Genomic DNA, 54,825 nt, shown 5'->3' on the forward strand with positions numbered 1-54,825 from the left:
CCAGCGCTGCCAGCATATCGGGGGCGGTGGCGATATCGTTGAGGTTACCGAGCTGATCCTGCAGGCCCTTCATCGCGTCGATGAACCGTCGATGGCGTTTGGCTTCCGCCTTGCTGTTGTAAAGCGGCTCGAAGAACTCCGCAGCGTAGCGCAGTTTCTTTGCGGCGATGCGCACTTTGTGGCGGGTCTCGTCATCGGCATCGATGAGATTCTTGCCGCCCTTCGCCACTTTTTTCCAAAATTTCTCAAATACACCGGAGGCGAAATCCCTTGACGACTGCTCGCGCAACGTTTCGTCCGATTGGTCGGTCGGCCAGTCCCTGATGGAGATCCACTCGGTAGCATCGATCATCAAGGAGCGGGCGCGCACCGAGGAGAGCGATGCTTCGACCGCCGTATAGGCGTCGTCTCGCGCGTTTTGAAGACGGCTTGAAAGAGCCTCGCTCGAAGCGCGGTCGATCATCACGTCGATATTGCGCGCATCGCCAAATTCCGAGGCGAGCCATTTCAATTCTTCTCGCAGGTGGTCGAAACGGCTGTCATGGAACAGCGACTTGCAGATCGAGCAAAGGGAGCGCAGCCGCCGCAGCGACACGCGGGCCTGATGCAGGGCCTCGGCATCGCGGGACCACCCCAGCACCTTTTCATTGAGACGAAACTGTCTGAGACAGGCAGCGGCGATACGCGCGAAAGCCGTTGCCGCGCTCATCTCGGAGGTGAGCAGTGTCGAAGCCGCCTTCACAGCACCGGGTGCCCTGCCAAGCAGGTGATAGCCCCGTTCAGCTTTGCTCAGCACCCCGACATGCGCCGGCGTGATCAGGTCGACTTTCCGGGCGAGTGCAAACAGCGCTCTCGGTGAGCCCGCCTTCTTTTCAAACTCGATCTCGCAGACCGGCGCCTCGCGATCGGCTGCAACGACCTTGCCAAGATCCAAAGCGACTTCGACCGTGGCGTCGCCATCCATCACGTTCCAAGAGTGCCGTTTGAGATGAACCTCGAACAGGGGCGCGAGCTTTGGGCCAGCCCCTGCAAGCAGATCTCGGATCTGCGGATCGTCAAGTATCGGTATATCGCCCGCGACCGGGCGCTCCCATTCCTCGCGTGTGAACGATCCGGCGGCGGCGCCATCGCTGGCTTTGACGGTTTGTATCCGTTCATTTCCCGATTGCCGAATGCGAAGCGACAGGCCGCGCTTGGACAGGTCCCATCCCGGGGTGTCGAAATAGATCGATCTTTGCTGGAGAACGGTAGGCGAGGATCCGAACGGATTTTTCTTGAGGAGCGATCCCGCACCCGTTCGCGAAAGCTCGAGCTTCAGTTCCGTTTCCTGCATGATGTCCTCGGCGCCGCGCAACTTCACGACAATCGAAGGGAACCCCAACTCGCATGGTGCGTCATAAAGCTGTCACAAACAACCGCTCGCCTCGACCAACTGTGGCCGGACCTCAAGTCGACAGACGACAATACGCGAGCCGGAACCACACCTGTCAGTTCTCGTTCATCCGATGATGCAAGAGAAGGACATAGGAGATGGCTACCAAAGAAAAAAAGAGGAAGGCGAGCCGCGTGGCGAAGGGGCAAAAGCTGGAGGTAGAGCACCTGACGGAAATTGCCGACGTCACGCCGAAACAGGCGCGCGCATTGTTGCGAAAGCATGGTGCCGACTGGACCAAGCTCAGGGACGAAGCCGAAGACTTGAAGGAAGACTGAATTGTCGGCACGGCTTCCCCGTTTCCAAGCGGCACTGGGACGCGCTGGCTGGTTGACGCTGTTGCAGCGAAGCGCTTTCGCCCTTATGAGACAGCCGACGCAGCCGGGACGCGCGCTGGCTCGTCTCCCATTGTAACGTGAATTTAGTTTCAGCTAACAATGGCGCTCTGCAAAAGTTGTTGGTGGGGAGCCAGGGACGGAGTTTCCCAATGGATGCAACGGAATTACAGTCGATCAGCGACACTCTGATGCGGATTGTGACGCCAGATATGACGCCGAAACAACTGTTGAAGGCGGCAAGGAAGGAACACCCGGACGCGTCAAAGAAAGACATCGTCCGCGCGGCGTTCTTCTCGATTATCGCTAACGCTGACCAGGACCACGGAAAGGTCAAAAACCTACAGGCATTCGCCATCGCAGGGCGAGTGAGCGGCAAGGCTTAGTGAGGCGAGCCTTGCGTCCCAATGATTGCCGATCACTCTGCAACTTATTGCTGACACGGGCTGAGAAACCTCGAAACCAGCGATAGCACGCCGAAGCGGTCGGGCGGACAAAAGCTGTCCGACCAAATGGAAGAAGACCGGCGGAATGGGCCCAGAGACTAGGCACGACCTTCGGTCTCGGATGTCTGAGGCAATCAGGCAGCCTTGCGTTCCTTCAAAGCCTTCTCAAAGGCATTCTTGATCGGCTTGGACATGTCCTCGCTAACCCTCATCATCACGGCCTGGAGGTCTCTGGCCTGCTCGGCGGATTTTTCGATCTGCTTGTGAAGGAAAACGGTCTGCAATTCGATGCACTCGGACAGCGACTTCGCGGCAACCAGCGCCTCAAGGTGTGTGAAGCCGGCTTCGGCATTGTCCCTCAGAGCCGTAATCATCTTCAGGGACACCTCGTTGCCGGTGGTCTTGGCCACCTCAAAGGTCGACTCAAGAGCCTTTTTGTGTTGTTTCGGCGTCCGAACTCAGTTTGGGAAACGCTTGCTTCGACTGCTCAACGCCCTGGTCGACAACAGCTCGAACTTGCTCGGTAGCTTTGGACGGGTCGAAGGTGGGGGATTCGACGTCTTCGATCGTTTCGGTCTTGCCGGGGAGCTTGGACATTTTTCCATCCTTTTTTCCAGGGACGGCTTCAAAACAAAGCCGTCCCCATCATGTACGAGACCGTCGCAACGGATTTATGTAACCGCTTCATGCAATTCACAGCCTCAGGCGGAGCTGAACGTCCGCAGCTACGATTACTCGTCCGAAAGAAGCCGGTCCCCTTCCGGCCCCAAAGCGGGTCCAACCGCGCGACAACTTGAAAGCCCCTCGCCGCCGCTGGATTAGGGGCGGAGGACAATGCGGGGCGAGCGAGAGTGGGTCGAGACGGTCCTTGTTGTGGCCAGAACCGGACATCGATGAACGGCACGTTCTATCCACGAGAAGGGCAGAAATCGTTCGCCGTCCGCAAGTCCTCACGGACGAACGCGGATGATCGTCTTTCCCTTGCGCCGCTCGGTCGGGTTGAAGGCGGCGACGGCATCGTCGAGGGTCGAGACGTTGCCGATGTTCGTCCGCAGCCGTCCGTCCCGCACCCGCAGGACGATCTCGCTCAGCTGGGCACGATCGGACTCGACAACGAAGTCGACCGCCAGGCCGTCGGCGGGCCGCGCCTCTACCGGCCCGACGACGGACACCAGCGTTCCTCCGGCCCGAACCATGCCTGCGGACCGCTTGCCGATGTCGCCGCCGATGACGTCGAACACCAGATCGACTTTGCCGGCGTCTTCCAGGGCGTCGTTGTCGAGGTCGATGAACTCCCTCGCGCCGAAGTCGAGCACCGCCTGACGGTCGGTGGCGCGGCCGGTGCCGATGACGTAGGCGCCGGCCTCTCGCGCGAGTTGCGTCACCATCGACCCGACGGCGCCGGCCGCGCCGTGGGCGAGGACGCTCTGCCCGGCCCGAAGGCGGCCGTGCTCGAACAGTCCCTGCCAGGCGGTCAGGCCCGAGATCGGGAGGCTCGCGCCCACCGTGAAGTCGACGTCGCCCGGCAGCGGCGCGAGGTTGCGCGCCTCGATGGCTATATACTGCGCCAAGGTGCCGTCGCGATACCAGTCGGCGAGGCCGAACACCCGCTGTCCCACCGACAGCCCCGTCGTGCCGTAGCCGAGAGCGGTGACCACACCGGCCAACTCGTGCCCGGGGATCGACGGTGTTCGGTCACGGTCGCGGCGATCGGTCCAGGTCGAAGGCCACGCCAGCTCGGTCGGGACGAATCCCGACGCATGAACCTGAACCACGACGTCGTTTATCGCTGCCTGCGGCTCGGGCCGCTCCACCAGCGTCATCCCGGCCGTTCCCGCGGCCTGGTCCGTCACCACGATTGCCTTCATGATAATTTCCTCTCGGTCATTTGTCTCTCCGGTGGCTCCCCGGGATGAAGCTTCCAACCTATTGTCCGGACCTCGGCGGCACGTTCGCCAGCAGGGGGCCAAGTCCCTCCGCGATCGTCAAATGCGTGATGACGGCGTCGCGCAGCTTCGGATAAGGCAGGTTCGCCAGCATCGCCGTCTGCACCGCCGCCAGCACCTCGCCTGCCTCGGAGCCGATCATCGTGAAGCCGAGGATATTGTCGTCATCGCCGGCCACGACCACCTTCATAAAACCCTGCTTTTCGTCCGTTGCTTCGGTGCGCAGCACGGCGCTCATCGGCAGATTGGCGACGCGCACGATGACGCCCTGGCGCTGCGCTTCGCCCTCGCTCAAGCCGACGCGGGCGAGCGGCGGATCGGTGAACATCGTGTAGGGCACCAGCCGGTCGCGCGTCGTGCGATGGCCGCCAGCCAGATTGTCCCGGACGATGCGGAAATCGTCGACCGAGACATGCGTGAATTGCGGACTGCCGGCGCCTTCGCCGAGCGCCCAGACATCGGGCGCGCTTGTTTCCAGCCGCTCGTTGACGCGGATGAAGCCACGGCCGTCGAGCGCCACGCCGGCCTCTTCGAGGCCGATGCCGGCGGTGTTCGGGACGCGCCCGACGGCAGCGAGCAGATGGCTGCCCTCGATCGTCCGCTTGCCCGAAGCCGTGCGTATGGTCACGCTGACCTGTTCGCCGGAGCGGCCATGCACCCCAAGCGGCTCGGTGCCGACAAAGAACTCGATGCCTTCGTCCTCAAGAAGTTTCCGCATCTCGTCGGCGACGTCGCGGTCCTCCCTGCCGATAAGCTGAGGCCCGGCTTCGATCACCGTCACCCGGCTGCCGAAGCGGCGATAAGCCTGCGCCAGTTCGAGGCCGACATAGCCGCCGCCGAGCACGATGAGATGCGGCGGCAGGATGTCGAGCTCGAGGGCGCTGATATGGGTGAGCGGCTGGGCTTGCTCGAGACCGGGAATACCGGGGATCGCCGCATGCGTGCCGACATTGATGACGACCTTGTCGCCGGTGAGCACCCGCGTGCCGCCTTCGTTCAGCGCAACTTCGATCGTCTTTTGTCCAACGAAGCGGCCGCTGCCCATGATCAGCTCCGCGCCGCTGGTCTTATAGGCATCGAGGTGGAAGGCGATCTCGCGATCGACCATCTCCTGCTTGCGCCGGCGGACCTTCGCCATGTCGGTCGAGACGGGACCGGTCGACGTGCCGAACTGGCCGGCGTTGTGGGACAGGTAGGCGACCCGCGCGCTCCACACTTCATTCTTGCTGGGCATGCAGGCCACCGCAGGACAGGAGCCGCCGACCCAGCGGCGCTCGACGACCGCGACGCGCTGGCCGGATCGGCCCAGATGCCAGGCAAGCGCCTTGCCGCCCTGGCCGCTGCCGAGGATCAGAAAATCAAAATGTTCTGGTTGGGGCATGAGGGTTCTCCGCTATAGTTATGGAAATTGACACTGGACATAGCAACCGGTTGCGGCGGGACGTCGGCCGCCACGGATTCAAGCTGCGCCGCCCTTTGATCCTCGGCCGGCACAATCCCCAGGCTGGCTCAAGCGCGGACCGGATCTCACTTTCGCCCAGTAGTACCAGACTTCGAGACCCTGGAAGCCGAGCACGAACGGAACAACGATGAATACGCCGCTGACGAGGCGGTCGACGACAACCTGCAGCCAACAGGGCAGGACGAAGATTGCAATCCCGTGGCGTTCCGGATGGCGGAGCCCAACGAGGAACGGCATGGCAACCAGGCTCAGCGCGACGAGGTAGTCGAGCAAGGCCTGAGCGGTGTTGGTGACGAAACGAATATTCATGACACGCTGCCATTGAGGAGGGCCTGCACAGGCCGTGGACCGTGTGATTGCGGGGAGCGCGGCGCCCAAAGGATCGAGCGCCACGCCCTTCGGGATCAGGCGGCAGGTCGCAGCGCGACATCGACCTTGGGAAAGTCGATATCGGTCAGCGCCACGTTGTTGGTGTAGTTGGTCAGCACGTTGATCGCGACGTTCGCGATCACCTCGATGATGCGGGCGTCGTCAAGCCCAGCCGAACGCACGGCGGCAACTTCGGCGTCCGTGACCTGCCCGCGCTTCTCAAGCACGCGGCGCGCGAACGATGCGATGACGGCGTCGATGGCGGTTTCCGCCTTGCCCTCGCGGGCCCTGCGGATGCCTTCCGGCGACAGGCCGGCGCCCTTGCCCATCAGCGTGTGCGCCGAGAGGCAGTACTCGCACTCGTTCGCCTGCCCAATGGCGAGCGCAACGATCTCCCGCTGCTTGGCGGTCAGCACGCCTTTGCCGAGCGCATCGGAGAAGGCAAGATAGCCGTTGAGCACCGCGGGCGATCGCGCAAAAGTCGAGAACAGGTTCGGCACCATGCCGATCTTGGTCTTGACGGCCGACAACGTGGCCTTGACGCCGGGATCGACATGGGCAGTTTCGATGGGAGCGATACGGGGCATGTGAGGGATCCTTTTCTGTAACATTGCGGGCTTGCACTGCCCTATATGTCGGATTAAAGGTGACGGTTGGTGCCAAATACGTTGCCGATCGTCCCAATGGATCCCTTCGCTGCCCTGTTCGCCCACGTCACGCCGAGGGCCCGGACCTTCTTCACCGGTAACCTTTGCGAGACGAGGCACTTCACCGATGAAGGCCACTTGCACCTTCTCAAGGGAGGCGTGCTCACGCTCGCCCGGGCCGGCCAGGTCGACCTTCAGCTTGATGAGCCATCCCTCCTGTTTTTTCCCCGTGGCCGCGTCCACAGTTTCACGGTTGATCCGGACCGCGGCGCCGATCTCGTTTGCGCGACCGTCGAGCTCGGCGGCGCCGAGGGCAACCCGATCGGACAGGGCCTGCCCGAACTCGTGGTCCTGCCGCTCGCGTCGCATCCCGCGCTGGCGCCGGTCTGCGATCTGCTGATCGGCGAAGCATTCTCCGAACTGAGTGGCCGCCAGGTGGCGCTCGACCAGCTGTTGGACTACCTCCTGATCCTGATCGTGCGACACGTCACCGACAGCGGCCGGGTAGCGACCGGCGTGCTCGCCGGACTCGGCGATCCGCGCCTTGCCAGGGTGCTGACGGCAATGCACGATGCGCCCGGGAAGCCATGGACCCTGGAAGATCTCGCCGGGATCGCCGGCATGTCACGCACGCGGTTCGCCGAGCATTTCCGGACACGGATCGGCCAGACGCCTATCGACTATCTGACGGTCTGGCGCATGACGGTCGCACGTCAGCTTCTTGCCAGGGGTAAGCCGGTCAAGAGCGTGGCCTTGCAGGTCGGCTACCAGAGCGGCGCCGCTTTCTCTCGCGTGTTCAGCCGGGTGACGGGACGGTCGCCGCGCAGTTCGAATGGTCTCAGGACCGCGGATGTCCGCTCCAGCTGACAAGCCGGCATCGTTCGTCGGGATGGGCACGTCCGCTGTCGTGAGAGCTTCGGATGCCGACCTTCTGCAAGAGGTGCCGGCGATGAGCGTTCTCCGCTGCATTCCGGAACAACAATGAAGATGTCGAGGCAGGCGGATGTGCCCATTCCATTGCCGCAACACTTTGCAAGATCGATGCCGAGTTCATTCCGGACGAACGGCTAACGCTGGCCGCCGGAGGCAGTGATGCGCTCACCCGTCAGCCAGGCTGACTGGTCGGAAGCCAGGAAGACGGCCACGCGCGCGATGTCGTCGGGCTGCCCCACCCGGCCCATCGGCAAGGTCGCTCCGATGTTCTTGGCGGTTTCGTCATCGATGCCCACGACTGCGAGGCCTTCGGTTTCCGTCATGCCCGGTGCGATCGCGTTGACGCGGATCCTGCGGGTGGCCAACTCGTTGGCGAGCGCCCTGGTGATCGTGTCCACGGCGCTCTTGGAGGCCGAATAGACGACGGAGTTCGGCACCGGATTGGTGCTCGAAATGGTGCTGAGATTGATGACGCTGCCGCCATGGCCGTCAAAGGCCCTTGCCGCTTCCTGTGTCGTCAGGATCGTGCTCAGCACATTGGTGTTGAATTGACGATGGAACTCGGCTTCCGTCACGTCCTCCAGCGGCCCGAAGCGGTACACGCCGGCATTGTTGACGAGGATGCTGGGCGTCCCGAACGTCGCCTTGGTCTCGGCAAAGAGTCGCTTCACGTCGGCGCTGTTGCTGACATCCGCCTGGACCGCCACGGCCTTGCCACCTTCGCGCAGGATGTCTGCGACCACCCGGTCCGCATCCTCCTTGCTCGAAGCGTAATTGACCATCACGGCGGCGCCCGCCTTGGCAAACCGACGCGCTATCGCCGCACCGATGCCCTTTGACGCGCCGGTCACGATCGCTACCTTGTCCTTCAGCTCGTTCATGATCTTTCTCCTTCGCTCATCGCCGCCACGCGGCGTGTTGCTGAGGAGGTAAATCATGCGTCGTGTGACCAGTAGCGCCGCCGGGTTCATATGATATATACGTCTCTCGTATGAATGACCGATTTCAGCAACTGGCGATCTTTGTCCGCACCGTCGAGACGGGCAGTTTTTCCAAGGTGGCCAGGGAGTTCGGGCTGTCGCAACCTTCCGTCTCGCGGACAGTGGCCGCGCTTGAGGACCGGCTGGGCGTCAAGCTGCTTACCCGGACCACTCGCCAACTCTCGCTTACCGACGCGGGCGAGGCTCTGTTGTCTCGCGCCCGAGAAGCGCTTGCCGGGGTCGAAGAGGCGGAAAACGCCGCCCGCAGCGCCGACAGGCTGTCCGGCACACTGCGCGTGGCGCTGTCGCAAGGTTTCGGAGCGCGGCAGATAGTGCCGCGGCTGCTTGCCTTCCTCGACAACCATCCCTTGCTGAAGATCGATCTCATGATGTCCGACCGTTACGAGAACCTCATCGCGGAAGGCGCCGACATGGCGCTTCGCCTTGGCGAACAGCCGGATTCCAGCTTCGTGGCGCGCAAGCTCGCCACCGCCCGGCGGCTATTCGTCGCCTCGCCCACCTACCTCGCCCGGTGCGGTATTCCGAAGACCCTCGCCGAACTCAGCCGGCACCATCTCATCAGCGGGCCCAGCGACATGAACGAGCAGAACTGGAACGCGCATCGGGACGGCATCGCCGAGATCCAACCCGTCAATCCCCGCGTGCGGACCCGTTCGACCGTAGGCGTCCTCGCCTGCGCGAACGCGGGCCTCGGCATAGCAATCGCCTCGACATGGATGTGCGCGGAGGAGCTTGTCTCCGGTGCACTGGTGGAGCTCCTGGCAGACTACCGTCTCGACCCTGTAGCGGCTTACGTCGTGTTCCCGGCTGGACGGCGCCCTTCGCAAAAGGCGCGCGCCTTCAGCGACTATCTCGAACAGGCGCTGGCGAGCGGATGATCGCGGCGCGGCGCTTTATGCAGCCGCCATGATCCCGGCATAGGTGACGAGATCGACATTGCCGCCGGAGAGCACGACGGCAACGCATTTGCCGGCGAGGTCGATCTCGCCGGAGGAGAGCGCGGCAAACGCGACGCAGCCGCCGGGCTCGACCACCAGCTTGAGATGGGCCATGGCGTCGCGCATCGCCTGTCTGACCGCGTCTTCGGAGACGGCAATGCCGCCGGCGAGATTCCTGCGGTTGATCTCGAAGGTGATGGCGCCGGGCTCGGCGGTCAGCAGCGCATCGCAGATCGAGCTATGGCCGGGATCGTTCGCGACCCGCTCGCCCTTGGCCAGCGAGCGGCGCGTGTCGTCGAAATGCTCGGGCTCGACCGCCCAGACGGCGGTTCGCGGCGAAGCGTCCTTGACGGCGACCGAGATACCGCTCGACAGGCCGCCGCCGCCACAAGGCACGACGACGGCGTCGAGCGCTGCGCCGAGCGCTTTCGCCTGCTTCATCAGCTCCAGGCCGATCGTGCCCTGGCCGGCAATGATGGCCGGATCGTCGAAGGGCGGCACCAGCACCATGCCCTTCTCGATGTAGGGGCGGACAACGGCCATGCGGTCATCCTTGAAGCGATCGAACGGCACCACCTCGGCGCCCATCTTGCGGACATTGCCGATCTTCATGGCCGGCGCATCGGCCGGCATGGCGATGACAGCCTTGACGCCGAACATGGCGGCGGAGGCCGCCACCCCTTGCGCATGGTTGCCGGAAGAGAAGGCAACGACGCCACGGCCGCGCTCCTCCTCGCTCAGGCTCGACAGCTTGTTGTAGGCGCCGCGGATCTTGAAGGAGCCGGTGCGCTGCAGCGTCTCGGGCTTGAACAGGATGCGGCCGCCATAGCGCTTGTTGAGCTCGGGCGACTCGATCAGCGGCGTTTCGACGGTCAAGCCGGAAAGCCGCGCCGCGGCGGCGCGGATGTCGGAGATGCCGGGGAGGGTGGTCATGGAGGGCCTCGCAGGATGAGTCCCGCCATGGTGCACGGAAATCATCCCGGCGCGCCAACGAAAAAATGTGACGGAGACAAGGTTGGTTTGGCAATTTTGGAAGTTGGCGTTCCTTCGCGCCTCCCTCTGTCCTACTGGACATCTCCCCCACAAGGGCGGAGATCAGACGTCACGCCGGCTTTCGCCAATCTCCTAGGTCGCAAGAATGGGCGGGGCGCCGAAACAACTAATCTTTCCCCTCGCGGAGGAGATGGCCGGCAGGTCAGAGGGAGGCTGTCCCGCCGACATTTCGCCCTGTCGGCGACCGCTCATCCCAGCAGCGTCTTTGTCCTTTTGCTGCCGCCGAGCTTGCGCCAGGAGTTGAAGCGGTGGGTGGCGGCGGCGAAGGATATCTTCATCTGCTGGGAAACCGTGTAGCGCGACTTGCCTTCGTCGAACATGCGGTAGCAGCACTCGGCGCCTTCCTCGGTCAGCTTGCCGTCCGGCGTCTTGTTGTGCGGGTTGGCCGGGTCGAATTTTTCGAGCTGCTCCTCGACGAGGCCCTTCAGGCGCTGCAGGTCGGCCTCGATGCTGGCGATGAGATCGAGAACCGGTTTGGCATCGAATGCGTGCGGGGGCTTTTTGTTCGTCATGCCCGGGATTCCTTCAATTTTGGTGGTTGCACGCTATATAGGCGAACATTCGGCAATAATGAAGAGTTGGGCCGGGTTCCGCTGGATCACCCATTCGCGTCGCGGCCCGTGCCGTTCGCAATTGACGTCCGGCAAGCAAGATCCTAGTTTAGAATAATTCTAAACTAGAGTGATCCCATCATGCTTTCTCGTGTTTTCGGCTTCGGCCGCCGTTCGTTCGATTCGCTGTCGGAGCAGGAAATCCTGGCGCTGGCGATTTCTTCCGAGGAGGATGACGGACGCATCTACCGGGCCTATGCCGATGGCCTGGCGCAGGACTTTCCGCAATCGGCGAAAGTGTTCGAGGCGATGGCCGAGGAAGAGGACGGCCATCGCGATTCGCTCATCGAGCTTTATCGCAAGCGCTTCGGCGAGCGCATCCCGCTGATCCGGCGCGAGCATGTGAAAGGCTATTTCGAGCGCAAGCCCGACTGGCTGGTGAAGCCGCTCGGCATCGAGCATGTGCGGCGCCAGGCGGAGGCCATGGAGCAGCAGGCCTATCGCTTCTATGTAGAGGCGGCCAAGCGCACCACCGACGCCTCGACGCGAAAGCTGCTCGACGATCTCGCCGTGGCCGAGCAGGGCCATGAGAGCTCGGCGCATGAATTGGAGCAGGAGCATGTGCCGGGCACGGTCAAGGTCGAGGAGGCGAGCGCCGAGCAGCGCCAGTTCATCCTCACCTATGTGCAGCCGGGGCTGGCCGGGCTGATGGACGGCTCGGTGTCGACGCTGGCGCCGATTTTCGCCGCGGCATTCGCCACGCACGACACCTGGCAGACGCTTCTGGTCGGCCTCGCCGCCTCGATCGGCGCCGGCATTTCGATGGGTTTCACCGAGGTCGCCTCCGACGACGGCAAGCTGTCGGGGCGCGGCTCGCCGATCAAGCGTGGGCTGACAGTCGGCCTGATGACTTCGCTGGGCGGCCTCGGCCACGCGCTGCCCTATCTAATCCCGCACTTCTGGACGGCCACCGCCGTGGCGGCTGTGGTGGTGTTCTTCGAGCTCTGGGCGATCGCTTTCGTCCAGAACCGCTACATGCAGACCCCGTTCTGGCGCGCCGCCTTCCAGGTGGTGCTGGGCGGCGCGCTGGTGTTCGGGGCGGGCGTGCTGATCGGGAACGCTTAAAGCGCGTCGCGCTGAAGTGGATCCAGGCGACGCGCTTTAAGGCTTTGTTTTCATGCATGTCGTTATCGCAAAACCGCTGCACACTTTTGCGCGACATGCATTAGGTTTTCCCTTCTCCCGCAAGGTAAGGGAAGGCGCGATTCACCTATTCACCGCGCGGCTATCCCTTGGCGCTTCCGCCCTTTCGGTCAACCCGTAGTCGCGCACGACATGGGCGATACGCAAACGGTAGCCGGCAAAGATTCCGCCCCGCCCCGCCTTCTGCGCCTGCCGGTGCTCCTCGGTGTTGCGCCAGGCTTTCACCGCTTCCTCGTCGCGCCAGAAGGACAGCGACAGCACCCGCCTGGGATCGACGAGGCTCTGGAAGCGCTCGACCGAGATGAAACCGTCTATGCCGTCGAGCAGGGGCTTAAGCTCCGCGGCGATGCCGAGATAGGCATCGCGCTTGCCTTCCGCCGGCTCCACTTCGAAGATGACTGCGATCATGCCTCCATCCCTTCCCTGACCGTCACGTCGGTGCGAAAGACCTGCCGCGGGCCATGCGGGCCGGACACCAGCTTCAGGAAGACGCGGTCCTCCTTGAGGATGAATTTCTCGCGCCGCGCGAATTCGTAGTTTGCCTTGCCGGCCGGGTCGGCGGCAAGCCGCGCGCGATAGACTTCATAGTCCGCGAGGCTCTCGACGTTGTAGGCGGCATAGGCCGTAGTGGCCGAGCCTTCGTGCGGGGCGTAGTAGCCGATCAGGTCGGCGCCGCAACGCGGAATGGCCTGACCCCAGGCGCGCGCATATTGCTCGAACGCCGCCTTGCCGAACGGATCGATCTCGTAGCGGATGAAGCAGGTGATGGTCATGTCGGTCTCCTCGTATGGTTGGTTCTTCGACGACGACGGTTCGATCCCGGTCGAAACATCGCTTGCGTCATTGTGCTAGGCATCTTCCTGTCAGGAGAGTTTGCCGGGCTGCTTGAGCTGACTGGACAATAGTGCTTCCCTGACGGGAATGCTTCGATAAGGATCGAACCATGCGTGAAGGACCGGACATCGCCCGCATCGCCAGCCTGGTCGGCGATCCGGCCCGCGCCAACATGCTGAACGCGTTGATGGGCGGCACGGCGCTGACGGCGTCGGAACTGGCGCTCGAGGCCGGCGTATCGCTGCCCACCGCTTCCTCGCATCTGTCCAAGCTGATGGATGGCGGGCTGCTCACCTTGGCCAGCCAGGGGCGCCACCGCTATTACGGCCTTGCCAGCGCGCAGGTGGCCGGCATGATCGAGGCGATCATCGGCGTCGCCGAGGCGGTCGGCCCGAAGCGTGTGCGGCCCGGCCCGCGCGACGCGGCCATGCGCGTGGCGCGCGTTTGTTACGATCACCTCGCCGGCGAGCAGGCGGTCACGATGCTCGACCGGCTCTTCGACAGGAAACTTTTGCTGCGCGAGGACAACGAGATCAGGCTCTCGTCATCCGGCGTCTCGCATTTTTCCACGCTCGGCATCGAGACCCATGCCAAGGCGCGGCGGCCGGTGTGCCGCGCCTGCCTCGACTGGAGCGTGCGGCGCTCGCATCTCGCCGGCACGCTGGGCGCCGCCATCCTCGACAAGATCATCGCCGAGAAATGGGCCCGGCGCGAAAAGGACAGCCGCGCCGTGGTGTTCTCGCCGACGGCCCCGGTGCCGATAACTGAAAGCCTGGTGCCGATAACGTGCAATGTCGGCGCGAGGCCCCCCTCTCTGCCCTATCGGGCATCTCCCCCTCAAGGGGGGAGATCGGATGTCACGCTCTCTTTCGCCAATCATCAACGTTGCAGAAGAGGCCCCGCGCCAAAGCTGCCGATCCCCCCCTTGAGGGGGAGATGTCCGGCAGGACAGAGAGGAGGGCGAAGGATCTCGGCATAGGCTACTTTGCGTCTTGCCCGCGATCACCCCCGCTTCAGCGGCTTCCCCAGCTTGAAGAACTCCGCCCACGGATCCGCCTTCTTCAATTGCTTCAGCGTCGTCTCGTCCCCCAGCGGGAAAGCATTCGGCGCCAAGCCCTTTTCGATCTCAGGCCAGGTCACCGGCATCGACACGGTTGCGCCCTTCTTGGCGCGGGAGGAATAGGGCGCGACCGTGGTCGAGCCCCTGCCGTTGCGCAGATAGTCGACGAAGATCTTGCCGGTACGCGCCTTCTTCGACAGCGTCGCCGTGTAGCGGTCGGGCGCGGCCTGCTCCAGCGCGCGGGCGAAATCATGGGCGAAATCCTTGACCGCGTCCCACTCCGCCGAGGGTTTCAGCGGCACCAGCACATGATAGCCCTTGCCGCCGGAGGTCTTGACCAGGTTGGGCAGCGACAGCTCGTCGAGCTGCTTGTGGATGTCGAGCGCCGCCTCGCGCACTTTGCCGACATCGACGCCTTCGTCCGGATCGAGATCGAAGATGATCTGGTCCGGTTTCTCCAGCTGATCGATCGTCGAGCCCCAGATATGCACCTCGACCGCGCCGTACTGGACAAGCGCGGCCAGCCCATCGAAATCCTTGATGAACAGGATCTCCTCGCCGTCAGTCGGATCCTTCATCCTGGCGATCTTGTCGCTCATGCCGGGCGAGGCGTGTTTCTGGAAAAAGCGCTGGCCGTTGATGCCGTCCGGCGCGCGCACCAGGCTCAGCGGCCGGTTGACGACGAATTCTGCCATGCGCGGCCAGACCAGCGCGTAGTGATCGAGCAGGTCCCGCTTGGACACCTTCTCGTCCGGCCATAGCAGCTTGTCGGGATGCGAGAGCTTTATCGAGGTCTTCGCCGTTCCGGCCGAGGCTTTCGGCGCGGTCTTTGTACCCGGCCTCGCTCCGATTTCGGCCTTCTTCGGCTTTTCCTGCACGACTTCCTCCGCCGGCTTGTCCTCGCGAAGCCCCTGGAACGAGGCGTGGCGGATTATACGGTCGGATGTCCAGCTGCGGAACTCCACCTCGCCGACAAGTTCCGGCTTGACGAAGGTGAGGCCCTTGCCCTTGGGCACGGCGGCCGAGAACGGCGAGCCCTTCGCCTTGAGGCCGTCGAGCTTCTTCTTCAAGTCGGTCATCACCTTGCCGGAAAAGCCGGTGCCGACACGGCCGGCATAGTGCAGCTTGCCGCCTTCGTTGAACCCGACCAGCAGCGAGCGCAGGCCGCGTCCGGTCTTATCCGAGGGCAGATAGCCGCCGATGACGAATTCCTGGCGCAGCGTGCATTTGGACTTGATCCAGGAGAGCCCCCGCCCGCTGCGGTAGGGCGCGTCGGCGCGTTTCGACACCACGCCTTCCAACCCCATGCGGCAGACATGCTGCAGCATGACCTTGCCCGGCTCGTGGAAATGATCGCTGAAGCGCAGCCCCGAATGTTCGGGCTGCTCGCCGAGCAGTTCGGCCAGCGCCTGCTTGCGTTCGACCAAGGGTTCGCGGCGCAGATCCTTGCCGTCAAGCCGCATCAGGTCGAAGACATAGTAGACGAAGCGGTCGGCGCGTCGGGCCGACAGATCCGCCTGCAGCAAGGGGAAGGACGACACGCCGCTGTCGGCCAACACCACGATCTCGCCGTCGATGATGGCGTCGCGGCATTTCAGCCCCGCCAGTGCACCAGTGACCGGACCGTCGAATTTTTCCGTCCAGTCGAGGCCGGCACGGGTGAGCAGCCTGACGTCGCTGCCGGCGATCTGCGCCTGCATGCGGTAACCGTCGAATTTCACCTCGTGCAGCCAATCCTCGCCGGCGGGCGCATCCCTTTCCAGCGTCGCCAGCTGCGGCTCGATGAAGTCGAGACGCTTGCCAGGCCCGGCCTTGGCCTTGCCGGCGGCCGGCCTGTTGGATTGCCAGACCTTCGGCTTCTCGCCCCTGGCAGCCTTGCCTTCGCCCACCTCCTCGATGGTCAGGCCCGACTTCACCGATTTCGGTTCTTCCTCGAGAACATCCTCGCCGGGCCGGGCGGCGGCATCGTCGGATTTGATCAGCAGCCAGTTGTCGCGCTTCTCGCCGGGGCGGGGCCGCAGCCTGACCAGATGCCAGCGGCCGTTGAGCTTGTGGCCCTCGAGCTCGAAGTCGATATGGCCCTTCTTCATGCCCTTGGCCGGATCGCCATCCGGCATCCACTTGCCTTCGTCCCAGACGATGACCGAGCCGCCGCCATATTGGCCCTTCGGAATGGTGCCTTCGAAGGACGCGTAGTCGATCGGATGATCCTCGACATGCACGGCCAGCCGCTTCTCATGCGGATCGAGGCTCGGGCCGCGCGTCACCGCCCAGCTCCACAGCACGCCGTCATGCTCCAGCCGGAAATCATAGTGGAGCCGCGTCGCGGCATGCTTCTGGACGACGAAGATGCCGCCGCCTTGCTTTTGCCTGCCGACCTTGCCGGCCGGCTCGGCGGTCTTCTTGAAGTCGCGCTTGGCGTGATACTGCTCGAGGCCGGCCATGCCGCCATCCTCCTATGCGGATTTGCGTTTTGGCGCGGACGCTTTGGCTTTCGGCCGCCGCGCCGAAGTCTTTGAAGACTTGCCCGCTTTGCCGCCGCCTTCCGCGTTGAGGCTCTTCTTCAACGCATCGAACAGGTTGACCACATTGGACGGGTTCGGGGGCGCCTTGGCCTTGGGCGCCTTCTTGCCCGCCTTCTTGGCGCGGATCAGCTCGAGCAGCGCATCCTCGTAGCGATCGTCGAATTTCGACGGGTCGAACTTCGTCTTCTTGCCGTCGATGATGTGCTGGGCGAGGTCGATCATCTCCTTGTCGGTCCTGGCCGCCGCGATGTCCTCGAACACCGTCGCCGGCCGGCGCACCGTGTCGTCATAGCGCAAGGTGGTCAGCACCATGCCCTTGCCGAGCGGCTCGATCACCACCGGGCGCTCTCGCTGATAAAGCACGATGCGCGCCAGGCCGGCCATCTTCCGGGCCGCCATGGCGTCGCGGATGACGGCGAAGGCTTCTTCCGAGACCTTGTCGGCCGGTGAGACATAATAGGGCGTGTCGAGGTAGATCTGCTCGATCGAGGATTTCTCGATGAAGCCGTCGAGGCTCATCGTGTGCGAGGATTCGATCTGCACTGCCTCGATCTCGTCCTCCTCGATATGGACGAAATCGCCGTCGCTCACCTCATAGCCCTTGATCTCGTCGCCCTCTTCAAGCGGCTTGCCGGTCCCGGCATCGACATAGATGCGTTTGACGGTGTTGCCGGTCTTGCGGTTGAGGATGCGGAAAGAGACTTTCTCGGCATGGGTCACGACGTTGGTCAGCTCGATGGCGCAGGTGACCAGCGACAGTTTGAGATAGCCCTTCCAGGCCGGGCGTGGCGCCATGGCGAAACTCCTGCGGCGAACTTCTGCGATGCAACTTTACCGCAACGGGCGGAGGCTTGCTCGGTTCCGAGACGGACCTGGCCGGTGCCGCTTGCGGCAAGCAATGATATTTCCCGGCGCCACCCGAGCGTGAAACAGAAGCGCGCGCAAGCGACATCGGAACGAAACATATGTGATGCAAAAGTCACACGGCGTGGAAAGGCGACGAAAAGCACCGAAAGACCGCGAATCAGCCGCAATCCAGCCACGATGCAACGTGTTTCGGACCAGAAATTAACATCACGTTCACCGACTATTCACGCCTCGACGCTATGCTCCCGAACAATTCGGACGGACATCCGAAAGCGGGACAGGGACCACGTAAAATGAACTTTTGGAACCACATCGCCGGCTACGCCGCCGCCATTCGCGAATTCGTCGCGCCGACCTATCGGCCGGAGCGCTATTACATGCGCGGCCCGGGCCCTGCCTGCGCGCGCCGCGGCAATTCGCTGGGCGTCAGCGCGAACTGATCATGACCCGCGAACGCGCCCACCACAGTCGCATCTGCCGGCCGGCCGCCGACCAGCGCACCACCACCTATCGCGCCGAACGCCTTGCGCTCGCCGCCACATGGCGTGCGACAACGCCGCGACTTTGACGCCGCCGCCGGCTGGCTTAGTGTCTCCCCAGCTCAGTGTCCCCTTGGCATAGCGTAAGGGGGCCACAAGCAGCCGGGGCCGCCATGACCGACCTGCCCGAACGTCCCACCTTACCGCGCCAATCCTATGACGCCAGCCAGCCGCTGATCGTCTTCGACGGCGTCTGCGTGTTCTGCTCGGGCTTCGTCCAGCTCATCCTCAAGCTCGACCGGAAAAAACGCTTCCGTTTCGCAACGGCGCAATCGCCGCTGGGCGAGGCGCTGTTTCGTGAGCACGGCCTGCCGACCGACGACTATGACAGCAACCTCGCCATCATCGACGGCGCGGCCTTCACGAAGCTCGACAGCTTCATCGCCGTCATGGCCGCGCTCGGCTGGCCATGGCGCATTGCGAAGGCGCTGCTCATCCTGCCGCGGCCGCTGCGCGACTGGCTCTACGACCGCGTCGCCAAGAACCGCTACGCGCTGTTCGGCCGCAAGGACAGTTGCGACATTCCTTCGGCCGAGTTGCGGGAGCGGTTGATCGGCTGACGGCGATTGGCTTGGGGGCATGGCATGAAGCTTCTCATCGTCGGCGGCTACGGCACCTTCGGCGGACGCATCGTCCAATTGCTGGAGAGCGAGCCGCGCCTCGAGCTCATCATCGCCGGCCGGTCGCTCGCCAAGGCAGCGGCCTATTGCGGGGATCGAGGCAACACCAAGGCTCGGCTGGTGCCGGCGACGTTCGACCGCGACGGCGACCTTGGCGCGCAATTTGCCGGCATGCTGCCCGACATCGTCGTCGACGCCAGCGGTCCGTTTCAGGCCTATGGCGAGGGGCGCTACCGGCTGGTCGAGACCTGTATCGCCGCGGGCATCCATTATTTCGACCTTGCCGACGGTTCGGACTTCGTCGCCGAGGTATCCGCTTTCGACGCGGCAGCCAGGGCGGCCGGCGTCGTCGTGCTGTCCGGGGTGTCGAGCTTCCCGGTGCTGACGGCCGCCGTGGTGCGGCATCTTTCGACCGGCATGGCGCGCGTCGACACCATCCGTGGCGGCATCGCGCCGTCGCCTTTCGCCGGCGTCGGCGAGAACGTCATCCGCGCCATCGCGAGCTATGCCGGCCGGGCGGTGCGGCTGCAGCGCGGCGGCAGGCCGGCCGAGGGTTACCCGCTCACGGAGCAGATGCGGTACACGATTGCGCCGCCCGGGCGCGTGCCGGTGAGGAACACCTTGTTCTCGCTGGTCGACGTGCCGGACCTGCGCGCGCTGCAGGCGCTGTGGCCGGAAGCGAGCACGATCTGGATGGGCGCCGGGCCGGTGCCCGAGGTGCTGCACCGCGCGCTGATCGGCCTGGCCTGGCTGGTCCGCGCCGGCCTGGCGCGATCGCTGTCGCCGCTGGCGCCGCTGATGCGCTGGGCGACCAACCGGCTGTCATGGGGCGAGCATCGTGGCGGCATGTTCGTCGAGGTCGACGGCGTGGATGCAGAGGGCAGACCAAGCAAGCGGTCCTGGCACCTGTTGGCCGAGGGCGATGACGGGCCGCTGATCCCGTCCATGGCGGTCGCGGCGATCGTCCGCAAGGCGCTCGACGGCCGCATGCCAGCACCAGGCGCCCGGACGGCGGTGCGCGACGTCGAGCTCGCGGACTATGAAGCGCTGTTTGCCGGCAAGACGATCCACACCGGCTTCAGGGACGACACCGACAAGGGAAAGGCTCTCTATGCCGACCTGCTCGGCGATGCGTGGAAAAGCCTTCCAGCTGAAATCCGCGCCATGCATGAGGGAGCGGCTATGGCGGAAGGAAGTGCGAGCGTGGAGCGCGGCGACGGTATTCTTAGCCGGCTTGCCGCGCGCATGGCCGGCTTCCCGCCTGCTGCAGCCGATGTCCCCGTCAAGGTGCGTTTCGTTACCGACGGGCAAGGCGAGACCTGGACGCGGACTTTCGGAACTCACGGTTTTTCGAGCCGGCAATTTGCCGGACGTGGCCGCTCGGAGCGGCTGCTTTGCGAGCGCTTCGGCCCCCTCACCTTCGCCATGGCGCTGGTGGCCGGCAAGGACCGCCTGTCGCTCGTGCTGCGCCGCTGGAGCTTTCTCGGCCTGCCATTGCCGATGTGGCTTTGCCCGCGGTCGAACGCATACGAAACCGTCGAGGACGGCCGCTTCCGCTTCCATGTCGGGATATCGCACCCGGTCGTCGGGCTGATCGTGCGCTACCGTGGCTGGCTCGAGCCGGCGCACGGTTCGAGCACGGTGGGTTCGCCGGCTATCTCGCCCAGTTCCCGGCAGCCGGCGGCCGTGCACAGCGTCCAGCCTTCCCCGGTGGCGCCGGACGCCGCGAGCACCAGGCGCGGCTGGGGTCCGATCCGTGGCGCATAGACCCACCAGCCGCTCCGCAGCACCGAGCCCTCCGGCGGCTCCATGCCGGCGCCGGAGCCCTTGACCCGTGCCTCGACAACCCGCAGCCCGGCCGGCGTCACCGTCCAGTCCTCCTGCCAGCGCGTCCGTTCCACCGAATGCGTCCAGGACAGCGTGAAGGCGGCGACGGCGAGCGTCACCGTCTTGCCGGCGGCGAGGATACACAGGCTCATGGAGTGTCGGCGACGGACAGCCGGCGGGCGCGCCAGCAGTGCCAGCCGATCCAGGCCAGCGCCAGCACCCAGCCGGTCTCGTCGGTGAGCGGCAATGCCGCCACCAGGAGCAGGCCGGCGCAGAACGCGACGAGACGCTCCCACCAAGCCATGCGGCGGGCGAGGAAGCCGACGGCGGCGGCGCCCCAGAGCACGATGCCCATGCAGGCCTTGACGACGATGTAGGCGACCTCGACGGGATAGCCGAACGAAGCCGCGATCGGGCCCGCGTCCTGCAGCATCAGCGCCGGCGTGTAGACCGCCATGAACGGCACGACGAAGCCGGCAATGGCGAGCTTGGTGGCCTGGATGCCGATTTTGAGGCCGCTTTCCTTGGCCATGGGTGCTGCGGCAAAGGCGGCGAGCGCCACCGGCGGGGTGAGATCCGCCATGATGCCGAAATAGAAGACGAACATGTGGCTGACCACCAGCGGCACGCCGAGCGACAGCAGCGCCGGGCCGGCGAGCGAGGAGGTGATGATGTAGTTGGGGATGGTCGGAATGCCCATGCCGAGAACCAGGCAGGTGAGCATGGTCAACACCAGCGACAGGAACAAATTGTTCTCGCCGATGGAGATGATCCAGCCGATGAAGGTGGAAGCGATGCCGGTGAGCGTCAGCGTGCCGATGACGATGCCGACGATGGCACAGGCGATGCCAACGGGCAGGGCGTTCTTCGCTCCTTCGGCAAGCGAGTCGACGCAAATGCGCAGCGTCTCGCGCCCGCCTCTGAAGGCGAAGCAGGCGATGACGAGCACCGCGATGACGAGGCTCAGCACATTGACGCCGAAGCGCATGAACGACGCCGCAGCCAGCCCGAGCGCCAGCCAGAAGACGAAGCGGAAGGCGAGCGGCCCGATCAAGGCTGCCAGTGGCGTGCCGAGGATGAGCACGATGGTCAGCGCCAGGCCCATCGTGCCGGCGAAGATCGGCGTGTAGCCGGCAAACAGCAGATAGACCAGCACGGCGAGCGGCAGCACCAGCGGCCAGTGCTTCCTGACCGCTTCCCACGGATTGGGCAATTCCGCCTTGGCCATGCCGTGCAGGCCGGCCTTGCCGGCCTCCAGATGCACCTGCCAGAAGCAGGCGCCGAAATAGAGCAGCGCCGGGATGATCGCCGCCTTGACCACCTCGGCATAAGGGATGTTCAGCGTCTCGGCCATGATGAAGGCGACGGCGCCCATCACCGGCGGCATGATCTGGCCGCCCATCGAGGAGGTCGCCTCGACCGCGCCGGCAAAGGCGGAGCGGAAGCCGAAGCGCTTCATCAGCGGGATGGTGAACTGGCCGCTGGCGACGACATTGGCGACGCCCGAACCGGAGATGGTGCCCATCAGCGCGGAGGACAGCACGCAGACCTGGGCCGGGCCGCCGCGCCACGAGCCGACGAGGCCGAGCGCGAAGTCGTTGAACAGCGCGATCATGCCGGCCCGTTCGAGGAAGGCGGCAAAGACGACGAAGATGAAAATGTAGGCGGCCGAGACATAGACCGGCGTTCCGTATATGCCTTCGGTGCCATAGGCGAAGGTGTCGACCAGCTGCGCGAAATCATAGCCGCGATGGATGAAGGGCGGCGGCAGGTGGTTGCCGACGAAGCAATAGGCGAGGAAGATGAAGGCGATGACCGCCAGCGGCAGGCCCATCAGCCGTCTGGCGGCTTCGAAGACGAGCACCACCAGCAGCGTGCCGACGATCAGGTCCGGCGTGGTGAGGAAGCCGGAGCGGCGGATGAGGTCGGCGTAGAAGACCCAGTTGTAGAGGCCGGTGCCGAAGCCGAGCAGGCCGAGAACCCAGAAGCCAACCTTCGCCGCGGCGCTGCTGGCGCGCAGGTTGGCTATCAGGCCGAAACCGAGCAGCAGCAGGAAGCCGACATGCATGGCCCGCACCACCTGGCTCGGCAAGCTGCCATAGGCGGCGATGTAGATCTGGAAGACGGAAAAAGCGACCGCAATCAGGAAGGCCGCCTTGCCGGCGAGGCCTTCGCCAAAACCGGGCGGCAGGCCTTCGACCTGCTCTTCGGCGACCGGGAGATGGAAAGTGGGCCGGCTGCCGTCGGCTGCCGTTCGAGACGCTGGATCGCTCATCCCATGCGCTCCAGGATGAGCATTGGAAGAGAGGGGGCGCTTGGTGAAGACATGTCGGATTGCCGCGCGGCCCCTCCTATTTCAGCAACCCTTTTTCCCTGTAATATTTCTCCGCGCCGGGATGCAGCGCCACGGGCATGCCGTCCAGCGCCTTGGCCGGATCGATCGCCTTGGCGGCGGCATGCGCGGCAGCCAGCTGGTCGAGATGTTCGAACAGCAGCTTGGTCATCTGGTAGGCGGTCTCGTCGGAGACGTCGGCGCGGGTAATGAGGAAATTGCCGACCGCGGCGGTCGCGACATCTTCCGTCTGGCCCTCATAGGTGCCTTTCGGGATAACCACGGAAAGATAGGGCGCCCCGATCTTGGCGACGTCCTCGGCCGGCACGGCGACGACGTTGATGGGAAGCGAGGTCGCGAGATCGCGGATGGAGGCGACGCCGAGGCCGGCCGACTGCAAGGTGGCGTCGAGCTGGCGGTTCTTGATCAGCTCGACCGACTCGGCGAAGGGCAGATGTTCGACTCGCCCGAGATCCTCGTATTTGAGACCGGCGGCGGCGAAGATGGCGCGCGCGTTGAGCTCGGTGCCGGAGGCAGGCGCGCCGACCGACAGGCTCTTGCCCTTGAGGTCGGCGAGCGTCTTGATGCCGGATTCCTGGCTGGCGACGATCTGGATGTAATTGGGATAGATCGCGGCAATGCCGCGCAGCTTGTCGAGCTTGCCCGGGAAGCCGGCCTCCGTGTTGCCCTCGGCGGCCATCTTGACGGAATCGCCGAGCGCAAAGGCGATCTCGCCCTTGCCCTGCTGCAGCAGGTTCAGGTTCTCGACCGATGCCTTGGTCGCCTGAACCTGGGTGCGCGCGCCCTCGATGCCCTTGCCGTAGATCTCCGACAGCGCGACCCCGAGCGGATAGTAGACGCCCGACGTGCCGCCGGTGAGCACATTGATGAATTCCTGCGCCCCGGCCGTCGCGACACCGAGACCAAGCGACAGCGCCAGCGCGCCGGCGGCAACAAATTTCGTCCTGAAATCGAGCATATGGTTTCCTCCTCCTGAAACGGCCGCGTCGCCTCCCCGGCGCGAAGCTCGTGAGTTTAAACGGGAGGAGCCAAATGCCAACCCGCAATTGCAGACCTTTCTGCTTGACCATGACCTTTTCCAAAACCGGATCCACTTTTTGGAATCATGGTCTGGACGAATGGTTGAGTGGCGGCGAAAAGCGCCGGCTTGCGCTCGCTTGCTTTGGGGACGAAAAGATTTTCGAGGCGCCTGTCGAAATCGGCCGCGGCCGCACGACATAGGTCGGCACGCGACGATGCGGCCTTCAACAAAACGGGAGAAGACCATGCGATACATGCTTTTGATCTACAATGACGAAACCGCGATGGCGAATGCGCCAAAAGAGCAGACCCAGCAGACCCTCGCCGCCTACGGCGCCTATACCGAGGCGCTGAAGAAATCCGGCGCTTATATCGCCGGCGAGCGGCTGCGCCCGACCCAGGCGGCCACCGCGGTGCGGTTGGCCGGCGGCAAGACCAACGTGCTCGACGGCCCCTATGCCGACACCAAGGAGCAGTTGGCGGGTTTCTACATGATCGAGGCGGCCGACATCGACACGGCCATCGAATGGGGCGCGCGTTGTCCCGCGTCCAGCAGCGGCACGGTCGAGGTGCGGCCGATCTGGGAAATGGCCGAGTACATAGCCGCCGCATAGCGAACCCTGTGATGGATGATCGCTCCGAGATCGCGCGGGCGGCGGCCGAGGCGGCGGCCCGGCGCAGCTACGGCAAGCTGGTGGCCTGGCTCGCGGCCCGCACGCGCGACGTCGCCGGCGCCGAGGACGCGCTGGCCGACGCCTTCGCGGCCGCGCTCGAACGCTGGCCGCGAACCGGCGTCCCGGCGGAGCCGGAAGCCTGGCTGCTCGCGGTGGCGCGCCGGCGCGACGTGGACGCGGTGCGGCGGCGGCTGACCGGCGAGGCGGCCCGCGATCATCTGCAGCTGATGGCCGAGGAAATGGAGGCGCGCATGCGCGGCGAGGAGCTGCCCGACGACCGGCTGCGGCTGATGTTTGCCTGCGCCCATCCGGCGATCGAATCGAGCGTGCGCGCGCCGCTGATCCTGCAGGCGATCCTCGGTTTCGACGCCGCGACGATCGCCTCGGCCTTCCTGGTTTCGCCGGCGACGATGGGACAGCGGCTGGTGCGGGCCAAGGCGCGCATCCGCGAAACCGGGATTCCGTTCCGTGTGCCGGAGCAGGCGGAGCTGGGCGAGCGGCTGGGCGCCGTGCTGGAGGCGATCTACGCCACTTTCGCCGAAGGCTGGTCGGACCCGACCGGCACCGACAGCCGGCGGCGCAACCTCGCCACCGAAGGCATCTGGCTTGGACGGCTGGTCGCCTCGCTGATGCCGGACGAGCCGGAGGCGCTCGGGCTGCTGGCGCTGATGCTGTTCGCCGAGGCGCGCCGCTCGGCGAGGCGCGGCCCGCAAGGCGATTTCGTGCCTTTGGCCGAGCAGGATATGGCGCTCTGGGACGACGGCCTGATCGATGAGGCGGAAGCCTTGCTGGTGCGCGCCGCGCAAAGGAGCATCATCGGCCGCTACCAGCTCGAGGCCGCCGTGCAGTCCGCCCATACGGCGCGCCGGCGCGGCGGCGGCACGGACTGGACGGCGATCCGCCAGCTTTACGAAGCGCTGCAGGCCGTGGCCGGCTCGCCGGTGGTGGCGATCAACCGCGCGGTGGCCATCGCCGAAACCGAGGGTGCAACGGCTGGATTGGCGGCGCTTTACGTGCTTGGCGAGGACAAGCGGCTACAGGACTACCAGCCCTATTGGGCCGCTCGCGCCGGGCTGTTGGCCAGGCTCGGCAACATCAAGCAGGCGGCCCAGTCCTACGACCGGGCGATCGGCCTCGAGCGCGACCCGGCGCTGCGGCGTTTCCTGCAGGGCGAGAAGGCGAAGCTTGTTGGGAACTAGAGCAATTACTGGAATGCTCTAGATCGTGATGGCGTTTCGTTGAATCGCCGTCACGATCTAACTTTTTGTTGGACCATGATCTTTCTCCGAAAACCGGTTCCCACTTTTCGGGATCATGCTCTAATTCTTCCAGTTCCGTGAAATCGGCACAAACGCCGGGCATTTGCCGAAGCCTTCCAACCTCGTCATTCCAGGGCGGAGCAGCCGCGAAGCGGCGTCGCGGAGACCCTGGAACCATTCCGTGATCTTGATCGAAGGGTACAGCGGAGCAGAATTCTGCACCGCGGCAACGCTCGTAAGTCACGGCATGGATCCTCGGGTCTGCGCGCGTCGCTTCGCTCCTTGCTCCGCCCGTGGATGACGACCGTGAGGGCGGCTGAAGCCAACCTCCGAGCGCGCCTAAGCGCCCAGCCCGTCGAACAGGATGGTCGAGAGATAGCGCTCGGCGAAAGAGGGAATGACGACGACGAGGTTCTTGCCCTTGTTCTCCGGCCGCGAGCCGACGACGATGGCCGCCTGGAGCGCTGCGCCCGACGAGATGCCGACCGGCACGCCTTCGAGGCGGGCGACGAGACGGGCATTGGCGACCGAATCCTCGTTCGAAACCCTGACGACCTCGTCATAGATCGACGTGTCGAGGATTTTCGGGGCGAAGCCGGCGCCGATGCCCTGGATCTTGTGCGGACCGGGCTGGCCGCCCGACAGCACCGGCGAGGCCTCCGGCTCGACCGCCACGACCTGCAGCGAAGGCTTGCGCTTCTTCAGCACCTGGCCGACACCGGTGATGGTGCCGCCGGTGCCGATGGCGGAAACGAAAATGTCGACTTCGCCATTGGTGTCGTTCCAGATTTCCTCGGCCGTGGTGCGGCGGTGGATTTCAGGATTGGCCGGATTCTCGAATTGCTGCGGGATGATGGCGTTGGGCAGTGTGGCGGCGAGCTCGTCGGCCTTGGCGATGGCGCCCTTCATGCCTTTCGGGCCTTCGGTCAGCACCAGCTCCGCGCCGAGCAGCGCCAGCATCTTGCGGCGCTCGACCGACATGGTCTCCGGCATGGTCAGGATCAGCTTGTAGCCTTTGGCGGCGGCGGCGAAGGCGAGCGCGATGCCGGTGTTGCCGGAGGTCGGCTCGATCAGCGTGGTCTTGCCGGGCGCGATCTTGCCGGCCTCCTCCAGCGCCTCGATCATGGCGACGCCGATGCGGTCCTTGACCGAAGCGATCGGGTTGAAGAATTCGAGCTTGGCCATGAGATTGGCGACGATGCCCTTCTCCCTGGCGAACTTGTCCAGCCTGACCAGCGGCGTGTCGCCAATCGTCTCCGTGATCGAATTGAAGACGCGGCCGCGGCCGGGCACGCGCGCGGAGGTGACGGGCTTGTTCATTGGTTCGCTCCCAAGGCAATGGCATAGGCAAAAACAGAATAGGGCTTTCAGACGCGCAAGATAGGCCGGCGACCGAAAATATCCGAGTGGGGCGGTTGCTCAAAAGCGCCCACGACCGGAAAAGCATTTTCCGCCGCGGCGGGTTTCAGGAATGGTTTGGCTGAATCCGGGACGGGTTGAGATTGGAGCCTACTGCCTCGCCGCGATAGCCGCGGCCGCGCCCATCATGAAACCGGCGGCGGTGCGGTTCAGAACCTTCAGCGCGCGCGGCGATTTCAGGAACCAGCGCGCCTTGGCGGCCAACGCCAGGTAAGGCACCAGCACCACAAACAGCACCGCCACGGTGAGCGTCGCAAGGATGGCGTAGTCGGCGAGCGTGATCGTTTTCAGGTCGATGATGGTCGGCGTGATGGCGAGATAGAAGATCATCGTCTTGGGATTGCCGAGCGTCACGGTCAGCCCGGCGATGAAGCTCGACACGAGACCGCCCTTGGCCTTCCGCGCCTCGACGGTCTCGGGCGTGATGCCGCTGGTCCAGAAGCGCCAGGCGAGGAAGGCGAGATAAGCGACGCCGGCCCATTTGATGGCGAGGAAGACCATGCCGAAGGTCTGGGCGACGAAAGCAAGCCCGAGCACCACGGCGGTGAGATAGGTGAGGTCGCCGAGCATCAGGCCGAACGACATGGCAAGCGAGGACCGGAAGCCGGAGCCGAGCGCGCGGGCGACAAGCGCCGTGACGCCCGGGCCGGGAATGGCGGCGGCGACGCCGAGGGCGGCGCTGTAAGCGAGGAATCCGGTGAGTGTCATGGTTCTGGCCTGGCGTATAGTCCTGCGGGGACCGCTGTCGAGAGCCGGGCTTTTATCATGAAGCCAGTTCGACGGTAATTCCCTCACAATGGGATTCGTTGCGCCAGTTCGACTGGGAGCTGGTTCCTTTGTGGGACGCCGCATACCTTGGAGATCAGTCGAAACGATCAGTCCTGTCGTCATTCCAGGGCGGAGCAAGGAGCGGAGCGACGCGCGCAGACCCTGGAATGACGAGGTTGGGGGAGCTACCCGCCATGCGTAATGCGCCAGATGGTGCCGTTGCCGTCCTCGGTGAGGATCAGCGCGCCGTCCCTGGCTACGGCGACACCGACCGGCCGCCCCCAGACCGCGTCGTCGGAAATGACGAAGCCGGTTGCGAAATCCTCGTATTCGCCGGTCGGCTTGCCGTCCTTGAATCTCAGCCGCACCACCTTGTAGCCGGTGCGGACGTTGCGGTTCCACGAGCCGTGCAGCGCGACGAAGGCATCGCCCTTGTAGTCAGCCGGGAAATTGCCGCCGTCGTAGAAGGCGATGTTGAGCGGCGCCGAATGCGCCTGGATCAGCACATCCGGAACCGTGACCTTGCCGGCGAGGTCGGGGCGCGCGCCCTTGTGGCGCGGGTCCTCGTTGTCACCGATGTAATACCATGGCCAGCCATAGAAGGCCCCGTCCTTCACGGCGGTCGCGTATTCGAAGGGGATGTTGTCGCCAAGCTCGTCGCTCTCGTTAACGACGCACCAGAGCGCGCCCGTCGCCGGCTGCACGGTCATGCCGGAGCAGTTGCGCAGGCCGGTGGCGACGGTCCTGCGGTTGTTGCCGTCGGGATCGAAGGCCAGCACGTCGGCGCGGCCCTGTTCAGGACCCCAGGCCTCGCCCAGCGGCTGCGATTTCGCCCACGCCTCGACACCGCCCTTCGGCTTTGCGCCCATGTCCTCGGCGATGTTGGAGCCCGAGCCGACCGACAGATAGAGCGTCTTGCCGTCGGGCGAGAAGGCGATGTCGCGCGTCCAGTGATGACTGGCGGGGATCTTTGCGACGATGGTCTCCGGCTTGCCGGACGCCTCGAGGTCGCCGTCGCGATAGGCAAAGCGGACGACGCTGTTGCTGTTGGCGACATAGACCCATTGCGGCTTGTTGCCCGGCGGATAGAAGGCGATGCCGTAGGGCCGGGTTAGGCCCTTGGCGAAGACCGACTTCTGCGCGGGCTTCGCGCCGCCTTCCGCAAGGCGATAGACGCGGACCTGGTTCGCCCGGCTGTCGGCAACGAAGAGGTCGCCGTTCGGCGCCACGCGCACGACGCGCGGACTGTCGACGCCGGATGCGATCAGCTCGGCGGAAAAGCCGGGCGGAAGTTTTGGCTTGGCACCTTCGGGGCGATCGGTGACGCCGCCGCCGTTCGAGGCGGACTCCGTCACATCGGGTTTCGGCAAATCCTCAGGTTTCAGCAGCCGGCGCACGCCGGGGCGGTCGACCTTCCAATCGCCGAAGGCCTTTTCACCGCTGAGCAGGGGTTGATCGGCCTGCTGCGCAAAGGCGCCGGTGGCAAAGACCAGCGCGAGGCCCGCAAGGCCGGCGATCCGCATCATTGCTGTCCTCCGTCGTCTGCCAGCGCGCCTCAATCGATCAGGCGCCCAGAGCCAGGACATATTGGGCAAACGATCGAAAAGAGAAGCTTGCGCACGCGGATTTGACGGGCCTCGGGCTCAGGCCTCTTCGGCATCCAGATCGTCGTCGAGGCGCTTTTCCAACTCGACGAGGTCCGCCGGCAAGGGAAGACCCATTGCGCGCATCTCCCGCAATTTCTCGCGCAGCTGCTCCTGGATCTCGTGCTCGTCCTCGGGCTGGTTCACCATCTCCTCAAGCAGCAGGCTGATCTGGGCCTTGAGCGATTCCAGCGCCATGTTTTTCTCCTTTGCACCCTCAGGTGTGTCGAGATTCAGGTCGGGCCGACATCACCTGTATACCGATACACCTAGCGCAGCATTCGTGAAATCAGCTGCGCGGTGTAATCGACCATCGGCACGATGCGGGCGTAGTTCAGGCGGGTCGGGCCGATGACGCCAAGCGCGCCGATGACGCGGGCGTCCTTGTCGCGATAGGGCGCAACGACCAGCGACGAGCCGGACAGCGAAAATAGCTTGTTCTCCGAGCCGATGAAGATGCGCACGCCAGGTCCTTCCTCGGCGAGGTCGAGCAGCTGCAGCAGCCCGTCCTGCGTCTCCAGATCCTCGAACAGATGACGCAGGAGCTCGAGATCGGCCTGGGCGGTGACGTTTTCCAGGAGGTTGGCGCGGCCGCGCACGATGAGGCGCGCCGGCAGGCCGCTCTCGGCGCCGGCCCATACCGCCAGCCCCTTCTCGACCAGATCCTGCGACAGCGTGTCGAGCGCCGTTCTGGTCTCGTCCTTGATACGGGCGATCTCGATGCGCGCCTCGGCAAGCGTGCGGCCCCTGATATGGGCGTTGAGGAAGTTCGAGGCCTCGTGCAGCTGCGAGACGGTGATGCCGGCCGGCAGGTCGACGACGCGGTTCTCGACATCGCCGTTCTGCGACACCAGCACGGCAAGCGCCTTGGTGGGCTCGAGCTGGATGAATTCGATGTGCTTCAGCGCCACCTCGTTCTTGGAGGCGAGCACGAGGCCGGCGCCGCGCGACATGCCGGACAGCATCTGGCTGGCCTCGGTCAGCATATGCTCCAGCGTCGCGCCAGAGCCGGAGGCGCGCACCTGCGCCTCGATGACGCGGCGCTCGTCGTCGGAAAGGTCGCCGAGCTCCATGAAGGCGTCGACGAAAAAGCGCAGGCCGGTCTGGGTCGGCAGGCGGCCGGCGGAAATATGCGGCGCGTAGATCAGGCCCAGATGCTCGAGATCGCTCATCACGTTGCGGATGGTGGCGGGCGACAGCGAGGAGGGCAGGATGCGCGACAGGCTGCGCGAGCCGACCGGCTCGCCGTCGCGCAGATAGGAATCGACAATCCGCCGGAAGATATCGCGCGAGCGCATGTCGAGTGATTGAAGTACCGGCGACTGCGACGTCGGATCGACTGGTTTGTTCATTCCGGCGAGAAACCTCCTTCCGAAAGATATAGACTTAAGCCACAGCGGCGCAACCCGGTGCCGCGTTTGCGGTCACGGCACCGCGTTTGCGGTCGCTCGGCCCGTTTTCCTGCGCGGCATCCTTTTCCTTTGCGACTTGCCCCGCATGCGTCTACAAGCCGGCCACGATTCCGCAAAACGACAAGAAAGAAGGCCGAATGCGCCCCTCCAAACGCCAAGCCGACGAAATGCGCGCCATCTCCTTCGAGCGTGGCGTCTCCAAGCATGCCGAAGGCTCGTGCCTGGTGAAGTTCGGCGACACGCATGTCTTGTGCACGGCGAGCCTGGAGGAAAAAGTGCCGTCCTGGATGCGCAATTCCGGCAAGGGCTGGGTGACGGCGGAATACGGCATGCTGCCGCGCTCGACCGGCGAGCGCATGCGGCGCGAGGCCTCCGCCGGCAAGCAGGGCGGCCGCACGCTGGAGATCCAGCGGCTGATCGGCCGTTCGCTGCGCGCCGTGGTCGACCTGCAGGCGCTGGGCGAGCAGCAGATCACCGTCGATTGCGACGTCATCCAGGCCGATGGCGGCACCCGCACCGCCTCGATCACCGGCGGCTGGGTGGCGCTCTACGATTGCCTGCGCTGGATGGAAGCGCGCCAGATGGTGAGCGTCTCCAAGGTGCTGAAGGACCATGTCGCGGCGATTTCCTGCGGCATCCATGACGGCCAGCCGGTCATCGATCTCGATTACCTCGAGGATTCCTCGGCCGGCACCGACGCCAATTTCGTCATGACGGGCAAAGGCGGCATCGTCGAGATCCAGGGTACGGCGGAAGGCGAGCCCTTTTCCGAGGAGCAGTTCGCGGCGCTGATGGGGCTGGCGAAGAAGGGTATCTCGCGGTTGGTGAGCTTGCAGCAGATGGCGGTGGCCTGACGTTGAATGCGATGAGGTCGGCGATCCTTCACACCCCCCTCTGGCCTGCCGGCCATCTCCCCCGCAAGGGGGGAGATCAGGTGTTGTCTCGGCCTTCGCCAATCTCCAGCGCTGAAAGGTTTGCGGCGGCGCCGAAGCTGCTGATCTCCCCCCTTGCGGGGGAGATGGCCGGCAGGCCAGAGGGGGGTGCCTCGTGACTCCCTCGGCAATTTTGGAATCGGCGCTCTATGTGATGGATCTCAATGCCGCCGAAGCCTTCTACCGCGACATCATCGGCCTCGAAGCCTTGGGCAAGATCGAAGGCCGCCACGTCTTTTTCCGCTGCGGCAACGGCGTATTGCTTCTCTTCAACGCGGAGGCGACGAAAATCCCGCCGGCGCCCGACGCCAGGCTGAAGGTGCCGCCGCACGGCACGGCCGGCGAAGGGCACCTCTGCTTCGCCGCGACCGCCGATGAGATCGCCGCATGGCGCAGGCATCTCGCGGCCAGGAACATCGCCATCGAAAGCGATTTCGAGTGGCCGCAGGGCGGGCATTCGATCTATATCCGCGACCCGTCGGGCAATTCGATCGAGTTCGCCGAGCCAAGGATCTGGGGTTTTTGATGCATTCCCTGAATGGACAGAAGATCGTCGTCGCCAGCCACAATGAAGGCAAGCTGCGCGAATTCGCCGACCTGATGGCGCCGTTCGGCTTCGAGGCGAAATCGGCCAAGGAATACGGCCTGTCCGAACCCGACGAGACCGGCACCACCTTCGAGGAGAACGCCTATATCAAAGCATACGCAGCCGCCAAGGCCACCGGCCTGCCGGCGCTGTCGGACGATTCAGGCCTCTGCGTCGACGCGCTCGACGGCGCGCCGGGGGTCTACACCGCCAACTGGGCCGAGAAGCCCGATGGCAGCAGGGATTTCGGCATGGCCATGCAAAAGACGGAAACGGCACTGCAGGAAGCCCGCGCGACCGAGCCCGTCCAGCGCACCGGCCGCTTCGTCGCCGTCATCTGCCTGGCATTTCCGGACGGCGAAGCCGAATATTATCGCGGCGAAGCGGAAGGCACGCTCGTGTGGCCGCCGCGCGGCACGCTCGGCTTCGGCTACGATCCGGTGTTCCTGCCCAACGGTTTCGACAAGACTTTCGGCGAGATGAGCGCGGAAGAAAAGCATGGCTGGAAGCCCGGCCAGGCGACGGCGCTGTCGCACCGCGCCCGCGCCTTCCAGAAATTCGCGCAAGCGCGCCTGGATTTGGCACGTCTGGATTTGGCACGCCTGGATCTGGCGCGACCAGGATCGGCATGAGCGCGGTCACCATACCGCTCGACCGGAGCCCCGGCTTCGGCGTCTACATCCACTGGCCGTTCTGCGCGGCCAAGTGCCCTTACTGCGACTTCAACAGCCATGTCCGCCACCAGCCGGTCGACCAGGAACGCTTTGCCCGCGCCTTCGAGACCGAGCTTGCGACCATGCGCGACCGCACCGGGCCGCGCGAGGTGACCAGCATCTTCCTCGGCGGCGGCACGCCGTCGCTGATGAAGCCGCAAACCGTGGCGGCGGTGCTCGACGCCGTTGCGAAGAACTGGACGGTGCCAGCCGGCATCGAGGTGACGCTGGAGGCCAACCCGTCCTCGGTCGAGGCCGAGCGTTTCCGCGGCTACCGCGCCGCCGGCGTCAACCGCGTGTCGCTAGGCGTGCAGGCGCTCAACGACAAGGATCTGCGCTTCCTTGGCCGGCTGCACAATGTCGAGGAGGCGCTGCACGCCATCGGCCTGGCGCGTGAGATTTTTCCGCGTCTGTCCTTCGACCTGATCTATGCGCGGCCCGGCCAGGCGCCCGAGGCGTGGCGAGCGGAGCTGGAGCAGGCGATCGGCTACGCCGTCGACCACCTGTCGCTGTACCAGCTGACCATCGAGGAGGGCACGCCCTTCCACGCGCTCTACGCGGCGCGGAAATTCACGCTGCCCGACAACGACCACGCCGCCGACCTCTATGCGCTGACGCAGGAGGTGACGGCGGCGCATGGGCTGCCGGCTTACGAGATTTCCAACCACGCCCAACCCGGCGCCGAGAGCCGGCACAATCTGACCTATTGGCGCTACGGCGAATATGTCGGCGTCGGGCCGGGCGCGCATGGCCGCTTCGTCGAGAACGGCCGCCGCACGGTGACGATAGCGGAAAGAATGCCGGAAACCTGGGCCAATCTGGTCGAGGCCAGAGGGCACGGCGTCACCGGCGGCGAGATTTTGACGCGTTCCGAAGAGGCGGACGAGTTCCTGCTGATGGGCCTGCGACTGGCCGAAGGCATCGACCTGCAGCGCTACGAGGCGCTCGCCGGGCGCGGTCTTTCGAGCGCGCGGCTCTCGGTGCTGCAGGAGGAGGGACTGGTGGCGCCGGTCGGCAACGCCCGGCTGCGTGCCACGACCGCCGGCATGATCGTGCTCGATGCGGTGGTGGCGGATCTGGCGCGGTAGAGCAGCGGCCAACGGATTTGTCAGTCTGTACGATGATGCTAGATATTCGGATTGCCTAGCCGAATGCCACGCATCCAATGGGACGTGCAATGAAGTTCCTGATCCATGAGACGCTGCGAACTTTAAACACGGATGACGTTTTTGAGTTTGGATTGACCGAGATTTCGAAGTCCCGTGAGTATCCAGATCTCTATGAAGCAGTGATCGTGTTCGCAAGGAACCAAAAATCGAAAAAGCATAAAACATCGGGCTTGAGCGAGTTTGATGTTGTGCGCAACTTCATGACCTATGTTGGGATAAATTTGAGGGCGGTCGCAAAAGACGATTCGATAGAATTCGACCTAAACGGACTCACTCTCGATCAGTACATACCTCTGACCAAGACGATCCGAGATATGTGGGATGAATAACTGCGGCGAATCAAGAGTGGCAGGTCTTGAAGAACGTCCTCTTCGTCTGCACCCAGAACCGCCTGCGTAGCCCCACCGCCGAGCAGGTGTTTTCCAAACGCCGCGACATCGAGGTCGAATCGGCCGGCACCAATCACGACGCCGACAACCCGCTGACGCATGAGATGGTCGCCTGGGCCGACATCATCTTCGTGATGGAGAAGGCGCACCGCGCCAAGCTGCAGAAGAAATTCCGGTCGAGTCTGAAGGGCGCCAGGGTGATCTGCCTCGACATTCCGGACGATTACGACTTCATGGACCCGGAGCTGGTGCGGTTGCTGGAAGAGAGGGTCAGCAGGTACCTCTGAAGATGTGGCGCTTCCCGCGCGTTCGTCATTCTCGGGCTTGACCCGAGAATCCATGCCGTGACCGGTGCGAAGGGCACGGCGGTGCAGAATTCTGCACCGCTGGCAGAACGTCGATGTAACGGCATGGAGTCCAGGGTCTGCACGCGTCGCTTCGCTCCTTGCTCCGCCCTGGAATGACGAGGCGCGAGGTCGCAAAGGTTGCCGTTAGTTCAAGCGTCGTGCTTCTGGCGGTGCTTGCCACGGTGCTTCTCGCCATGCGCCTCGCCGTGGCGGACAGGCTTCTGGTCGGCCTTGTCGCGGCGCGCGCCGGACTCGGCGGCGATGGGGTGTGGAGGGATGCCCTCGCGGGCGGTCTTGCTTTCAAGTCGGCTGATAAAAATATCGAAGCGATTGGGCATCGTTCGGTCCTGCCTCCTCCCGGGGAATCAGGGGTTAAATTCGCCGATGTGGGTTTCGTTCCGCACTGTGGCAAAGGCATGGCGATTTCCTCACGCCGACCTCACGTTTTGCAACGGGGCGCCAGCCATGCCAAACAGACTTGGTTCTTTCGCAATTCCGGACGGAAAACCGCGACGCACTTTTCCTGGAATTGCTCGGAATGAGGGGCATGCGGTGATCGGCGACAAACGCAGCTATCTGATCGGACAGAGCGAGATCGCGGCGCGGGCGCTTCAGCCGGCGCTCTATCTGGTGGCGACGCCGATCGGCAACCTGGCCGACATCACGCTGCGCGCGCTGGAGACGCTGGCCGCCGCCGATATCGTCGCCTGCGAGGACACGCGCGTCTCGCGCGTGCTGCTGGAGCGCTACGGCATCCGTCGCCGCACCACCGCCTATCACGAGCACAATGCGAGCGAGGCGGGGCCGAAGCTGATCGAGGCGCTGGCGGCCGGGCAGAGCGTGGCGCTGATCTCGGACGCCGGCACGCCGCTGGTCTCCGATCCGGGCTACCGGCTGGTCGGCGAAGCGCTGGAACAAGGTATTCGTGTGGTGCCGATCCCCGGGCCTTCGGCGGCGCTCGCGGCCCTGACCGCTTCCGGCCTGCCGTCCGACGCCTTCCTGTTCGCCGGGTTCCTGCCGGTGAAGACCGGGCAGCGGCTGACCAAGCTCGAAACGTTCAAGGCGGTGCCGGCGACGCTGATCTTCTTCGAATCGCCGCGACGGCTGGCGGAGACGCTTGGCGCCATGGTGGAGGCGCTCGGCGGCGACCGCAAAGCCGCCATCGGCCGCGAGCTGACCAAGACGTTCGAGGAGATGCGCACCGGCACGCTTGCCGAGCTGGCCGACCATTATGCCGCGGCCGACACGCCGAAGGGCGAGATCGTCATCTGCGTCGGCCCGCCGGAGGCGGCGGTGGATCAGCCGGCCGACATCGACCGGCTCCTGCTCTCGCTTGCCGCCGAAATGCCGGCCTCGAAGGCCGCGGCCGAAGCGGCGAAAATGACCGGCGGGCAGAAGCAGGCGCTTTACCGGCGGCTGCTGGAGCTGAGGGACAGACCATGATCCCAAAAAGTGGAACCCGGTTTTTGGAAAAGATCATGGTCAAACAAAGAGATGCCTGAGCGCACGGCCGGCCACCGCCGAAAAGCCTATCGGCGCGGGCATCGCGGCGAATGGCTGGCGGCGCTGGCGCTGATGCTGAAAGGCTACCGCATCCTTGCCCGCCGCCACCGCACCAGGCTCGGCGAGATCGACCTGATCGCCAGGCGCGGCGACCTCGTGCTGTTCGTCGAGGTCAAGGCGCGCCGCACGCTGATCGAGGCGATGGAAGCGATCGGCCGCGAATCGGAGCGCCGGATCGAGGGCGCCGCGGATTTGTGGCTGTCGCGCCAGCCGGATTATGGCAGGCTTTCGATGCGTTTCGACATGGTTGCGGTGCTGCCCTGGCGCTGGCCGGTACATGTCGAGAACGCGTTTTATGGGAGGAATTGATCCCCTTCGTTCGTCATCCTAGGGTGGAGCAGTCGCGAAGCGACGTCGCGGAAACCCTAGGATCCATGCCGTGACCTAGACGCGCTGCCACCGTGCAGAATCTGGATCAAAGAGCGTCGCGTCTAACGAAAGCTATTCGCGACCGCCGCGTTCTACGGTCCGCGTCACGGCATGGATCCTCGGGTCTGCGCGCGTCGCTTCGCTCCTTGCTCCGCCCGTGGATGACGAAGGCGTTTGGTGCGCCGCCTTAGTGTAATCATCCCCAGACCATCAGGGCCACCAGGCCGAGCCCGCCCACCACCAGCCGCCACCAGCCGAACAGCGAATAGCCGTTGCGCGAGACGTAATCGAGCAGGAAGCGCACCACGATCAGCGCGGTGACGAAGGCGGCGATGAAGCCGACGGCGATGATCGGCAGGTCGGACGAGGTCAGCACATTGCGGTTCTTGAAAAGGTCGAAGGCGAAGGCGCCGACCATGGTGGGCATGGCGAGGAAGAAGGAGAATTCGGCCGCCGCTCGCTTGTCGACGCCCATCAGCAGCGCGCCGACGATGGTCGAGCCGGAGCGCGAGGTGCCGGGGATCAGCGACAGGCACTGGAACAGGCCGATCTTCAGATAAAGGCTGGTCGGAAAGAGCTCGACGTCGTGATGGACCGGCTTGAAGTTGATGCGGTCGACGACGAGCAGCACGACGCCGCCGATGATCAGCATGATGCAGATCAGCTGCGGCGATTCGAACAATATGGTCTTGATGAAATCATGCGCCAGCGCGCCGATGACCGCCGCCGGCAGGAAGGCGATCAGGATGCCGATGACGAAATGCCGGGTCTGCGGATCGCTGGGCAGTTTGATCAGCATCTGCCAGAGCTTGCTGAAATAGACGCTGAGGATCGCCAGGATCGCGCCGAGCTGGATCAGGATCTCGAAGGCCTTGCCGGTGGAATGGAAGCCGAGGAAATGGCCGGCAAGCAGGATGTGGCCGGTCGACGACACCGGAATGAACTCGGTCAGGCCCTCCAAAAGCCCAAGCAGCAGCGCTTCGACGATGGTCTGGCTTTCCATGGCAACCTCTGATCTCGGATGACGGCTAGAGCACGACGCCTAAAAGTGTGAAGCGGTTTTCGGACGACATCATGCTCCAAGGGAAGGGCTTGCTTGTCATGGGGCGGAAGTGTCCCTATAGGTCGCAACACCCATGACAGCCCCAGGAATCGGGCGGCCAAGACTTACCGGCGCGGTCGGCCAATTGCCAGTGCGCCTTTTCATCGCGGAACCATGCTGACGCTTTTCCATCATCCCATGTTCGCCACCTGCCGCTTCGCGCGCCTCGCCTTCGGCGAGTATGGCGAGGAACTGGCGCTGATCGAGGAAAAGCCGTGGACGCGGCGCAAGGAGTTTTTGGCGCTGAACCCGGCCGGCACGCTGCCGATCCTGCTTGCCGAAGGCGACGTGCCGATCGTCGGCGCCATGGTGATCGCCGAATATCTCGACGAGACGCGAGGGGTCTTGAAGCGCGACAAGCGGCTGTTCGCCGAGGACCCGATGCAGCGCGCCGAGATCCGCCGGCTGACCGATTGGTATCTGAGCAAGGCCGAAAGCGAAGTGACGCGGCATCTGGTGCGCGAGCGGGTGCTGAAGCCGGTCATGCCGGAGACCGCCGGCGGCGGCTCGCCGGACTCGGCGGCGATCCGCGCCGCGCGCGCCAACATCCGCCAGCACATGAAATACACCAACTGGCTGGCCGGCACGCGCCATTGGCTGGCCGGCAACAAGGTGACCTATGCCGACCTCGCGGCGGCGGCGACGCTTTCGGTGCTCGATTATCTCGGCGAGATCGACTGGCGCGAGCATGCCGCCGCGCGCGAATGGTACACGCGGGTGAAATCGCGGCCGTCGTTCCGGCCGCTGCTTTCCGACCGGGTGCGCGGCCTGTCGCCGGTGTCGCATTATGCGGACCTCGATTTCTGAGAACCTGCGCGCGCTGATCGACGCCGAGGCGCGCCGCGCCGGCTTCGAGGCAGTCGCCGTGACCCGGCCGGACGCGATCCCGCTGGCGCCGGCGAGACTCGCCGAATTCGTATCCGACGGTTTCCACGGCTCGATGGAGTGGATCGCCGAGACGGTTCAGCGGCGGGCCGAGCCCTCGACGCTGTGGCCGGAGGTGCGTTCGATCATCGTGCTGGCGATGAATTACGGCCCGGACCGCGATCCGCGCGATATCCTCGCGAAGTCCGACCGCGGCGCGATCTCGGTCTATGCGCAAAACCGGGACTACCACGATGTGATGAAGGGCCGGCTGAAGGAGATCGCCGGCAAGATCGTCGCGCGCGCCGGCGGCGACGTAAAAGTGTTCGTCGATACCGCGCCTGTCATGGAAAAACCGCTGGCGGAAGCCGCCGGGCTCGGCTGGCAGGGCAAGCACACCAATCTGGTCAGCCGCGCGCATGGCTCGTGGCTGTTCCTCGGCACCATCTTCACCACCGCAGAGCTTGAACCGGACCAGGCCGAGATAGACCATTGCGGCTCCTGCCGCGCCTGCCTCGACGCCTGCCCGACCGACGCGTTCCCGGCGCCTTATCGTCTCGACGCGCGGCGCTGCATCTCCTACCTGACCATCGAGAACAAGGGGCCGATCCCGCGCGAGTTCCGCGACAAGATCGGCAACCGCATCTATGGCTGCGACGACTGCCTGGCCGCCTGTCCGTGGAACAAATTCGCCAGCATGGCTTCGGAGGCGAAGCTTGCGGCGCGCGCCGATCTGCGCGAGCCGAAGCTGTCGGAAATGTTGCTTCTCGACGACGCGGGCTTCCGGTCATTCTTCTCGGGCTCGCCGGTCAAGCGCATCGGCCGCGACCGTTTCATCCGCAACGTGCTGATCGCCGCCGGCAATTCGGGCGATGCATCGCTAACGCCCATTGTGCGCCGCCTGCTCGACGATGCCTCGCCGCTGGTGCGGGGTGCGGCAATCTGGGCCCTGTCGCGATTGCTGTCGGATCGCGAATTTGGCGACCTCGCCGCCACGGCATCGAAGACCGAAACGGAGGCGACGGTCCGCGAGGAATGGCTGGCGGCGCCGGCGAATCCGGCGAAGGCCGATTGAAGGGGGTTCATCGATGGGCGAAAGACGCTTCTTCATCTTCGGCGCCGGCTATTCGGCCAAGGCTTTCGCGCTGGCCAACGCGCACCGCGCGCCGGTCTTTGGTACGACCCGGGCGCCGGAAAAGTTCGAGGCGCTGCGGTCGGCCGGCATCGAGCCGCTGCGGTTCGACGGCGCGCTGTCGCCCGAGCTCAGCGATGCGCTTGCACAGACCACGCATCTCATCGTCTCGGTCGCCCCCGACGACGCCGGCGACCCGGTGCTCAACGCCACCGGCGAGACGATCCGGGCAAAGATGCCGGCGCTCGAATGGATCGGCTATCTCTCGACCGTCGGCGTCTATGGTGACCATGGCGGCGCCTGGGTCGACGAGACCAGCGCTTGCCGCCCGGTGTCGAGGCGCTCGGTGATGCGGGTGGCGGCCGAACAGGAATGGCTGACGCTTGGCCGGGAGATCGGCAAACCGGTGGCGATCCTGCGGCTTTCCGGCATCTACGGACCGGGCCGCAACGCGCTGGCCAATCTCGAGGACGGCACGGCGCGGCGGCTGGTCAAGCCGGACCAGGTGTTCAACCGCATCCATTGCGACGACATCGCCGGCGCGCTTTGGCTTCTGGCTGAAAACAATCTCGGCGGCATCTTCAACGTCACTGATGACGAGCCGGCGCCGCCGCAGGATGTCGTCGCCTATGCCGCCAGGCTGATGGGCGTCACGCCGCCGCCGGAAATTCCCTTCGAGACCGCCCAACTTTCGCCCATGGCGCGGTCTTTCTATGGCGAGAACAAGCGCGTCGCGAATCAGGCGATCAAGGCGGCCGGCTATCGCTTCCGGTTTCCGAACTATCGGATGGCGCTGGAGCGGATGTGGGCCGAGGGCAACTGGCGGAACGGAGCGCCGCGCAGCCCGATCAGAGCATGATCCCGAAAAGTGGGAAGCGGTTTTCGGAAAAGATCATGCTCCAACAAAGAGTTAGATCAGGATGACGATTCAACGAACGTCATCCTGATTGTGAGGATGCCGAAAGTGTGAAACGGGTTTTCGCACGACATTCATCCTTCTTTGATTCAGAGCCGCATGATCGATGCGGGACGCGCGACGTGGTACGATTCGTTCCTGATCGGGTTCGCCTGACCGGGCGGCAAATCGATAGACTGGAGAGGGACCCAGCCGGATGAATTTGCGATCGCTGCCTGACCGCAAACCGTTCCTGACCGCGGCGCTGGCGCTGGTGACGCTGGCGGCGCTGGCGGCTGCCGCCATTTCAGCCGAACCCCGCGCGAAGGACCTGTTCGGCGCCCGGAAACTGCCGGCCGTGGCACCCGCGCAATCCTTCGGCTTCTACTCCAAGGGCTGCTTCACCGGCGGCGTGGCGCTGCCGATGGACGGGCCGACCTGGGAAGTGATGCGCCCGTCGCGCAACCGCCGCTGGGGCCATCCGGCGATGATCGCGCTGATCGAGAAGCTTTCGCGCGACGCGGTAGCCGATGGCTGGCCGGGGCTTCTGGTCGGCGACGTCTCGCAACCGCGCGGCGGACCGATGATGACTGGCCATGCCTCGCACCAGATCGGTCTCGACGCCGACATATGGCTGACGCCGATGCCAACGCGGCCGCTGACCATGGCGCAGCGCGAATCGATGAGCGCGACGCTGATGGTCGACGACAAGACTCATCTGGTGAAGGACGCGCTGTGGACGCCGGCGCATACGCGGCTTTTGAAGCGCGCGGCGAGCTATCCGGAGGTCGAGCGCATCCTGGTCAATGCCGGTATCAAGAAGAAGCTCTGCGACACCGTCACCGGCGATCGCTCCTGGCTGCGCAAGATTCGGCCATTCTGGGGCCATGACTATCATTTCCACATGCGCATCGGCTGCCAGCCGGGCTCGCCTTTCTGCAAGGCGCAGGAGACGACGCTGGAGGACGATGGCTGCGGCAAGCCGCTGGCATGGTGGTTCACCGAGGAGCCGTGGCGGCCGAACAAAAACCCGGACGCACCCAAGGCGCGCGACGTGATGACGATGGCCAATCTGCCGAAGCAATGCCAGGACGTGGTCAATGCGCCGGACGCGCCTTCGCTGGAGGCGGTGACCTATCATGGCGTCGGCGCAGCGGTCGCCGTGGCCGAGCCGCAGCCGACCGAGCCGGCGGAGATGATCTCCAGCGGCAACACCTCGGTTCCGTCGGCGGCAAGCGCCTTCGCGCCGACGCCCAAGATCGGCATCCCGTTGCCGCGCCCACGGCCGGGGAACTAGTTTCCCAGCACAGGGATTTTGACCGGTCGGCTCTGTTTGCGTTGGCAGGTGGCATGCGTTGGAGATTGGCCGAAACGCCCATCGCGATCGTCATTCTAGGGCAGAGCAGGAGCGAAGCTCCGTCGCGAAGACCCTGGAATCCATGCCGTTACCTTCGCCAAGGAGTGCGACGGAGCAAAATTCTTCACCGTGGCAACGCTTCCAAGTCACGGAATTGATTCTATGGTCTGCGCGCGTCGCTTCGCTCCTTGCTCCGCCATAGAATGACGAGGTTGGGGCGGCTTCAACCAATCCCCGGCGTTTGCGCTGATTCACGGAAATGAATGGAAAGTCCTGCACCAAGACAAACGGCAACCTTTCAAAATCCCTGTGTCGGGGAACTAGCGCGGTCTCACCGTTCACGGAAGCGGCGAAACGCCCTATTTCTTTGCTTTGACGCAATTCCGGACGGAAGGTTACGGCGAAGGCGCCGAGCTTAACCGCTCACACTTTTCCTGGAATTGCTCCAAGGCGCAAGCGGGCTTCCCCTTTGCGGGCTCATGCGCTAGTCAATCGATTGAAATGGGCGATGGAAACGGCACAGCGGCGCCGCAACGAGGACGATCAAGAGCATGGCAGGCGAGAACGAGACAGGGCTGCGGTTTCCGGTCCTGATCGGCGATATTGGCGGCACCAATGCGCGCTTCTCGATCGTGCTCGACGCCAATTCGGAAGCGACCGAGCCGCAGATCGTCCAGACGGCTAATTTCAAGACCATCGACGAGGCGATCCAGGCGGCGGTGCTCGACCGCTCGTCCATCCAGCCGAACTCGGCGGTGCTGGCGATCGCCGGGCCGGTCGACGGCGACGAGATCCCGCTCACCAACTGCCCCTGGGTGGTGAAGCCCCGGCAGATGTTCGCCCATCTGGGCCTGAGCGAGGTCGTCGTGCTCAACGATTTCGAGGCGCAGGCGCTGGCCGTGGTGGCGCTCGGCGAAGAGCATATGGAAAAGATCGGCGGCGGCACGCCGGAACCCAATGCGAGCCGGGTCGTGCTTGGCCCCGGCACCGGCCTTGGCGTCGCCGGGCTGATCCATGCGCTCAACCACTGGATCCCGGTACCGGGCGAGGGCGGGCATATGGATATCGGCCCGCGCACGCCGCGCGACTTCGAGGTGTTCCCGCATATCGACAAGCTCGAAGGCCGCATCTCCGGCGAGCAGATCCTGTGCGGACGCGGGCTGGTCAACGTCTATCGCGCCGTCGCCAGGACGGACGGCAAGCCGACGCCTTTCACGACGCCGGCCGAGGTCACGGCGGCCGCGCTTGCCAAATCCGATCCGGTGGCAGAGGAGGCGCTGGCGCTGTTCGTCACCTGCCTCGGCCGCACCGCGGGGGATCTCGCGCTGGTGTTCATGGGCCGCGGCGGCGTGTTCCTGACCGGCGGCATCGCGCAGAAGATCGTGCCGGCGCTGAAAGCCGGCAATTTCCGCGCCGCGTTCGAGGACAAGGCGCCGCACAGCGCGCTGATGCGCGAAATGCCGGTCTATGTGATCACCCATCCGCTGGCGGCGCTGCTCGGGCTCGCCGCCTATGCCAGGACGCCTTCGCTGTTCGGCGTGCAGACGGCGGGCCGGCACTGGCGGGCTTGATCGCGCCAGCGTTAGGGCTGGCGATCGGCCGGCGCGACGAAGTTTCGCCATAGGCAAGCCGTAGCCGGGGCGCTAAGAGGATGCCGAAATGCGGCCCATCCGACACGCGGAAAACCACGAAGCGCCCTGATTTGACTGTTCAAACTTCCCTCAAACTGAAAGTCCAGCCCACCGAGGTCAGCGCGGTGCTGCGCCGCATCCTGGCCGAAAACGGCAAGGAATATCGCTGGACTTATGTCGTCGCCGTCGCCTGCCTGCTGATCGTTTCCGGCACCACCGCCTTCACGGCGTGGATCATGGCCCCGATGATCAACCAGATCTTCTACGAACGGCGCAGCGACATGATCGTCTGGATCTGCGCCGGTTTCATGGGCGCCTCCCTGCTGCGCGGCTTCGCCGGCTATGGCCAGGCAGTGGCGCTGGCGACGATCGGCAACAATCTGGTCGCCCGCTACCAGAAGCGCAGCTTCGACCATCTGATGAAGCTCGGCGTCAACTTCTTCAACGAGACCCGTTCCGGCCGGCTGGCGGCACAGGTCAACGAGAATGTCGGCGGCATCCGAGACCTGCTGTCGCTGACGCTAACTTCCATCAGCCGCGACGCGGTCTCGCTCGTCGCCCTCCTCGGCGTGATGATCTACCAGGATCCGGTGCTGTCGCTCAGCTCGCTGCTGATCGGGCCGCCGTTGATCTGGGCCGTCGTCTACATCACCCGCCGCCTGCGCAAGATCAACCGGGAATCCGTGCTGATCAACTCGCGGCTGAACGGATCGGTGCAGGAGGCCACCCAAGGCATCGCCATCGTCAAGGCCTTCACCCTGGAGGACGAGCTGGCGCGCCGCATCGGCATGATGGCCGACACGGCCGAGCAGCGTAACAACAAGATCGCCCGCGTCGCGGAGCGGCTGTCGCCGATTTCCGAAATCCTGGGCGGCCTCGCCATTACCGCCGTGCTTGCCTATTCCGGCTATCGGGCGCTGGTGCTCGGACAGCCGCCGGGCGCCGTGTTTTCCTTCATCACCGCGCTGATCCTGGCCTATGACCCGGCAAGACGCCTGGCCCGGACACAGGTCGGCATGGAACGTGCCCTGGTCAACGCGCGCATGATCTACGAACTGCTCGACCTCGAGCCGAAGCAGGGTGACGCGCCCGACGCGGTCGAGGCGAAGGTCACTACCGGCGAGGTGCGCTTCAACCATGTGACATTCGGCTACAACGCCGACATGCCGGTGCTCAGGGATTTGAGCTTTACCGCCGCGGCCGGCAAGGTGACGGCCGTCGTCGGCGCATCGGGCGCCGGCAAGTCGACGATGGTGGCGCTGCTGCAGCGCTTCTACGACGTCGACGAGGGCTCGATCGAGGTCGACGGCCAGGATATTGCCAAGGTGACCAAGCATTCGCTGCGCCAATCGATCGCCTATGTGGCGCAGGCGCCTTATCTCTTCGAAGGCACGATCCGCGACAACATCCGCTACGGCCGGCTCTCGGCCACCGACGCCGAGATCGAGCAGGCGGCGAAACAAGCGGCGGCCGACGAGTTCATCCGCCAGCAGCCGGAAGGCTACGACACGCCGGTCGGCGAAGGCGGCTCGACCCTTTCCGGCGGCCAGCGCCAGCGCGTGTCGATCGCGCGCGCCATCGTTCGCCAGGCGCCGATCCTCTTGCTCGACGAGGCGACCTCGGCGCTCGACAACGAGGCGGAGGCGCGCGTGCAGGAAGCGCTGACCCATGTCATGGAAGGGCGCACGACGATCGTGATCGCGCACCGGCTGTCGACCGTGGTCAATGCCGACCACATCATCGTGCTGGAAGAGGGGCGGCTGGTCGAGGAAGGCACGCATGCGACGCTGATGGCCGACCCGCACAGCATCTATGCCCGTTTCCACCGGATCCAGGGCAAGAAGGGGCTGGGGCTTGTCGACGACGTCAAGGCAAGCCAGACTTCGGGCCAAACTCCGGCGCCGCGCAGCCGCGCCAAGAAGACCGTCAGGAGAAGCGCATGAGCGAAGCCGGCGATATGAGCCTGGTTGTGGTGGGCGCCGCCGGCCGCATGGGCCAGACGCTGATCCGCGCCATCCACACCATGCCCGGCGCGCGCGTCGCCGCCGCGATCGAGCGGCCGGACTCGGCGCATCTCGGCAAGGATGCCGGCGAGCTCGCCGGCATCGGCATCATCAACGTGCCGATCGCCGACGATCCGCTGCCGGCCTTCGCCAAGGCCGATGGCGTGCTCGATTTCACGGCTCCAAGCGCGAGCGTCGAATTCGCCGGCTATGCCGCGCAGGCGCGCATCGTCCATGTCATCGGCACCACCGGCTGCTCGGCCGACGACAATGCCAGGATCGCCGCCGCCGCGCGCCATGCCACGATCGTCAAATCCGGCAATATGAGCCTCGGCGTCAATCTTCTGGCGGCGCTGGTCGAGCAGGCGGCGAAGGCGCTCGACCCTGACGATTTCGACATCGAGATCCTGGAAATGCACCACCGGCACAAGGTCGACGCGCCGTCCGGCACGGCGCTGCTGCTCGGCGAAGCGGCGGCGAAGGGGCGCGGCATCGATCTTGCCGACAACAGCGTGCGGGTGCGCGACGGCCATACCGGGGTGCGCAAGACGGGCTCGATCGGCTTTGCCACGCTGCGCGGCGGCTCCGTCGTCGGCGACCACAGCGTGATCCTTGCCGGCACCGGCGAGCGCATCACGCTTTCCCACCATGCCGAGGACCGGGCGATCTTCGCCCGCGGCGCCGTCAAGGCAGCGCTGTGGGCCCGCGCGAAGAAGCCCGGACTTTATTCCATGCGGGACGTGCTCGGCCTGAGCTGATCCCTATCCAAACATTCTATAGGAGCTGACATGTCGGGAACTCTCGTGCTCGTGCGCCACGGCCAGAGCGAATGGAACCTGAAGAACCTGTTCACCGGCTGGCGCGACGTCGGGCTGACCGAGCAGGGCACAGCCGAGGCGCTTGCCGCCGGCGAGAAGCTCAAGGCGCGCGGCCTGAAATTCGACATCGCCTACACCTCTGCCTTGAAGCGGGCGCAGGTGACCTGCCAGCACATCCTCGACATCGTCGGCCAGAGCGACCTGAAGACGATCCGCGACCAGGCGCTCAACGAGCGCGACTATGGCGACCTCTCCGGCCTCAACAAGGACGATGCGCGCAAGAAGTGGGGGGAGGAGCAGGTGCATATCTGGCGTCGCTCCTACGACATCGCGCCGCCCGGCGGCGAAAGCCTGAAGGACACCGGCGCGCGCGTCTGGCCCTATTATCTGCACGACGTGCAGCCGCATGTGCTGCGCGGCGAGACAGTGCTGGTCGCCGCGCATGGCAACTCGCTGCGCGCGCTGATCATGGCGCTGGACGGCAAGTCAGGCGAGGAGATCGTCAAGCTCGAGCTCGGCACCGGCGTGCCGATCATCTACAAGCTCAACGCCGATTCCACCGTGGCGTCGAAGGACGTGCTGGAGGGGTGAGGCGTTGCAAGAAGGGCGCTGGCGCCGACGCCAGCCCTTTCTCCCCGTCACTATACGGGGAGAAATGCCCGGCAGGGCAATGAGGGGCAGCGCCTACGCTGGGAAGAAAGAGGGCCGGCGCTGACGAAAAAAAACCGCGTTGACACACACCGTTTGCCCGCTTACTAGAGCGCCCACCAGCCCAGATGGCGGAATTGGTAGACGCGCACGGTTCAGGTCCGTGTTCCGCAAGGAGTGGAGGTTCGAGTCCTCTTCTGGGCACCATCCTTCGCTCTTCGAGCTTCGGATGGCAGGCCATCCCGGAGTTCCAAGAGCGAAGGGGGCGCCATTCATCCCGACTGCCAACGGGATGCAAGTCTCAACGTTCGCGATCAGCCGTAAGCTTCCAAACTTCGTCATTCCAGGGCGGAGCAAGGAGCGAAGCGAGGCGCGCAGACCCTGGAATCCATGCCGTGACGTCGAGGCGTTGCAGTGGTTACAGAATTCCGCTCCGTTGCACTATATGACCCGCGTCACGGCATGGATTCTCGGGTCAAGCCCGAGAATGACGACATGTGGCCGTTGGCCCAATCTCCCCTTCCGGTCCGTCTCCGAACAAGCCGCTCCAAACCCGGCGACCGGTTTGGTTTTTAAGCTGACTTGCTGACGCTATACATGTGAAGAGCCATGAAGCCGATCGCCAGAAGGACAAAAACCACAGCAAGGCCATAGGGCGCGCGATGTCGTTCCTCAATGGGAGATAGAACCTTCATGTCGCTCAATGGCCCCAATGTGTAATACGCCGAACCCGCAAGTCCGAAACCAAAGGCGAGGATGAGAAACAGGTTATGCCATAAAAAATTCGCCATGGGCCGCCTGCCGGGGTGAAACGCGAAATCTATAGCACCGGGCGATCAGTCGAGGCTAGTTCCGCGGGTCAAGCCCGGGCGTAACGAACTCCTAGAGCCAACCGCCCCTTCCGGCCAGTCCCCCAACAAACCGCTTCAAACCCGCCGCCTCGGGCGCTACGGTCCGCCCATGGCCCCTTCCGTCAGCCCGACCATCGCCGCGCGCCGCGACCAGATGTTTCCCGTGCTCACCGATGCGGATATCGAGCGCATGCGCCGCTTCGGCGAGGCCACGGCCTATGCCGCCGGCGAGCACATCGTGACGGCCGGCACGGTCTCGCCCGGGTTGATCCTCATCCTGTCGGGCAAGGTCGACATCACCCAGGCCGGCGGGATCGGGCCGCGCGAGCCGATCATCACCTACGGCCCCGGCAGCTTCGTCGGCGAGCTGGCGCAGCTGTCGAACCGGCCGTCGCTGGTCAACGCAGAGGCGAACGGACCGGTCGAGGCGCTCGTCATCCCCTCGCAGCGGCTGCGCGACCTGATGGTGCAGGAGGCCAATCTCGGCGAGCGCGTCATGCGGGCGCTGATCCTGCGCCGCGTCGGCCTGCTCGAAAGCGGCGCCAGCGGACCGGTCGTGATCGGCCCGCCCGGTAATGGCGACGTGCTGCGGCTACAAGGTTTCCTGCGCCGCAGCGGACTTCCCCATCGCGCTCTCGATTCCGACACCGACCCTTGCGCGAAAACGCTGATCGAGCGGTTCCATGTCGACCCGCACCATCTGCCGATCGTGCTCTGCCCCAACGGCAAGCTCATGCACAATCCGGGCGAGACCGAGCTCGCCCGCTGCGTCGGCCTGCTGCGGCCGATCGATGCCGGCAAGGTCTATGACGTGGCGATCGTCGGCGCCGGGCCGGCGGGGCTGGCGGCGGCGGTCTATGCCGCCTCGGAAGGGCTGTCGACCATCGTGCTCGATTGCCGCGCCTTCGGCGGACAGGCGGGCGCTTCGGCGCGGATCGAAAACTATCTCGGCTTCCCGACCGGGATCACCGGCATGGCGCTGATGGCGCGCGCCTATAACCAGGCGCAGAAATTCGGCGTCGAGATGGTGATCCCCGACGAGGCGAAGCTGCTCGACGACGCCGGCGACGGCGCCCGCTACAGGCTTGCCATCGGCGATGGCGAGAGCGTGCGCACGCGCGCCGTGGTGATCGCCAGCGGCGCGCGCTACCGCCGCCTCGATATCGCCAATCTGGCGCAGTTCGAGGGGGCCTCGGTGCATTACTGGGCCTCGCCGATCGAGGCCAGGCTTTGCCGCGACCAGGAAGTGGCGCTGGTCGGCGCCGGCAATTCGGCAGGACAGGCGGCTGTCTATCTGGCGAGCCAGGTGCGCAAGGTGACGCTCTTGGCGCGCCGCGACAGCCTCGACGCCACCATGTCGCGCTATCTCGTCGAGCGCATCGCGGCGCAGCCCAACATCGAGGTGCTGCCCGAGACCGAGACTACGGCGCTGGAGGGCCGTGACGGCAATCTCGAAGCGCTGCGCTGGCGCAACCGGGCGAGCGGCGAAGAGACGACGCGCGCCATCCACCACCTCTTCCTGTTCATCGGCGCCGATCCGAACACCGACTGGCTGGCGAATTGCAATGTGGCGCTGGATGCCAAGGGTTTCGTGCGCACCGGACCGGAGACGACACCCGGGCACGGGCTGATGGAGACCAGCCGAAGCGGCGTGTTCGCCATCGGCGACGTGCGCTGCGGCTCGACCAAGCGGGTCGCCGCCGCCGTCGGCGAAGGCGCGCAGGTGGTGGCGGCATTGCATGCCTATCTGGCGCGGAACGGCGAATTGGCGAGGAGAGCGTGATGGATGAATGCCGGCATACGAAGGACATCGAAAAGGTCACGCCGAGCGCGCTGGGCTGCGATGAATGCCTGAAGAGCGGCTCGTGGTGGGTGCATCTGAGACTCTGCCGGACCTGCGGTCATGTCGGCTGCTGCGACGACTCGCCCAACCGCCACGCGACAAAGCATTTCCATGCCACGCAGCATCCGATCATCGAAGGCTACGACCCGCCGGAAGGCTGGGGCTGGTGCTTCGTCGACGAGGTTTTTGTCGACCTCGAGGGCGATACGACGCCGCAGAATGGGCCGATCCCGAAGTTTGTTTGAGGGTACGCTTTTAACGCACCGAACCCGTCACGGTCTGATCGATGGCGTCGGGCACGGATTTGCGATCGTTGCCGGCGAAGATGCCGATGAGGAGCAGGCTGAGCACGACCGGCACAAACAGGATGGCGACGCGCGCCTGCACGTAAAAGATGGCGCGCCATTCATTTCGCTTTTCGTCGTTCATCATGCTCGCTCTGTGGTGCCTCCCGGCGAGGGGACATAGAGACGAAGCGTTAAACATCTCCTTCCGATTCGGTTAATGCGGGACGATCTGCTGGAATCGCGAAGGGTAGCGCTGGCCCCCGCTCCGTCTCGGCGCTACGCGCCGAGCCACCTCTCCCCCGCCTTTGGCGGGGGCGAGGAACCCTAGCTTGCGAAGGGTCGCGGCTTCGGCATGCGTTGGAGATTGGCCGAAACGCCCATCGCGATCGTCATCCACGGGCGAAGCGGGAGCGAAGCGGACGCGCAGACCCGAGGATCCATTCCGTGACTTCCGAGCGCCGCAGCGGTGCAGACTTCTGCTCCGCTGCGTTCTTCGATCAAGGTCACGGAATGGATTCCAGGGTCTGCGCGACGCCGCTTCGCGGCTGCTCCGCCCTGGAATGACGAGGCTGAGGGCTTCAGCTAATGCCCAGCGTTTGCACCAATTCCTCTGTCGAGAAAACCAACACTCAAACGGCTTTCAGCGCAAACAACCGGCCGCCGGCCGGCACGACGTCGTCGATGCCGGCAAGCCGTAGGCAATGCCAGGCCATGGCGTGATTGGAGGAGGTGACGGGAATGCCGATGCGGCGCTCCAGATCGGCGACCGCCTCGGCGACGCGCAGGCTGGTGCAGGAGATGAAGATCGCTTCGACGCTCGGCACTTGCGCCATGCGTTCGGCCGCCGCCTCGATCGAGGCGAGCGAGATGCGGGCCGCCTCGCGGTCGTCGCGGCGGTCGAAGGTGGCGACGGCCGCGATGTCGAGGCCGCGTCCGGTGAAATAGCGGACGAGGCCCTGGTTGATCTCGGGCGCGTAAGGGGTCAGCAGGCCGATGCCCTTGGCACCCAATGCCTTGAAGGCGGCCAAGGCGCCGGTGACCGGCGTGGTGCAGGCGACGCCCGACCGCGCCTTCCTGATCTCGGCGAAGACGGCTTCCTCGCCGAGCGTCATGGTGGCCGAGGTGCAGCCGAAGCCGACGACGTCGAGCGGGATGCTGGGCAGGATGAGGTCGACGGTGGGCGCGATGCGCGGGCCCATGGCGCGCAGCGTTTCCGGCGTGATGTCGTTGTCGTTGAACAGACGCGCCTCGTAGAAGGCGACGCCCGGAATGCGCACCAGCGCGCGGAACTCATGCTCCAGCGTCTGATCGGTGGCGAGGATCGCCAGCCCGATCGCCGCGCGCGAGGCGAGGCCGCCGTCGATCTCCGATGGCAGCACACCCAGATCGACTGGCATGGGACCGACAGGCCCTGAAGCGGCAAGCGGCGCGGCGGCGAGATCGGCGGACATGGCGTTCCCTTTCTTGTCGGAGCGGGATCGATCCCGCTCTCAGTTCAAAAGTCCATCCATCGAAATGGCCGGCTTGCGGCCGGCGATCAGGTCGGCGGTGATGCGGGCCGAGCCATGCGACATGGTCCAGCCGATATGGCCGTGCCCGGTGTTGAGATAGAGGTTGCGCAGGCGCCGCTGGCCGAATTCGGGCAAATTGTTGGGCGTCATGGGCCGCAGGCCTGCCCACATCTCGGCGCGGTCGTAATCGGCGCCTTCCGGATAAAGCTCCTCGGTCACACCTTTCATGAAGGCGAAATCGGCAGGCTTGTGGCTGGTGTCGTAGCCGGCGAACTCGGCGGTGGCGGTGACGCGCAGCCGGTCGTCGAACCGCGACACGGCGACCAGGTTGTGCTCGTCGATCGCGGCGATGGTCGGCGGCGCCGGCCGGTTGCCGACCGGAATGGTCAGCGAATAGCCCTTGATCGGATAGATCGGCAGGCTGATGCCGACGGTCTTGGCGATCAGCGGGCTGTAGGAGCCGAGTGCCAGCACATAGGCGTCGCCCTTGACCGCGCCCTTGTCGGTCGTCACCTGGACTACGCCGTCGCCGGATGTCTCGATGCCGGTGATGGTCGTGCCGGTGCGGATCTCGCCGCCGCGCTCGACCACCTTGGCGGCAAGCGCGCGGGTGAACTTCGCCGGGTCGCCGGTCTCGTCGGTCGGGCAATGGATGCCGCCGGCGATTTTTTCCCTGGCCGAAGCCAGCGACGGATCGAGCGCGACGATGGCGTCGCGATCGAGCATCCTGATCAGCTGGCCGTCGGATTCCAGCAGCCGCATATGCTCGACGCCTTTGTCGAGCGCCTGCTGGCTGCGATAGAAATAGAGGATGCCGCGATCGTTGCGGTCGTATTCGATCGCCTCGTCGGCGACGACCTCTTGCAGGACCGATTGCGAATAGACAGCGAGCCGATGCTTGAGCAGCGTGTTACGCTTGGCCTTTTCCGCCGTGCATTCCATCAGGAACAGCCACGACCAGCTGTAGAGCCGGGGGTCGGCCGAAAGCCTGAAGCGCAACGCCTGGTCCTTCAGCACCAGCGATTTCAAGAGGATCATCGGCGCCTTGGGCGAGGACCAGACGAAGGAGTGCCCCGGCGCGATCATGCCGGCATTGCCCCAGCTCGTCTCGGCCGCGACCTGCGGCTGGCGCTCGAGGATGACGACCTCGTGCCCGTCCTTCTGCAGCTGATAAGCGGTGGTGACGCCGACAACGCCCCCACCCAACACGACCACGCGCATAGCGCCTCCGGAGATCGCAAAGTGGGGCAGTTTAGAATGTAGATTGCGGTGTGCAATGGCACACATACCGAGATGTCGGCAGGACAGCGCCCTCTCTCGTGGGCAGGGCTATCGCAAATTGCAATTCGTCATTCTAGGGCGGAGCAAGGAGCGAAGCGACGCGCGCAGACCCTAGAATCCATGCCGTGACATTGGCCATAGAATGCAACGACCCAGAATAGCCGTTGGCGATGGCGCCAGATAAGATCGTCACATGACAGGCTACGTCTACATGACCGCGAGCCAGAAAGGCGGCACGATCTATATCGGCGTCACCAACGACCTTGCTCGCCGCATGCCCGAGCATAAGACCGGCCAGGGCTCCAGCTTCACCAGCCGATCCCGCGAAACAACTCGAACCATTCCGGGTTGCTCTTCTCGATCAAGTCGACCTTCCATTGGCGTGGCCAGCGCTTCAATGACGTCTCACGCTGGATGGCGTCGGTGATGTCGAAATGCTCTTCGTACCAGACGAGGCGCTGCACACCGTAACGGCTGGTGAAGCTGGAGCCCTGGCCGGTCTTATGCTCGGGCATGCGGCGAGCAAGGTCGTTGGTGACGCCGATATAGATCGTGCCGCCTTTCTGGCTCGCGGTCATGTAGACGTAGCCTGTCATGTGACGATCTTATCTGGCGCCATCGCCAACGGCTATTCTGGGTCGTTGCATTCTATGGCCAATGTCACGGCATGGATTCTAGGGTCTGCGCGCGTCGCTTCGCTCCTTGCTCCGCCCTAGAATGACGAATTGCAATTTGCGATAGCCCTGCCCACGAGAGAGGGCGCTGTCCTGCCGACATCTCGGTATGTGTGCCATTGCACACCGCAATCTACATTCTAAACTGCCCCACTTTGCGATCTCCGGAGGCGCTATGCGCGTGGTCGTGTTGGGTGGGGGCGTTGTCGGCGTCACCACCGCTTATCAGCTGCAGAAGGACGGGCACGAGGTCGTCATCCTCGAGCGCCAGCCGCAGGTCGCGGCCGAGACGAGCTGGGGCAATGCCGGCATGATCGCGCCGGGGCACTCCTTCGTCTGGTCCTCGCCCAAGGCGCCGATGATCCTCTTGAAATCGCTGGTGCTGAAGGACCAGGCGTTGCGCTTCAGGCTTTCGGCCGACCCCCGGCTCTACAGCTGGTCGTGGCTGTTCCTGATGGAATGCACGGCGGAAAAGGCCAAGCGTAACACGCTGCTCAAGCATCGGCTCGCTGTCTATTCGCAATCGGTCCTGCAAGAGGTCGTCGCCGACGAGGCGATCGAATACGACCGCAACGATCGCGGCATCCTCTATTTCTATCGCAGCCAGCAGGCGCTCGACAAAGGCGTCGAGCATATGCGGCTGCTGGAATCCGACGGCCAGCTGATCAGGATGCTCGATCGCGACGCCATCGTCGCGCTCGATCCGTCGCTGGCTTCGGCCAGG

The 54,825-nt window shown here is 64.7% G+C and carries 55 protein-coding genes, 1 tRNA gene and 4 pseudogenes (1 of these 60 only partly in view); 32 read left to right on the plus strand and 28 right to left on the minus strand.

The window, feature by feature from the left end; genetic code table 11:
• Nucleotides 1–1,333: inorganic triphosphatase (locus FJ417_RS19825; RefSeq protein ID WP_140784667.1), on the minus strand; the 1,333-nt coding region annotated here is incomplete at its 3' end.
• Between the two features lie 197 nt (nt 1,334–1,530).
• Here FJ417_RS19825 and FJ417_RS19830 point away from each other — a divergent pair.
• Nucleotides 1,531–1,710 (plus strand): DUF3606 domain-containing protein, encoded by a 180-nt coding sequence (locus FJ417_RS19830; protein ID WP_140784668.1) that lies wholly within the window; start codon nt 1,531–1,533, stop codon nt 1,708–1,710.
• A gap of 209 nt (nt 1,711–1,919) precedes the next feature.
• Nucleotides 1,920–2,153 (plus strand): hypothetical protein, encoded by a 234-nt coding sequence (locus tag FJ417_RS19835; RefSeq protein WP_140784669.1) that lies wholly within the window; start codon nt 1,920–1,922, stop codon nt 2,151–2,153.
• Nucleotides 2,154–2,347: 194 nt separating this feature from the next.
• Here the strand turns inward: FJ417_RS19835 and FJ417_RS19840 are convergent.
• The 5 genes and pseudogenes from FJ417_RS19840 to FJ417_RS19860 all read right to left on the minus strand — a co-directional run bounded on the left by FJ417_RS19840 (nt 2,348) and on the right by FJ417_RS19860 (nt 6,577).
• Nucleotides 2,348–2,810: pseudogene (locus FJ417_RS19840) on the minus strand (phasin).
• A 353-nt stretch (nt 2,811–3,163) separates the two neighbouring features.
• On the minus strand, nt 3,164–4,081 hold the full coding sequence (locus FJ417_RS19845) for an NADP-dependent oxidoreductase (protein WP_140784670.1): 918 nt from the start codon (nt 4,079–4,081) through the stop codon (nt 3,164–3,166).
• A gap of 58 nt (nt 4,082–4,139) precedes the next feature.
• Nucleotides 4,140–5,540 (minus strand): FAD-dependent oxidoreductase, encoded by a 1,401-nt coding sequence (locus tag FJ417_RS19850; RefSeq protein WP_140784671.1) that lies wholly within the window; start codon nt 5,538–5,540, stop codon nt 4,140–4,142.
• A gap of 78 nt (nt 5,541–5,618) precedes the next feature.
• Nucleotides 5,619–5,930 carry a hypothetical protein gene (locus tag FJ417_RS19855; RefSeq protein ID WP_140784672.1) on the minus strand — a complete coding sequence of 104 codons (312 nt, stop codon included), beginning with the start codon at nt 5,928–5,930 and terminating at the stop codon, nt 5,619–5,621.
• 95 nt (nt 5,931–6,025) lie between these two features.
• Nucleotides 6,026–6,577: a carboxymuconolactone decarboxylase family protein gene (locus tag FJ417_RS19860; RefSeq protein WP_140784673.1), complete on the minus strand. Its 552-nt coding sequence runs from the start codon at nt 6,575–6,577 to the stop codon at nt 6,026–6,028.
• A gap of 96 nt (nt 6,578–6,673) precedes the next feature.
• Here FJ417_RS19860 and FJ417_RS19865 point away from each other — a divergent pair, with 96 nt between their 5' ends.
• Complete coding sequence (locus FJ417_RS19865; protein ID WP_140784674.1) at nt 6,674–7,504, plus strand: AraC family transcriptional regulator; 831 nt, start codon at nt 6,674–6,676, stop codon at nt 7,502–7,504.
• A gap of 200 nt (nt 7,505–7,704) precedes the next feature.
• Here FJ417_RS19865 and FJ417_RS19870 read toward each other — a convergent pair whose 3' ends face one another.
• A complete protein-coding gene (locus FJ417_RS19870) occupies nt 7,705–8,451 on the minus strand; it encodes a glucose 1-dehydrogenase (protein ID WP_140658177.1) in 747 nt (248 codons plus the stop codon).
• A 110-nt stretch (nt 8,452–8,561) separates the two neighbouring features.
• Here FJ417_RS19870 and FJ417_RS19875 point away from each other — a divergent pair, with 110 nt between their 5' ends.
• Complete coding sequence (locus tag FJ417_RS19875) at nt 8,562–9,449, plus strand: LysR family transcriptional regulator (RefSeq protein WP_140784675.1); 888 nt, start codon at nt 8,562–8,564, stop codon at nt 9,447–9,449.
• Nucleotides 9,450–9,464: 15 nt separating this feature from the next.
• On the opposite strand, the gene FJ417_RS19880 is transcribed toward FJ417_RS19875, so the two are convergent.
• Both FJ417_RS19880 and FJ417_RS19885 read right to left on the minus strand, forming a co-directional pair.
• Nucleotides 9,465–10,442 carry a threonine/serine dehydratase gene (locus FJ417_RS19880; RefSeq protein WP_140784676.1) on the minus strand — a complete coding sequence of 326 codons (978 nt, stop codon included), beginning with the start codon at nt 10,440–10,442 and terminating at the stop codon, nt 9,465–9,467.
• Between the two features lie 308 nt (nt 10,443–10,750).
• Entirely contained in the window at nt 10,751–11,074 is a 324-nt protein-coding gene (locus FJ417_RS19885; protein ID WP_140658183.1) for a hypothetical protein, read from the minus strand.
• Nucleotides 11,075–11,254: 180 nt separating this feature from the next.
• Between FJ417_RS19885 and mbfA the strand changes: the two genes are divergently transcribed.
• A complete protein-coding gene (gene mbfA, locus FJ417_RS19890) occupies nt 11,255–12,238 on the plus strand; it encodes an iron exporter MbfA (RefSeq protein WP_140645921.1) in 984 nt (327 codons plus the stop codon).
• Nucleotides 12,239–12,379: 141 nt separating this feature from the next.
• On the opposite strand, the gene FJ417_RS19895 is transcribed toward mbfA, so the two are convergent.
• Nucleotides 12,380–12,724, minus strand: a complete 345-nt coding sequence (locus tag FJ417_RS19895) for an antibiotic biosynthesis monooxygenase (RefSeq protein WP_140784677.1) — start codon at nt 12,722–12,724, stop codon at nt 12,380–12,382.
• Complete coding sequence (locus FJ417_RS19900; protein WP_140645923.1) at nt 12,721–13,089, minus strand: NIPSNAP family protein; 369 nt, start codon at nt 13,087–13,089, stop codon at nt 12,721–12,723. The genes FJ417_RS19895 and FJ417_RS19900 overlap by 4 nt, the downstream gene beginning before the upstream one ends.
• A 170-nt stretch (nt 13,090–13,259) precedes the next feature.
• Between FJ417_RS19900 and FJ417_RS19905 the strand changes: the two are divergent.
• Nucleotides 13,260–13,895 (plus strand): annotated as a pseudogene (locus FJ417_RS19905) (winged helix-turn-helix domain-containing protein); the annotation flags it as partial.
• Nucleotides 13,896–14,152: 257 nt separating this feature from the next.
• Here FJ417_RS19905 and ligD read toward each other — a convergent pair.
• Both ligD and FJ417_RS19920 read right to left on the minus strand, forming a co-directional pair.
• Nucleotides 14,153–16,654, minus strand: coding sequence for a DNA ligase D (gene ligD, locus FJ417_RS19915; RefSeq protein WP_140784678.1), 2,502 nt, complete (start codon nt 16,652–16,654; stop codon nt 14,153–14,155).
• 12 nt (nt 16,655–16,666) lie between these two features.
• Nucleotides 16,667–17,530, minus strand: coding sequence for a Ku protein (locus tag FJ417_RS19920; protein ID WP_140784679.1), 864 nt, complete (start codon nt 17,528–17,530; stop codon nt 16,667–16,669).
• 365 nt (nt 17,531–17,895) lie between these two features.
• On the opposite strand from FJ417_RS19920, the gene FJ417_RS19925 reads away from it, so the two are divergent.
• The 3 genes and pseudogenes from FJ417_RS19925 to FJ417_RS19935 all read left to right on the plus strand — a co-directional run.
• A complete protein-coding gene (locus FJ417_RS19925; RefSeq protein ID WP_108702809.1) occupies nt 17,896–18,042 on the plus strand; it encodes a hypothetical protein in 147 nt (48 codons plus the stop codon).
• Nucleotides 18,043–18,254: 212 nt separating this feature from the next.
• Nucleotides 18,255–18,701: a thiol-disulfide oxidoreductase DCC family protein gene (locus tag FJ417_RS19930; protein WP_140784680.1), complete on the plus strand. Its 447-nt coding sequence runs from the start codon at nt 18,255–18,257 to the stop codon at nt 18,699–18,701.
• Nucleotides 18,702–18,725: 24 nt separating this feature from the next.
• Nucleotides 18,726–20,318 (plus strand): annotated as a pseudogene (locus tag FJ417_RS19935) (DUF4166 domain-containing protein); the annotation flags it as partial.
• 44 nt (nt 20,319–20,362) lie between these two features.
• Here FJ417_RS19935 and FJ417_RS19940 read toward each other — a convergent pair.
• The 3 genes from FJ417_RS19940 to FJ417_RS19950 all read right to left on the minus strand — a co-directional run bounded on the left by FJ417_RS19940 (nt 20,363) and on the right by FJ417_RS19950 (nt 23,899).
• The gene (locus FJ417_RS19940; protein WP_140784681.1) at nt 20,363–20,740 is read right to left on the minus strand and encodes a DUF1850 domain-containing protein; all 378 of its coding nucleotides are present in this window, start codon (nt 20,738–20,740) and stop codon (nt 20,363–20,365) included.
• A complete protein-coding gene (locus FJ417_RS19945) occupies nt 20,737–22,863 on the minus strand; it encodes a TRAP transporter permease (RefSeq protein ID WP_140784682.1) in 2,127 nt (708 codons plus the stop codon). The genes FJ417_RS19940 and FJ417_RS19945 overlap by 4 nt, the downstream gene beginning before the upstream one ends.
• 76 nt (nt 22,864–22,939) lie before the next feature.
• Nucleotides 22,940–23,899 carry a TAXI family TRAP transporter solute-binding subunit gene (locus tag FJ417_RS19950; protein ID WP_140784683.1) on the minus strand — a complete coding sequence of 320 codons (960 nt, stop codon included), beginning with the start codon at nt 23,897–23,899 and terminating at the stop codon, nt 22,940–22,942.
• A 307-nt stretch (nt 23,900–24,206) separates the two neighbouring features.
• Between FJ417_RS19950 and FJ417_RS19955 the strand changes: the two genes are divergently transcribed.
• Together FJ417_RS19955 and FJ417_RS19960 are read left to right on the plus strand one after the other, a co-directional pair.
• Nucleotides 24,207–24,575, plus strand: coding sequence for a YciI family protein (locus tag FJ417_RS19955; RefSeq protein WP_140709420.1), 369 nt, complete (start codon nt 24,207–24,209; stop codon nt 24,573–24,575).
• 11 nt (nt 24,576–24,586) lie between these two features.
• Nucleotides 24,587–25,834, plus strand: coding sequence for an RNA polymerase sigma factor (locus tag FJ417_RS19960; protein ID WP_140784684.1), 1,248 nt, complete (start codon nt 24,587–24,589; stop codon nt 25,832–25,834).
• 399 nt (nt 25,835–26,233) lie between these two features.
• Here FJ417_RS19960 and cysK read toward each other — a convergent pair whose 3' ends face one another.
• The 5 genes from cysK to hrcA all read right to left on the minus strand — a co-directional run bounded on the left by cysK (nt 26,234) and on the right by hrcA (nt 31,076).
• Complete coding sequence (cysK, locus tag FJ417_RS19965; protein WP_140645934.1) at nt 26,234–27,214, minus strand: cysteine synthase A; 981 nt, start codon at nt 27,212–27,214, stop codon at nt 26,234–26,236.
• Between the two features lie 189 nt (nt 27,215–27,403).
• Entirely contained in the window at nt 27,404–28,021 is a 618-nt protein-coding gene (locus FJ417_RS19970; protein ID WP_140784685.1) for a LysE family translocator, read from the minus strand.
• A 245-nt stretch (nt 28,022–28,266) separates the two neighbouring features.
• On the minus strand, nt 28,267–29,607 hold the full coding sequence (locus FJ417_RS19975; protein WP_140784686.1) for a sorbosone dehydrogenase family protein: 1,341 nt from the start codon (nt 29,605–29,607) through the stop codon (nt 28,267–28,269).
• A gap of 117 nt (nt 29,608–29,724) precedes the next feature.
• Nucleotides 29,725–29,922, minus strand: coding sequence for a hypothetical protein (locus FJ417_RS19980; RefSeq protein WP_095767926.1), 198 nt, complete (start codon nt 29,920–29,922; stop codon nt 29,725–29,727).
• Between the two features lie 71 nt (nt 29,923–29,993).
• Nucleotides 29,994–31,076 (minus strand): heat-inducible transcriptional repressor HrcA, encoded by a 1,083-nt coding sequence (gene hrcA / locus FJ417_RS19985; protein WP_140658212.1) that lies wholly within the window; start codon nt 31,074–31,076, stop codon nt 29,994–29,996.
• A 197-nt stretch (nt 31,077–31,273) separates the two neighbouring features.
• Here hrcA and rph point away from each other — a divergent pair, with 197 nt between their 5' ends.
• The 6 genes from rph to FJ417_RS20020 all read left to right on the plus strand — a co-directional run bounded on the left by rph (nt 31,274) and on the right by FJ417_RS20020 (nt 35,212).
• Complete coding sequence (gene rph, locus FJ417_RS19990) at nt 31,274–31,990, plus strand: ribonuclease PH (RefSeq protein WP_140658214.1); 717 nt, start codon at nt 31,274–31,276, stop codon at nt 31,988–31,990.
• A 193-nt stretch (nt 31,991–32,183) separates the two neighbouring features.
• Nucleotides 32,184–32,594 (plus strand): VOC family protein, encoded by a 411-nt coding sequence (locus FJ417_RS20000; RefSeq protein WP_140784687.1) that lies wholly within the window; start codon nt 32,184–32,186, stop codon nt 32,592–32,594.
• Nucleotides 32,594–33,286 (plus strand): RdgB/HAM1 family non-canonical purine NTP pyrophosphatase, encoded by a 693-nt coding sequence (rdgB, locus tag FJ417_RS20005; protein ID WP_140784688.1) that lies wholly within the window; start codon nt 32,594–32,596, stop codon nt 33,284–33,286. Before FJ417_RS20000 ends, rdgB begins: the two co-directional genes overlap by 1 nt.
• Complete coding sequence (gene hemW / locus FJ417_RS20010) at nt 33,283–34,455, plus strand: radical SAM family heme chaperone HemW (protein WP_140784689.1); 1,173 nt, start codon at nt 33,283–33,285, stop codon at nt 34,453–34,455. The genes rdgB and hemW overlap by 4 nt, the downstream gene beginning before the upstream one ends.
• Before the next feature lie 89 nt (nt 34,456–34,544).
• Complete coding sequence (locus FJ417_RS20015) at nt 34,545–34,865, plus strand: hypothetical protein (RefSeq protein ID WP_140711216.1); 321 nt, start codon at nt 34,545–34,547, stop codon at nt 34,863–34,865.
• 26 nt (nt 34,866–34,891) lie between these two features.
• The gene (locus FJ417_RS20020; RefSeq protein ID WP_140784690.1) at nt 34,892–35,212 is read left to right on the plus strand and encodes a low molecular weight protein tyrosine phosphatase family protein; all 321 of its coding nucleotides are present in this window, start codon (nt 34,892–34,894) and stop codon (nt 35,210–35,212) included.
• Between the two features lie 209 nt (nt 35,213–35,421).
• On the opposite strand, the gene FJ417_RS20025 is transcribed toward FJ417_RS20020, so the two are convergent.
• Entirely contained in the window at nt 35,422–35,610 is a 189-nt protein-coding gene (locus tag FJ417_RS20025; RefSeq protein ID WP_095767932.1) for a hypothetical protein, read from the minus strand.
• Between the two features lie 214 nt (nt 35,611–35,824).
• Here FJ417_RS20025 and rsmI point away from each other — a divergent pair, with 214 nt between their 5' ends.
• A complete protein-coding gene (gene rsmI, locus FJ417_RS20030) occupies nt 35,825–36,715 on the plus strand; it encodes a 16S rRNA (cytidine(1402)-2'-O)-methyltransferase (RefSeq protein WP_140784691.1) in 891 nt (296 codons plus the stop codon).
• A gap of 51 nt (nt 36,716–36,766) precedes the next feature.
• Nucleotides 36,767–37,144, plus strand: coding sequence for a YraN family protein (locus FJ417_RS20035; protein ID WP_140784692.1), 378 nt, complete (start codon nt 36,767–36,769; stop codon nt 37,142–37,144).
• Between the two features lie 256 nt (nt 37,145–37,400).
• Here FJ417_RS20035 and FJ417_RS20040 read toward each other — a convergent pair whose 3' ends face one another.
• Nucleotides 37,401–38,207 carry an undecaprenyl-diphosphate phosphatase gene (locus tag FJ417_RS20040; RefSeq protein WP_140784693.1) on the minus strand — a complete coding sequence of 269 codons (807 nt, stop codon included), beginning with the start codon at nt 38,205–38,207 and terminating at the stop codon, nt 37,401–37,403.
• Nucleotides 38,208–38,420: 213 nt separating this feature from the next.
• On the opposite strand from FJ417_RS20040, the gene FJ417_RS20045 reads away from it, so the two are divergent.
• The 9 genes from FJ417_RS20045 to FJ417_RS20090 all read left to right on the plus strand — a co-directional run bounded on the left by FJ417_RS20045 (nt 38,421) and on the right by FJ417_RS20090 (nt 47,861).
• Nucleotides 38,421–39,113 (plus strand): glutathione S-transferase family protein, encoded by a 693-nt coding sequence (locus FJ417_RS20045; protein WP_140645947.1) that lies wholly within the window; start codon nt 38,421–38,423, stop codon nt 39,111–39,113.
• Entirely contained in the window at nt 39,094–40,245 is a 1,152-nt protein-coding gene (gene queG, locus FJ417_RS20050) for a tRNA epoxyqueuosine(34) reductase QueG (RefSeq protein WP_140784694.1), read from the plus strand. Before FJ417_RS20045 ends, queG begins: the two co-directional genes overlap by 20 nt.
• A 13-nt stretch (nt 40,246–40,258) precedes the next feature.
• Complete coding sequence (locus tag FJ417_RS20055) at nt 40,259–41,161, plus strand: SDR family oxidoreductase (RefSeq protein WP_140784695.1); 903 nt, start codon at nt 40,259–40,261, stop codon at nt 41,159–41,161.
• 253 nt (nt 41,162–41,414) lie between these two features.
• On the plus strand, nt 41,415–42,494 hold the full coding sequence (mepA, locus tag FJ417_RS20060) for a penicillin-insensitive murein endopeptidase (protein ID WP_140784696.1): 1,080 nt from the start codon (nt 41,415–41,417) through the stop codon (nt 42,492–42,494).
• Nucleotides 42,495–43,105: 611 nt separating this feature from the next.
• A complete protein-coding gene (locus FJ417_RS20065; protein WP_140784697.1) occupies nt 43,106–44,125 on the plus strand; it encodes a glucokinase in 1,020 nt (339 codons plus the stop codon).
• Between the two features lie 80 nt (nt 44,126–44,205).
• On the plus strand, nt 44,206–46,128 hold the full coding sequence (locus tag FJ417_RS20070; RefSeq protein WP_246687500.1) for an ABC transporter ATP-binding protein: 1,923 nt from the start codon (nt 44,206–44,208) through the stop codon (nt 46,126–46,128).
• Nucleotides 46,125–46,946 (plus strand): 4-hydroxy-tetrahydrodipicolinate reductase, encoded by an 822-nt coding sequence (dapB, locus tag FJ417_RS20075; protein ID WP_140784699.1) that lies wholly within the window; start codon nt 46,125–46,127, stop codon nt 46,944–46,946. The genes FJ417_RS20070 and dapB overlap by 4 nt, the downstream gene beginning before the upstream one ends.
• A 30-nt stretch (nt 46,947–46,976) precedes the next feature.
• Nucleotides 46,977–47,597 (plus strand): 2,3-bisphosphoglycerate-dependent phosphoglycerate mutase, encoded by a 621-nt coding sequence (locus FJ417_RS20080; RefSeq protein ID WP_140784700.1) that lies wholly within the window; start codon nt 46,977–46,979, stop codon nt 47,595–47,597.
• 179 nt (nt 47,598–47,776) lie between these two features.
• Nucleotides 47,777–47,861: transfer RNA gene (locus FJ417_RS20090), tRNA-Leu, on the plus strand.
• A gap of 365 nt (nt 47,862–48,226) precedes the next feature.
• Here FJ417_RS20090 and FJ417_RS20095 read toward each other — a convergent pair.
• Entirely contained in the window at nt 48,227–48,445 is a 219-nt protein-coding gene (locus FJ417_RS20095) for a hypothetical protein (protein ID WP_140784702.1), read from the minus strand.
• Nucleotides 48,446–48,614: 169 nt separating this feature from the next.
• Here FJ417_RS20095 and FJ417_RS20100 point away from each other — a divergent pair, with 169 nt between their 5' ends.
• Nucleotides 48,615–50,288: a cyclic nucleotide-binding domain-containing thioredoxin-disulfide reductase gene (locus tag FJ417_RS20100; RefSeq protein WP_140784703.1), complete on the plus strand. Its 1,674-nt coding sequence runs from the start codon at nt 48,615–48,617 to the stop codon at nt 50,286–50,288.
• Nucleotides 50,288–50,593, plus strand: a complete 306-nt coding sequence (locus tag FJ417_RS20105; protein WP_140784704.1) for a UBP-type zinc finger domain-containing protein — start codon at nt 50,288–50,290, stop codon at nt 50,591–50,593. The genes FJ417_RS20100 and FJ417_RS20105 overlap by 1 nt, the downstream gene beginning before the upstream one ends.
• A gap of 10 nt (nt 50,594–50,603) precedes the next feature.
• On the opposite strand, the gene FJ417_RS20110 is transcribed toward FJ417_RS20105, so the two are convergent.
• From FJ417_RS20110 to FJ417_RS20120, 3 genes are all read right to left on the minus strand, one after another.
• A complete protein-coding gene (locus FJ417_RS20110; protein WP_140645956.1) occupies nt 50,604–50,780 on the minus strand; it encodes a hypothetical protein in 177 nt (58 codons plus the stop codon).
• 484 nt (nt 50,781–51,264) lie between these two features.
• Nucleotides 51,265–52,086, minus strand: a complete 822-nt coding sequence (locus FJ417_RS20115; RefSeq protein WP_140784705.1) for an aspartate/glutamate racemase family protein — start codon at nt 52,084–52,086, stop codon at nt 51,265–51,267.
• Nucleotides 52,087–52,125: 39 nt separating this feature from the next.
• On the minus strand, nt 52,126–53,367 hold the full coding sequence (locus FJ417_RS20120) for a D-amino acid dehydrogenase (protein ID WP_140784706.1): 1,242 nt from the start codon (nt 53,365–53,367) through the stop codon (nt 52,126–52,128).
• A gap of 253 nt (nt 53,368–53,620) precedes the next feature.
• On the opposite strand from FJ417_RS20120, the pseudogene FJ417_RS20125 reads away from it, so the two are divergent.
• Nucleotides 53,621–53,746, plus strand: a pseudogene (locus FJ417_RS20125) (GIY-YIG nuclease family protein); the annotation flags it as partial.
• Here the strand turns inward: FJ417_RS20125 and FJ417_RS20130 are convergent.
• On the minus strand, nt 53,736–54,023 hold the full coding sequence (locus FJ417_RS20130; protein ID WP_140784707.1) for a GIY-YIG nuclease family protein: 288 nt from the start codon (nt 54,021–54,023) through the stop codon (nt 53,736–53,738). The pseudogene FJ417_RS20125 and the gene FJ417_RS20130 overlap by 11 nt on opposite strands.
• A gap of 253 nt (nt 54,024–54,276) precedes the next feature.
• Here FJ417_RS20130 and FJ417_RS20135 point away from each other — a divergent pair, with 253 nt between their 5' ends.
• A protein-coding gene (locus FJ417_RS20135) for a D-amino acid dehydrogenase (RefSeq protein WP_140784706.1) crosses the window boundary here: on the plus strand, nt 54,277–54,825 show its 5' end (the start). It continues 693 nt past the right edge of the window; the window shows 549 of its 1,242 coding nt (coding positions 1–549); it begins with the start codon at nt 54,277–54,279; the stop codon falls past the right edge of the window.

This window comes from Mesorhizobium sp. B3-1-7 (genome assembly GCF_006439385.1).
Taxonomy (GTDB): Bacteria; Pseudomonadota; Alphaproteobacteria; order Rhizobiales; family Rhizobiaceae; genus Mesorhizobium.

Coding starts and splice junctions, on each gene's coding strand:
- FJ417_RS19955 (WP_140709420.1), top strand. CDS start 24,207: ATGCGATACATGCTTTTGATCTACAATGACGAAACCGCGATGGCGAAT.
- FJ417_RS20035 (WP_140784692.1), top strand. CDS start 36,767: ATGCCTGAGCGCACGGCCGGCCACCGCCGAAAAGCCTATCGGCGCGGG.
- FJ417_RS20115 (WP_140784705.1), bottom strand. CDS start 52,086: ATGTCCGCCGATCTCGCCGCCGCGCCGCTTGCCGCTTCAGGGCCTGTC.
- FJ417_RS19950 (WP_140784683.1), bottom strand. CDS start 23,899: ATGCTCGATTTCAGGACGAAATTTGTTGCCGCCGGCGCGCTGGCGCTG.
- FJ417_RS20080 (WP_140784700.1), top strand. CDS start 46,977: ATGTCGGGAACTCTCGTGCTCGTGCGCCACGGCCAGAGCGAATGGAAC.
- FJ417_RS19925 (WP_108702809.1), top strand. CDS start 17,896: ATGAACTTTTGGAACCACATCGCCGGCTACGCCGCCGCCATTCGCGAA.
- FJ417_RS20100 (WP_140784703.1), top strand. CDS start 48,615: ATGGCCCCTTCCGTCAGCCCGACCATCGCCGCGCGCCGCGACCAGATG.
- FJ417_RS19850 (WP_140784671.1), bottom strand. CDS start 5,540: ATGCCCCAACCAGAACATTTTGATTTTCTGATCCTCGGCAGCGGCCAG.
- FJ417_RS20120 (WP_140784706.1), bottom strand. CDS start 53,367: ATGCGCGTGGTCGTGTTGGGTGGGGGCGTTGTCGGCGTCACCACCGCT.
- FJ417_RS19885 (WP_140658183.1), bottom strand. CDS start 11,074: ATGACGAACAAAAAGCCCCCGCACGCATTCGATGCCAAACCGGTTCTC.
- FJ417_RS19880 (WP_140784676.1), bottom strand. CDS start 10,442: ATGACCACCCTCCCCGGCATCTCCGACATCCGCGCCGCCGCGGCGCGG.
- hemW (WP_140784689.1), top strand. CDS start 33,283: ATGAGCGCGGTCACCATACCGCTCGACCGGAGCCCCGGCTTCGGCGTC.
- FJ417_RS20040 (WP_140784693.1), bottom strand. CDS start 38,207: ATGGAAAGCCAGACCATCGTCGAAGCGCTGCTGCTTGGGCTTTTGGAG.
- queG (WP_140784694.1), top strand. CDS start 39,094: ATGCGGACCTCGATTTCTGAGAACCTGCGCGCGCTGATCGACGCCGAG.
- FJ417_RS19920 (WP_140784679.1), bottom strand. CDS start 17,530: ATGGCGCCACGCCCGGCCTGGAAGGGCTATCTCAAACTGTCGCTGGTC.
- FJ417_RS19865 (WP_140784674.1), top strand. CDS start 6,674: ATGGATCCCTTCGCTGCCCTGTTCGCCCACGTCACGCCGAGGGCCCGG.
- FJ417_RS20105 (WP_140784704.1), top strand. CDS start 50,288: ATGGATGAATGCCGGCATACGAAGGACATCGAAAAGGTCACGCCGAGC.
- FJ417_RS19860 (WP_140784673.1), bottom strand. CDS start 6,577: ATGCCCCGTATCGCTCCCATCGAAACTGCCCATGTCGATCCCGGCGTC.
- FJ417_RS20025 (WP_095767932.1), bottom strand. CDS start 35,610: ATGCCCAATCGCTTCGATATTTTTATCAGCCGACTTGAAAGCAAGACC.
- FJ417_RS19960 (WP_140784684.1), top strand. CDS start 24,587: ATGGATGATCGCTCCGAGATCGCGCGGGCGGCGGCCGAGGCGGCGGCC.
- FJ417_RS20055 (WP_140784695.1), top strand. CDS start 40,259: ATGGGCGAAAGACGCTTCTTCATCTTCGGCGCCGGCTATTCGGCCAAG.
- ligD (WP_140784678.1), bottom strand. CDS start 16,654: ATGGCCGGCCTCGAGCAGTATCACGCCAAGCGCGACTTCAAGAAGACC.
- FJ417_RS19855 (WP_140784672.1), bottom strand. CDS start 5,930: ATGAATATTCGTTTCGTCACCAACACCGCTCAGGCCTTGCTCGACTAC.
- FJ417_RS19870 (WP_140658177.1), bottom strand. CDS start 8,451: ATGAACGAGCTGAAGGACAAGGTAGCGATCGTGACCGGCGCGTCAAAG.
- hrcA (WP_140658212.1), bottom strand. CDS start 31,076: ATGAACAAACCAGTCGATCCGACGTCGCAGTCGCCGGTACTTCAATCA.
- mbfA (WP_140645921.1), top strand. CDS start 11,255: ATGCTTTCTCGTGTTTTCGGCTTCGGCCGCCGTTCGTTCGATTCGCTG.
- FJ417_RS19930 (WP_140784680.1), top strand. CDS start 18,255: ATGACCGACCTGCCCGAACGTCCCACCTTACCGCGCCAATCCTATGAC.
- FJ417_RS19945 (WP_140784682.1), bottom strand. CDS start 22,863: ATGAGCGATCCAGCGTCTCGAACGGCAGCCGACGGCAGCCGGCCCACT.
- rph (WP_140658214.1), top strand. CDS start 31,274: ATGCGCCCCTCCAAACGCCAAGCCGACGAAATGCGCGCCATCTCCTTC.
- mepA (WP_140784696.1), top strand. CDS start 41,415: ATGAATTTGCGATCGCTGCCTGACCGCAAACCGTTCCTGACCGCGGCG.
- FJ417_RS19875 (WP_140784675.1), top strand. CDS start 8,562: ATGAATGACCGATTTCAGCAACTGGCGATCTTTGTCCGCACCGTCGAG.
- FJ417_RS19895 (WP_140784677.1), bottom strand. CDS start 12,724: ATGATCGCAGTCATCTTCGAAGTGGAGCCGGCGGAAGGCAAGCGCGAT.
- FJ417_RS19970 (WP_140784685.1), bottom strand. CDS start 28,021: ATGACACTCACCGGATTCCTCGCTTACAGCGCCGCCCTCGGCGTCGCC.
- FJ417_RS19830 (WP_140784668.1), top strand. CDS start 1,531: ATGGCTACCAAAGAAAAAAAGAGGAAGGCGAGCCGCGTGGCGAAGGGG.
- FJ417_RS20065 (WP_140784697.1), top strand. CDS start 43,106: ATGGCAGGCGAGAACGAGACAGGGCTGCGGTTTCCGGTCCTGATCGGC.
- FJ417_RS20045 (WP_140645947.1), top strand. CDS start 38,421: ATGCTGACGCTTTTCCATCATCCCATGTTCGCCACCTGCCGCTTCGCG.
- FJ417_RS20130 (WP_140784707.1), bottom strand. CDS start 54,023: ATGACAGGCTACGTCTACATGACCGCGAGCCAGAAAGGCGGCACGATC.
- FJ417_RS19835 (WP_140784669.1), top strand. CDS start 1,920: ATGGATGCAACGGAATTACAGTCGATCAGCGACACTCTGATGCGGATT.
- FJ417_RS19980 (WP_095767926.1), bottom strand. CDS start 29,922: ATGGCGCTGGAATCGCTCAAGGCCCAGATCAGCCTGCTGCTTGAGGAG.
- FJ417_RS20095 (WP_140784702.1), bottom strand. CDS start 48,445: ATGGCGAATTTTTTATGGCATAACCTGTTTCTCATCCTCGCCTTTGGT.
- FJ417_RS19940 (WP_140784681.1), bottom strand. CDS start 20,740: ATGAGCCTGTGTATCCTCGCCGCCGGCAAGACGGTGACGCTCGCCGTC.
- FJ417_RS19845 (WP_140784670.1), bottom strand. CDS start 4,081: ATGAAGGCAATCGTGGTGACGGACCAGGCCGCGGGAACGGCCGGGATG.
- FJ417_RS20070 (WP_246687500.1), top strand. CDS start 44,206: ATGCCGAAATGCGGCCCATCCGACACGCGGAAAACCACGAAGCGCCCT.
- FJ417_RS20015 (WP_140711216.1), top strand. CDS start 34,545: ATGAAGTTCCTGATCCATGAGACGCTGCGAACTTTAAACACGGATGAC.
- rdgB (WP_140784688.1), top strand. CDS start 32,594: ATGCATTCCCTGAATGGACAGAAGATCGTCGTCGCCAGCCACAATGAA.
- FJ417_RS19975 (WP_140784686.1), bottom strand. CDS start 29,607: ATGATGCGGATCGCCGGCCTTGCGGGCCTCGCGCTGGTCTTTGCCACC.
- dapB (WP_140784699.1), top strand. CDS start 46,125: ATGAGCGAAGCCGGCGATATGAGCCTGGTTGTGGTGGGCGCCGCCGGC.
- cysK (WP_140645934.1), bottom strand. CDS start 27,214: ATGAACAAGCCCGTCACCTCCGCGCGCGTGCCCGGCCGCGGCCGCGTC.
- FJ417_RS19900 (WP_140645923.1), bottom strand. CDS start 13,089: ATGACCATCACCTGCTTCATCCGCTACGAGATCGATCCGTTCGGCAAG.
- FJ417_RS20110 (WP_140645956.1), bottom strand. CDS start 50,780: ATGATGAACGACGAAAAGCGAAATGAATGGCGCGCCATCTTTTACGTG.